Below are 53373 nucleotides of genomic sequence, written 5' to 3'. Positions count from 1 at the left end.
GCTCACCCAATTGCGCGTGACGACACCGAAGACGGCGATCAGTCCGAGGACGCCGAACGCGAGGCGAAGCACGTTGCGGACGTCGTGGCGCCGGCGCTTGCTCGCGGTGCGGGCGAGCAACGCACCGCCGACGAGTCGGTACCCACCGTACGCGCCGAGACAGACGGCGGCCACCGAGAGGGAGAGCAGGATCGGTGGGCCGAGAGCCACCCCGAAGGCCGTCCCGTTGAGGCCGACCCGTCGAACGGTCTCGGCGCCGGCCTGGAGGACAAGAGCGCTGACGAGGGCGGCCCACCCGGCGTGGCGCATACCGGTACCCCACGAGGTATCGGCAAAAAGCCTCGGATCGGACCGGAAGGCAAGACCCACGTGGCCGGCGGTCGACGGCGTCGATATGGTCCGCGTCTCCCTCCCCTCGGCGCTCGTCGCCGTGGGCATCGCCCTCTTGTTGCTCTCGGCGGTCCCCGTCGGCAACGGGGTGGATACCGACTACGTCCACCGGGTCGACCCCGCGGAGAACGGCACGCTCGCCCACGGCATCGCGTACGACGAGCGGGACGTGTTACCCTACGAGGACCTCTCGGCGCCCGCCCAGCGGGCGGTCGCTCGCGGCGCCGCGGACTCGCCGTACGTCGTCGAACACGCGTCGGCGACGGCCCCGGAGTTCCGGTACACCAGCGACCACGTCAGCCTGAACGAGGGACTCTACGCCGTCAGCTACGACGGGACGGTGTACGCGGTCCGCACGGAGCGACGGAGCGAGGCGCTCAATCTGGCGGCGCTGGCCGTCGGCCTCGCGTTCTCTGCGATCCGCCCGCTCGGCCTGTTGTTCATCGCTGCCGGCCTCGCAACCGCCGGATTACGCCGGTATCGGGGCTGAGTCACCGCTCGCCCGGCGCGGTCTCCCGTCGGTGGAGCCACATGGCCGCCAGCGTGGCGACGAGTCCCGCGGCCGTCGCGATACCGAAGGCGATCCGGTAGCCGAAGACGGTGTACACCCGGGCGCCGTTGAGGGTCTCACCCGTCCAGTAGGCGTCGAGAACCCCACCCATGAGAGCGGGAAGGAGTGCGGCGCCGGCGTAGCCGAACCCGTTGACGACCCCCGTGACCGTTCCGGCGACCGACGGAGGGTGGCGCTCCTTGCCCACGGTGAACACCAGCGCTACGCCGCCGTTGGCGATGAGCGCGACGAACAACACGGGGGCGACGACCCGGAACGGCGGGACAACGGCGAGAACGGCGTACGCGACCGTGAACAGTCCTGTCGTGGCGACGACGACTTCCGTCCGGCGACCGAGGCGATCAGAGAGCGCTCCCAGGAGCGGCGATCCGAGGACGAACCCGACGTTGCCGACGAGTACGACCGTCGAAGCGCGAGCGAGGGAGATGTCGTAGCTGTCGACGAGGAAGGGCACCCCCCAGAGGCCGAGGACGGTGAAGTTCACCCCGAGTACACAGAAGAGGATCAGCCCCATCAGCCACGTCTCGCGCTCGGCGACGACGGTTCGGACGTTGGCGACGACGTCGGTGAGGGTGGCGGCGCTGGTGTCGACACCGTGGCCATCGCCGTCGGTCGCCACCCCCGCCTGTGCCGGCGTGTCGCGGACGAACCCCGCGATTGCGAGGGTGAGCACGCCGGTCGTGACCGCCGTCGCGAGAACTGCCGTCCGCCAGCCGACGGCTCCGGTGGCGACGGCGAGTGGCGTCGTCGCGAGGATGCCGCCCAACCCCGCGGCCGCGACGGTGTAGCCGGTCATGGTCGCGTACTGGTCGGCACGGAACCAGTTAGCACAGAAGCGGAGCGTCCCGATATAGAGTACGCTCCCCCCGAGGCCGACGACCGCACGGGCGAGAAACGCACTCGCGAGCGACTCGGAGAGGGCAAACCAGCCGACACCGAGAGAGAGGAGTCCCAGACCGCCGGCCCCGACTCGCCGCGGTCCGTAGCGGTCGACGATCAGCCCCGCCGGGAGCTGGAGGGGGGCGTAGATGTAGAAAAACGAGGCGTGCAGCACGCCGAGCTCGGCGCCCGTCGCGTCGAAGGTCCGCGCGAGCGAGTCTGCGAGGACGGCCGTCGCGGTACGGTGGAAGTTGACGAACAGGAAGCCGGCCGCGAGAAGGGTCCAGAGTGCAGCCCGTCGCCGTCGCATCGAGCGGAACACGCCTCGTCATCGCGGGCGACCCCCAAATAGCGCCCGGTTCCGGGTGGACCTAGTGGAAGGTCCGACTGGTTTCGCCCTTGGAGGCGGCGGCACCATCCTCGGTCGTGAAGCGCTGTTCGATTTCGCGGTAGCGCTCGCGAGTCTCTTCGGTGACGCTCGCGGTCACCTCGTCGAGCGCCTGCTCGAAGTGGTCCATCGTGACGCGGACGTTGCCGATGGAGTCGCCGATTTCGTCGGGCGAGACGCTGTTGATGAACTCCCGGGAGGCGGCCATCGAGGCCTCGCGGCAGACCGCCTCGATGTCGGCGCCGACGTAGTTCTCGGTGCGCCGCGCGAGCCGGTCGAGGTCGACGTCGTCGGCCAGCGGCTTGCTCCGGGTGTGGACCTCGAAGATGGCGCGGCGCGCGCTCTCGTCGGGGACAGGCACGTGGACGTGCCGGTCCAGTCGGCCGGGGCGCAGTAGCGCCGAGTCGATGAGGTCGGGGCGGTTCGAGGTGGCGATCACCACGACGTCCTCTAAGCTCTCCAGCCCGTCGAGCTCCGTCAGGAGCTGTGAGACGACGCGCTCGGAGACGCCGGAGTCGCCGGTGTTCTGGCCGCGTTCGGTGGCGATAGCGTCGATCTCGTCGAAGAAGATGACGGTCGGGGCGTTCTCGCGAGCCTTGCTGAAGATCTCGCGGACGCCCTTCTCGCTTTCCCCGACGTACTTATCGAGCAGTTCGGGCCCTTTCACCGAGATGAAGTTGGACTCGGCCTCGTTGGCGACGGCCTTAGCCAGGAGCGTCTTGCCGGTGCCGGGCGGGCCGTACATGAGAACGCCCTTCGCGGACTGCATGTCCATGGCCTCGAACACCTCGGGGTAGTCGAGGGGCCACTGGATCGTCTCGCGGAGGCGTTCCTTGGTGTCTTCGAGGCCGCCAACGTCGTTCCAGGTGACGTCGGGAACCTCCACGAACACCTCGCGAAGCGCCGACGGCTCGATGCCTTTCAGCGCCTCGCGGAAGTCGTCCTCGTCGACCTCCAGGGATTCGAGGATCTCGGCGTCGATCTCGTCCTCTTCGAGGTCGATCTCCGGGCGGATGCGCCGGAGGGCGTTCATCGCGGCCTCCTTGGCGAGACTCTCGAGGTCGGCGCCGACGTAGCCGTGCGTCGAGTCCGCGAACTCGTCGACGTCGACGTCCTCGGACAGTGGCATGTTGCGGGTGTGAACCTGGAGGATCTCGCGGCGGCCGTCGCGGTCGGGGACGCCGATTTCGATCTCGCGGTCGAAGCGGCCACCCCGACGGAGCGCGGGGTCGATGGCGTCGACGCGGTTGGTCGCACCGATCACGACGACCTCGCCGCGCTCCTCCAGCCCGTCCATCAGCGAGAGGAGTTGGGCCACCACGCGGCGCTCCACGTCACCGCCGGCCTCGCCGCGTTCTGGCGCGATGGAGTCGATCTCGTCGATAAAGACGATCGCGGGCGCGTTCTCCTCGGCCTCCTCGAAGATTTCGCGGAGTTGCTCCTCGCTCTCGCCGTAGTATTTCGACATGATCTCCGGCCCGCTGATGTCGTGGAAGGAGGCGTCGATCTCGTTGGCGACGGCCTTCGCGATCAGCGTCTTGCCGGTGCCGGGCGGGCCGTGCAGGAGCACGCCCTTCGGCGGGTCGATGCCGAGCCGTCGGAATAGCTCGGGGTGGCGCATCGGCAACTCGATCATCTCGCGAACCTGTTCGAGTTCGCGATCCAGGCCGCCGATGTCCTCGTAGGTCACGTCCGGCGTCTCGGGGCTCGCGTCCGCGGCCCCGGTCTCTCGGATCTGCTCGGCGGGCCGTTCGCTGATCTGCACCTCGGTGGAGTCGGTGACGACGACCGTCCCCGAGGGGTCGGTGTCGGCCACCTTCAGCGGGAGGGCCTTGTTCCCGCGGCCGCCCATGAAGCCGAAGCCGAAGGGAACCCGGAGGGTCTGCCCTTTCGTGAGCGGCTTGTCGGTGAGCTTATCGCGGAGATACGGGCCGATATCGCCACGAATCCCGATCTGCTGGGGGAGTGCGACGGTCACGCGCTCGGCCTGGCTCACTTCGGCCTTCTCGACCTCGACGCGGTCGTCGATGCCGACGTTCGCCTGCTGGCGGAGTTGGCCGTCGATCCGGACGACGCCGGTGCCTTGGTCCTCGGGCAGTCCCGGCCAGACACGCGCGATGGCGGTGCCGTCGCTCCCCTCGATGCGGATGTAATCCCCGACATCGAGTCCCATCTCGGCGACGGCCGCGCGGTCGATGGCGGCGAGGCCACGACCGGCGTCCTTCTGCTTCAGTGGCTTGACGATGAGTTTCATCGTTCACCCCGCACCACGAGCACGCCGTTGTTCGTCTCGACGTCCCCGACCGGGCCGGGAACCTCAAACTCCAGTTCGACCTCCTCGTCGACGAGCACGATGGCGGTCCCGTCGATAACGTCGGTGGCCAGCCGGTCGTCCGCCACGTCGACGTCGACCGCGATCATCCACTCGTCCTCGTAGTCGTACCGGCGGACGAACGTCCCGTCCTCACCGGCGTATTGCTGTCTCTCCATGATACTTCCTAACTCCACGTTAGCTACGCACGTATATAAACCTTTTGACGGCTAATCGCAGTACGGTGTCGGGGTAATCTCGTTCGATAAAATTGCGGTTCACACGACTCGCTCCCGCGGACGGGGTTTATACACCTCCCTGCGCTATCGGTCGTATGGAGACGGTTACACACCACGGCCGGACGACGGCCTACCGGCGACACGACCGGGGTGGCGGCGGGGCGCCGATCCTCCTCGTCCACGGCAGCGGCGGGACGAGCGAGGTCTGGAGTGGGCAGACCCGCCTCGCCGACCGGCGGCCCGTGATCGCCGTGGATCTGAGCGGCCACGGCGCGAGCGACGACGTCGACGCCGCGCCGGGGTACGAGACGCTGTCGGCCTACGCCGACGACGTCGCCGCCGTCGCCCGTGAGACGAACGCCCGCGTCTGCTGTGGGCACTCTCTCGGCGGTGCCGTCGTCCTGACGCTCGTACTCGACCGTGATATCGATCTCTCGGGGGCGGTACTTGCGGGGACGGGCGCCAGACTCGCGGTCCTCGAGGATCTGCTTCGGTGGCTCCGGACGGACTTCGAGCGGGCACTCGAGTTCCTGCACGGACCGGATCGGCTCTTTCACGACCCCGACGCGGCGCTGGTGGCCGCCTCGGAGGAGGCGCTCCGCGAGACGGGACAGGCCGTGGTCCACCGGGACTTTCGGACCTGCCACGAGTTCGACGTTCGCGGGCGACTCGACGACGTGACGGTCCCGACGCTCGCGGTGGTCGGGGAACACGACGCCTTGACCCCGCCCTGGTATCACGAGTCGCTCGCCGAGTCGATCCCCGACGCAGAGTGGACGACCGTCTCCGACGCGGCCCACATCGCGATGCTGGAACGGCCCGCGGCGTTCAACGAGGCCCTCTCGGCGTTTCTGGAGCGAATCGCCACGCATTAGCGGGTCGGCCGCGAAGCCACGGGCGTGCCACACCGCGTCGAGCGAACCGACCCCGACGGCGTCGACTTCGGGTGGGTGATGCAGGTGACGTTCGTGACGACCATCGTCGCCGGCGCGCCGCTGGTGGCGGCGCTCTCGACGACGACGACGCTCCCGACGTGGGGTGCTCGCGCCGCCTTCGCCGTCCGGGTCGGGGCGCTCGTCTGGTTCGTCACCGCCGTCCTCGCCTACGGCTACGCTCGGCGGGCGGGCGACGACCCCGACGACGCCGACGCCCGGAGCGGGACCGAGTGATCGCCGGCCGGAAACTCTTTGCCGCGGACACGACACCTCCCCGTATGATCGACGAGACCATCGAGGAGATTCAGCGGATGCAGACCCACAGTTCGTCGGTGGTCGCGGTCAAAGCCACCGCCGCGCTCCGCGAACTCCTCGACCGGGACTACCGGAACGTCGAGGCCTACGAGCGCGACCTAGAGCGGAACGCCGGTGCGCTCCGCCGGGCCAACCCCTCTCACGCCTCGCTGCACAAGGCGATGCGGGAGGTCGTCGAGGCGGTCCTCGGCGCGACCGACACCGTCGAGGCGGCGAAATCTCAGACCGAAGCGGTGATCGACCGCGTCACCGAGACAATCGAAACCGGCAAGCGGCGGGCCGCCGCGGAGGCCGCCGAGACGTTCGAGGACGGCGAGACCTTCCTCACCCACGACTTCTCTTCGACCGTCTTGGAGGCTATCGAGACGGCCGCCGCCGACGGCCGGCACCTCACCGCCTACGTCACCGAGGCGCGTCCCCGCTATCTCGGCCGCAAGGCCTCCCGCCGACTCGCCGAGATGGACCGCGTCGAGCCACACCTCGCCGTCGACAGCGCCGCCGGCCACCTCCTTGACCGGTGTGATCGGGTGATCGTCGGCATGGACTGTATCGTCGAGGACACCCTCTACAACCGCGTGGGGACCTTCCCACTCGCCGCCGCCGCCGACGTGGCCGGCGTGCCGGTGACGGTGGTCGGCTCGCAGTCGAAGATCATCGCGGACGACTTCGTCTTCGAGAACGAGTCTCGCCCCCCTGCCGAGGTGATCCGCGAACCGATCGAGGGCGTCCGGATCGAGAACCCCGCCTACGACGCGACACCGATGTCGTTGGTCGACAACGTGGTCACCGACCAGGGCCACTACGACGACTGAGGGCGTCGCTTCCCGACGGCTACCGCCGGATCAACTCGGAGAGTCGGTCCCGGAGCCGTTCGTCGGGACCGAGCCGAAGGTAGTACGCGTCGCCGTCGTCCTCGTAGTAGCTCTCGATGCGACGCTTGATCTCGAAGCCGACCGACTCGTAGAAGGCGAGCGCCCGTTCGTTCGTCGCCCGGGCGTGACAGGTGACCGTCCGGTGTTCCTCGGCCACCTCCGCGATCAGCCGTCGGCCGAACCCCTCGCCGCGCCACTCGGGGGCGACGGCCAGAAAGAGGATGTAGCCGTCGCGCCTGGTCGTCGCAAAGCCCACGAGGTCGTCGTCGAGATAGAGGAGATGGGTCTTCGCCCGCCGGTACGCGTCCATGAAAAACCGCTTTCGCTGTTTCAGGACGTTCTCGGTCCGGCGGATGCGCTCTTTGAGTTCCCAAGCCTCGGCGGCGTGATCGGTCGCCCCGGGGCCGTCCACGCGCTTCTCGACGGTGACGCTCACTAGAGAACTCTAGACGCATCGGACGTTATAACTTCACCGTCGGCGTCTATCGTCGCCGGATTCTCGCCGCGCCGTCCTCGTCAGAAGGCTCGGTCGAGGTAGTCCGACTCCCACTCGCCGTCGTCGTCGGTCGACATCGCCCACTCGCTGCGCTTGACTTCGAGGTACGACCCGAAGAGGGCCTCGCCCATCGCCGACCGGAGGACGTCGTCGTCCGCGAGCGCATCGAGCGCGTCCGCGAGCGTGCTCGGGAGGCGTTCGATTCCACGGGCCGCACGCGCGGACTCGTCGAGGGTTGTCGGATCGCGGTTCAGCGGCTCACCGGGGTCGAGTTCGCGCTCGATTCCGTCCATCCCCGCCGCGACCAACGCCAACTGCACGAGATAGGGGTTGGCCGTGTTGTCGGCCGGCTTGAACTCGACACGGGTCGTCGCCGCGGGTGCGCTCCGACTCGCTGACGGCACGCGAATCGCCGCCTCGCGGTTGTCCTCGCCCCAGCAGGTGTACGCCGAGGACCACATTCCCGGCGCCAGCCGGTCGTACGACTCTACCGTCGGGGCCGTCACTGCCACCAGCGCCGGCGCGTGTTCGACGAGGCCGCCGACGAAGTGTCGCCCCGCCGCCGAGAGCGGGTACGGCCCGTCCGCGTCCGGGTCGTGGAGGACGTTCTCCCCCTCTCGCCACAGCGACAGGTGGATGTGACAGCCTGTCCCCGGCAGTTCGGGGAACGGCTTCGGGCGGAAGGTGGCGTCGATGCCGTGGTCAGCGGCCACCGCCCGCACCGTCTCGGCGAACCGGACGTAGTCGTCCGCCGCGGCGACACCCGTCGCGTGGTCGATGACGAGTTCCTGCTGCCCGGGACCGTACTCCGGGTAGTACGCCGACAGGCCCATTCCCTGGTCCTTGAGAGCGTCGACGGTGTCGAGGACGACGTCGTGGGTGCGACGCATCCCGTCGGTCGAAAAGCAGGTGCTGTCGTCGAGGGGAACCGACTCGCCGTCCTCGGTTCGCGTGTAGTAGAACTCGCTCTCGTAGGCCAACTCCGGTGCGTACCCCTCGGCCCCCAACTCCTCGAGGTACCGGCGGAGTTGCGCGCGCGGCCCGGCCGCCCACGGCTCGCCGTCCAAGTCACGCAGGTCCGCGAGCATGAGCGCCGCCCGGTCGTCGTACGGCAGGACGGTGAACGTCTCCGGGTCGGGGACGACCCGCACTTCCCCCGCCGGCCCGAACCGTCCCTCCGGGGCCAGGCGGTCCAGAGCGTTGAACGACTGCATCGCGTGGGTGACGTTCGCCCCGTCGGTCAGCGCCGTCGGCAGCGACTCCCGGTCGACGACCCGTCCCCGCGGCACGCCGCTGTTGTTGACGAAGACGACCCGTACCAGTTCCACGTCCTCCGCGTCGGCCCGCCGGAGAACTTCCTTGCTCGTCGTCATACGTCGTGACGACGCGTGTCGTCCCCGTATTCCGGGGCGTATCGGCAATTGCTTCCCCTTTCTGGTCGAGCAAGCGTTTTGACCCCCCCGCCCCTCGTTCCGGCGACAACCGTCGATGAGCTTCGAACTCCGCCCCCACACCGCCGACGTCGCCGTCGCGTCCCGTGGCGGGACCCTCGGCGAGGCTTTCGCCGCCGCCGCCGACGGCCTCGCGGCGGCGATGTGTGACGAGATTCCGGAGACTGGTGAGCGCTTCTCCCTCACGGTCCGCGCCGAGGGCCGGGAGGCGCTCCTCTTCGACTATCTCGACCGACTCATCTACGAACGCGACGTCCGAGGGGTGCTCCCCGTCGACAACGAGGCGACGGTCCGGGAGGCTGACGGGGAGTGGACCGTCGAGGCGAGCGCTCGCGGCGTCCCGCTCGGAGCTATCGCGGCCCGCGACGTGAAGGCAGTGACCTACTCCGAGATGCGGGTCGAACGCGTCGACGACGGCTGGGAGACCTACGTCGTCCTCGACGTGTAGTAACGTATTCCCGCGTCGACCCCCTCGGGGCGCGTATGACCACACGCGAGTTCGACGGCATCCGCCTCGAACGAGTTCGGGAGCACGTCTGGGAGATTCCCCGCGAGGGAGAGATGCGCGTTCCGGCGCGGGTGTTGGCCAGTGAGTCACTGCTCGAACGGATCGGCGACGACAAGACCCTCGAGCAGTTGACGAACGCGACTCACCTGCCCGGGATGACCGGCCAGGCCATCTGCATGCCCGACGGCCACCAGGGGTACGGCTTCCCTGTCGGCGGCGTCGGCGCGACGGACGCCGAGAACGGCTGTATCTCGCCGGGAGCGGTCGGCTACGACATCAACTGCGGCGTGCGGATGATGAAGACGAATCTCACCTACGACGACGTCCGCGGCCGCGAGGAGGAACTCGTCGAGTCGCTGTTCGCGAACGTCCCCTCGGGGCTGGGTGGCGGCGGCATCGTCGACGGCGATATGCCGACCGTCGAGGCGGTCCTCGACCGCGGCGTCGACTGGGCCCTCGAGGAGGGGTGGGCGGTGCCCGCCGACCTCGAACACTGCGAGGACGAGGGGCGCCGCCCGGATGCCGATCCCGACGCCGTCTCCCAGAAGGCGAAGGATCGCGGCAAGAACCAACTCGGCAGCCTGGGGAGCGGCAACCACTTCCTCGAGGTCCAGCGCGTGACCGACATCTACCGCGACGACGTCGCCGCCGCGTACGGGCTGGAACCCGACCAGATCGTCGTCCTGATCCACTGTGGGAGCCGGGGACTTGGCCACCAGACCTGCACGGATTACCTCCGAAAGATCGAGCAGCGCCACGACGACCTGCTCGGGGCCTTGCCGGACAAGGAACTCGCCGCGGCCCCCGCCGGCTCCGAGCTCGCGGAGGCGTATTACGGCGCGATGTGTGCCTGTATCAACTTCGCGTGGGTGAACCGACAGCTGATCATGCACCGGACCCGGCAGGTGTTCGAGCGGGTGTTCGACCGCTCGTGGGAGTCGATGGATATGCAACTGCTCTACGACGTGGCCCACAACATCGCGAAACGGGAAGTCCACGAGGTCGACGGCGCGGAGCGCAAACTCTACGTCCACCGAAAGGGGGCGACGCGGGCGTTCCCCGCCGGTCACCCCGAGGTGCCCGCCGCCTACCGCGACGTGGGCCAGCCGATCATCATCCCCGGAAGCATGGGTGCAGGGAGCTACGTCCTGCGCGGCGGCGAGGCGTCGATGGATCTCACCTTCGGGTCGACCGCTCACGGCGCCGGCCGTCTCATGAGCCGAACCCAGGCCAAACAGGAGTTCTGGGGCGAGACGGTCCAGGACGAACTCCGTGACCAGCAACAGGTCTACGTCAAGGCCCAGAGTGGTGCGACCGTCGCCGAGGAGGCGCCGGGCGTCTACAAGGACGTCGACGAGGTGGTCCGCGTCTCCGACGAGTTGGGCATCGGTGACAAGGTGGCGCGAACGTATCCCGTCTGTAACATCAAGGGGTAGGCTCCCGTCTCAGGGGTCGAGTTCGACGTACTCGCTCTCGGGGATCGGGTCGACCGGGTCGCCGCCCTCGAAGCGGACGTAGCTCAGGTAGAAGGATTCGCCACAGCCCTCGACGTCGTCGTCACGCAGGGTGCCGTCCGCGCCACAGACAAAGCGAACGCCGTTCGCGGCCTCGATATCTCCGTCGGCGTCGGCGTACGTCCACCCTTCGAGCGGATAGGGCGTCACCGACTTGTCGGCGAGATACCCCTCGCGTTCGATCTCGACGATAGCCTCGCAGCGCGGACAGTGGTAGGTGACCGGATAGCCCATGTCGTCGGTATGGGCGAGCGGGACTTATACTGTCGGCCACGACCCCGGCGCCGCACCGGTCGAAAGTAATTTTAATAACCGATAGTTATCTGTCCGCATGGAACTACCGACGCCGCAGGACCTGCGGGAGCGCCGGACCGCCCTCGACTTGACACAGAGTGCGCTCGCGGAGATGGCCGGCGTCTCTCAGCCGTTGATCGCGCGGATCGAGGGCGGGGACGTCGATCCACGGCTGTCGACGCTTCGACGGATCGTCGCGGCGCTCGACGAGGCCGAGGGGGGTGTCGTCCGCGCGGAGGATCTGATGAACGAGACGCTGGTCAGCGTCGCGCCGGACGACGCCGTGACCGACGCCGAGCGCCGGATGGAGGAGGCGGCCTTCTCGCAGTTGCCGGTGTTGCAGAACGGACTCCCCGTCGGCTCGATCAGCTTCAGCGATATCCGCCACGAGGGCGAAAACGTCGGCCAAAAGGCCGTCGCGGAGATCATGAGCGAGCAGTTCCCGACGGTTTCGCGGGAGGACTCGGTCGACAAGATCAGCAACCTGCTCGACTACTACAAGGCGGTCATCGTCACCGAGAGCGGAGAGGCGGTCGGCATCATCACCGAGGCCGACATCGCGTCCGAACTGTCGTAGGCGACCTGCTACAGTTCCAGCCCGCGGATCGAGACACCGGTCCCCGACTCGACGCGGCCGATCACGCGGCCGTCGACGGCCGCCGCCAGCGACTCGGCGTCCGCCGGATCAAGCGCCGCGACGAACCCCGTCCCCATGTTGAAGGTGCGGTACATCTCCTCGTCGGAGACGTTGCCGGTCTCTTGGACGAACTCGAACACCGGCTGCGGGTCGAAGGCGTCCTCGATCACGTAGCGGGCGTCGCCGAGACGGTCGAGGTTCGTCCAGCCGCCGCCGGTGACGTGTGCCGCGGCGTGGACGCCGTGTTCCCGCATCGGGTCGAGGAGGTCGGTGTAGATGCGCGTCGGTTCGAGCAACGCGTCGCCGAGGCGGTCGTAGTCACCGAACGGGCAGGGGTCGGTGTACGATCCCTGGCGGGTGACGGCCTCCCGGGCCAGCGTGAGTCCGTTCGAGTGGATTCCGGCGGACGGCACGCCGATGAGTGCGTCGCCCACCTCGGCGTGCCCCGGGAAGATGGCGTCCTTGGCCGCCAACCCGGCACACGTTCCCGCGAGGTCGAGACCGTTGATTACCTCGGGCATCACGGCCGTCTCGCCCCCGACGAGTTCGATCCCGGCACGCTCGGCGCCGGCGGCGAGGCCCTCGCCCACCTGCTCGGCGAACGCCTCGTCGGGTTCGTCGACCGCGAGATAGTCGACGAACGCGACCGGTCGGACCCCAGCGGCCACGAGGTCGTTTGCGTTCATCGCGATGCAGTCGATGCCGACAGTGGAGTAATCACCGAGCGCTTCGGCGACGAGGAGTTTCGTCCCGACCCCGTCGGTCGCCAGCCCCAGGTACCGGTCGCCGATATCGAGCAGTCCCGCGTAGTCGCCGTCGCTCTCGCCGACGGCGTCGACGAGGGCGGCGGTGGCCGCCTCGCTCTCCGCGATGTCGACGCCGGCGGACGCGTACGTGAGTTCCTCGTCGTCGTCGCTCATGCGGTGGACGCCGTCGGCCGACGGCAAAAGCACACCGCTTGCGCCGGCCGAGGTATTTGGTGCTTCGTGCGCGAGAGACAGTATGGACCGAGCCTTCCGCGTCGGCGCCGCCCTGTCGGTCATCGGCGTCTGTGGCTACCTCGTGGGCGTGGCCGTCCCGTTCCCGGGCCGGGCGTTCTCGATCACGGCGGTCATGGTCGGGGTTACGCTCGTCGCCGTCGGCGAGGGTTGGAGGACGACGGCATGACGGTCCGGACGGTGGTCTACGACCGACGCGTCGTCGAGGGACGCGAGGGGACGGGGCTGGAGGCGTTGCGCGAGGCCCGGACCGCGACCGGGACGACGTGGGTTCGCGTCTCCGCGCCCACCGACGAGGAACTCGACCGGGTGGCCGAGGCCTTCGACCTGCACCCCCTAGAGATCGAAGACGTCCAAGGCACCCCCGCGCCAAAGGTCGAGGCGTTTCCGGATCACACGTTCGTCCTGGTGAAAAGCGCGCGCCTTCGCGGGGGCGAGACGACCTTCGAGGAGGAGATCCGCGATCAGCCGGTCGGTCTCTTCTTCGGTCACGACTGGATCGTGACGATCACCGCCGAGGAGACGGCGGCCGTCGGAAGCGTCTGGGAGCGCGTCACCCGCGAGGAACCGCGACTGCTCGGCAACGACGCCGACTTCACCGCCTATCGGGTCATCGACGCCATCGTCGACGAGTACTTCGACATCCTCGACGAGATCGGTAGCGATATCGAGGCCGTGGAAGACCGCATCATCGACGACCCCGACACGGAGACCCTGGAGATACTCAACAGCCTCCGACGGGAACTCCTCTCGATCCGGCGGATCGTCTGGCCGACCCGCGACGCGGTGAGCGTCCTCGCCAGAGGCGACGCGGCACACGTCCGCTCGGGGACCCAGAAATATTATCGCGACGTGTACGACCACCTCGTCCAACACGTCGAACTCGTCGAGACGTACCGCGACTTGGCCAGCGGTGCCCGCGATATCTACCTCAACACGCTCTCACAGTCGACAAACGAGGTGATGAAACGGCTGACGGTCGTGGCGACGATCATCCTCCCGCTGACGTTCGTGGTCGGCGTCTACGGCATGAACTTCGGCGGCGGGCCGTACAACATGCCCGAACTCGGGTGGCGCTTTGGCTACCCTGCGGTCATGATGGGAATGGGCCTCATCGCCGCGGTCATGCTCGGCTACTTCCGTTCGTCGGGGTGGCTCTAATCACGGGTCCAGCCGACCGTCGGGTATCGCCCGACCGTCGGCCGCCTCGACTTGGGCCGCGGAGTCGTTCGGCCGAGATAGCGGCCGGCCCGCCGGAGCCACGCGTATCCTGTGGCCCGCGCGGCGTCAGTCGTCGGCCGGATCGTCGGCGACGTCGGTCACGGCCTGGCCGCGGGGTTCGGTGGTTCGCCAGGTTCCCCGTCCGAACCAGACGTAGGCGATGACCGCACCGACGACGTTCGAGATCAGGAAGGAGACCCAGATCCCTGGCGGGCCCATCACCTGCGAGGCGAACCAGGCGATTGGCAGGCGCACCCCACCGAGCATCGTCACCGCGATAGCGGCGGCGGTGAGCGTCTTGCCCGCCCCGCGGAATCCGCCGTTGTACGAGCGCATGATGCCGATGAAGCCGAAGGAGGGGGCGACATAGCGGAGGAACGTGGCGCCCACCTCGATCACCTGCGTGTCGTCGGTGAAGAGTGCGACGATGGGGTCGGCGAAAAACCAGGTCACGACGCCTGCGGCCGCGAGGACGACGAAGGTGGTCCGAGCGGCGACCCGGGCGGTCAGGGCCGCACGGTCCGGTTTCCCGGCGCCGATATTCTGACCGGACATGGTCTCGACGCCGCGGGCGACGGCGATGGCGGGCAGGAAGATGACCGAGAACACCCGCACGCCGATGCCGAAGGCCGCGACGACGGGCGTCGCGAAGGTGCCGACGATGAACATGAGGAGGTTGATGGCGACGGCTTGGCCGGTCCCCTCGACGGAGGCCGGAACGCCGATTCGGAGTAGTCGTCGGCCGTACTGGAGGTCGGGAACGACGTCTGGGAGCCTGATCCGAACGCCACGGCGCCCGGTGAACATGATCCAGAGGCCGACCACGAGCGCCAGGCCACGCGAGAAGACGGTGGCGATTGCCGCACCCTCGATGCCCCACTGCGGGAACAACCACCACCCGAAGATGAGGAATGGATCGAGGACGACGTTGAGCGCCACGGACCCGAGCATGACGAGCATCGGGGTAACGGTGTCCCCATATCCGCGCATGAGAGAGACGAACACGAGGAAGCCGAACATGAAGAAGATGCCCAGCGAGATGATCTCCATGTACCCCGTCGCGAGGGGTAACACGTCGGGTTCGGGTCCCAAGAGAGCGAGGACGTCGCCGACGAAGACGTAGGCGACGGCGCCGACGACTACCGAGACGACGGCCGCGAACCCGACGGTCTGGGAGGCGGCGTACTCGGCCTCCCGCTGTTTGTCCGCGCCGGTGTACTGTGCGACGAGGATGCTCCCCGCTACCGCCAGCCCCATTCCCAGCGAGATGATGAGAAAGACCATCGGGAAGGCGAAACTGATCGCCGCGAGGGCCTCCGTGCTGTACTGGCCGATCCAGAACGTGTCGGCGAGGTTGTACGCCGTCTGCAGGAGATTCGTCACGACGATGGGCAAGGAGAGATAAAACAGGGGCAGCCCCACGTCGCCCTCGGTCAGGTCGAACTCCTCGCGGGACTTGAACAGGTCACCGAGATTCATCGACCCGCCTCCCGAGGTGGTCGTCGACGAACGCACGAATCGCCTCACGCACCCCATCGTCGGCTCCGAGGGCGACCCGGCGAGAGTGGGCGCCGTTGAGGAGGGTCACGAGTAGCGTTGCCGTCGTCTCTATGTCGGTGTCGGCACGGAAGGCACCCGACTCGACGCCGTCGCCCACGACGGATCGCACCTCGTCGGTGAGGTAGTCGTCGAACCGCGACAGACGCTCGCGAAACGCCTCGTCGTGAGGCGCCTGTGCCTTCACCTCGAAGAGAGCCGTCCGGAGTTCGCGGTGCGTGTCGGCTCGCGGCGGGTCGAGGGCGGCGTCGATCAGCGCGTCCAGTCGCTCCCGCGCCGGCCCGTCCTCGGGGGCAGCCACGCGGTCGGTGTAGTTGGTAAAGAGGTGATCGAGGAAGGCAAGCAGGAGGCCCCGCTTGGTGTCGTAATGGTAGTGGAGGGCGGGCTTGCTCTTTTCCCACTCGTCGGCGATATCCTGCATCGTCAGGTCGGCGTAGCCGTGCCGGCAGAGGGCCCGATAGGTCGCACACATGATGTCGTCGGTCGGTCGGGAGACCGAGTCGTCGCCGTTCACACCGTAACTGACCGGTCAGTCAGCAAAAGGCTTCGGAACTCCGGCCGCCCCGATCAGAACCCGACGCCGAGGACGAACACCACGTAGACGGCGACGACGGCGGCGGGAACGAACGACGCGACGAAGACGGGCGTGCTCCAGTCCAGAACGGTCCGCCCGTCGAGCGGTCCGAAGGGGACGAGGTTGAACGCCGCCAGAAAGAGGTTGATGGCGACGCCGCGGCCACCGAGGAGGGCGAGAAAGGGGGAGCCGACGAGGGCGCCGGCGACGTAGATGGGGACGAACACCAGCGCGAGAAGCCCGTTGGTGACGGGGCCGGCGAGGGCGATAAGCCCGTGTTCGCGGGGCGTGAGTCGCCCGCGGTGGTGGACGGCGCCCGGCGCGGCAAAGAGGAACCCGACGAGCGCGCTCATGACGGCCAGAAACAGCATGCCGTAGTCGGCGCGGAACTCGGCGATCTGATCGAAGCGGACGGCGACGACCTTGTGAGCGATTTCATGGAGGAGAAATCCGAGGCCGGCGGTGATGAGCGAGATCAGGAGGGGACCGATCACGCCTCGATCCAGCAGCATCGCCACGGCGCGGCTCCCGCCGCCCGCAAAGAAGATGGCGAAGGCGACGCCGAGGGCGATCCACGCGATTCCCAGATCACGGAGTTCACGCGCACTGAACCGGAGGGTCACGTGACGATCCTCCAGAGCAGTTCGGCGCTGTTGCGTGCGCCCTCGATCATCAGCCGGGTGACACCGTCGACGCCGCCAATCTCCGTCGCGAACAGCGGCAGGACATACACCGCAAACAGGAGGCTGGCGATCATACTGCCGACGTTGGTCATCGCGACGACCATGATGAGTTTGAACAGCGGCACCTCGAACATCTCGGCGACGAGCTGGCGGATGGGCGTCTCCTCGTCGCTCAACAGTTCGTTCAGCGTGCCGATGTCGGAGACGTTGACCGGGTTGTGCCGGAGTTCGACGTAGCCGGTGAACCACCCCGGCGCGAGAAGCGGGTTGACCGAGGTCATCCACGCGACGAGACCACCGACGAGCGTCGAATCCCACCGGGCGCCGGCGAGTCTGGCGAGTCCCGCCGCGAAGACGCCGTTGACGACGAACCACGCGGCAAAGAGCCGAAGCAGGAAGCCGTTGCGGACCCCCGCCATCGCCAGGAGGACGAAGAAGGCGACGAAGCCGACGGAGACGAGAACGCCGACCGCCTTCAGCCAGGGGACGCCGCCGCCCGAGTCGGTGCCGACGAGTGACTCCCAGGGCGGCAGCGTCTCGGGCGCGTCGAGGTAGCCCTCGATGCCCTCGCGGTGGCCGGCGCCGACGACGGCCACCACGTCCCGGCCCGTCTCGCGGAGTCGGATCAGTTCGTGAGCGATGTAGGCGTCGCGCTCGTCGATGAGTGCGCGGGCGCCGGCGGGACTGAAGGCCCGAAACTCCTCCATCATCACGCTCACCACGTCGGCGTCGGTGAGTTCCTCGACGTCGAAGTCGTCGAGTTCGTCGGCGTCGGCGGCGCCGTAGCCGGCGCGGTGGGCGAGCCAGCCGGTGACGAGGCCGACGCTCACGCCGCCGGCGAGGCCGAGGGTGAGGCTGCCGACGACGCGGGCGACGAAGGGGCCGAGCGCGCCGACGGCGCCGTCCGCGAGGCCGAGGCCGACACCCCCGAGCAGGCCGGCGGCGACGCCAACACCGCCCGCCGCAACGAGCGCGTCGTTCGGATCGAGGACGGTGTCGGCAAGCGTATGGGTGACGAGGCCGGCGGCGAGCGCGAGGAGGACACCCCCGGTGATCCGGGTAAGGAGCGGGACGGTGAGACCGAGCGAGGGGCCGAACAGCCCCAAGAGTGGGCCGGCGATCACGCCGGCGGCGACACCGAGTGCGAGGCCGATTCCTCTGGCGTCGGTGACGCCGAAGACGAGGCCGCCGACGAGGCGTGCCTTTTCGAGTGGTCCCAGCCGCGCCCAGAACCGCTGGATCGTCGTCTGAATGTCGCGGTCCACGAGGGCGACGTCGATGCAGAGTTCCTCCGCGGTGTCGACGGCGGCCATCATGTCCGCGCCGGGCGTGACGTCGAACTTCTCGCCGAGGCGCGACTGGACGTACGAGAGCATCCAGTAGGCGAGAAACTGGAAGACGGTATTGCCACGTAGGAGGTCGCCGGGTTCGATGTCGTCGGGTGTCTCGCCCTGGAGTTGGCGGTAGCGGCCCTCGTCGAGTTCGACCGCGACTGCGTCGGGCCGTTCCTCCTCGATGGCCGCTTCCACCTCACGGACGCTTTCGGCCGAGACGTGTGCCGTGCCGACGACGCGGACGCGACCCTCGCGGTCGGTCGACGCCCCCTGGTCGTTCATCACCGGTCGCTACTGGGGCACGCTTTTTACCCTTGTCGGAGAGAGGCGGGGTATGGTCTCCATCGAGAACGAAAGCCGGCTTGCATCGACCGGCGGACGGGAGACGGCGCTCGCCTGCGTCCGCGCGGGGGTCGAGGCTGCCCGTCCCGACCGCGTCGTCGCCGAGGCGGTCAGCCTCGACGACGACCGACTCCGCGTGGGCGACGCCACCTACGACCTGTCGGGCGTGACCCGTATCGTCGTCGTCGGGGGTGGAAAGGCGGCCGACGGCGTCGCGTCGGCGCTGGAGACGGTCCTCGGCGACCGCATCGACGCCGGCGCGGTCGTCACGCCGGAGCCTGGCGACGGCGACCGGATCGAACGGTGGCGTGGCGACCACCCCGTCCCCAGTCGGGCGGGCGTCGAGGGGACCGAGCGCCTCCGCGAACTCGTTGCCGACGCCGACGAGCGGACGCTGGTCCTCGCAGTCATCACCGGCGGGGGAAGCGCCCTCCTGCCCGCGCCGGCCGAGGAAATCACGCTTGACGCCCTGCAGTCGACGACCGACGCGCTCCTCGATTCGGGCGCGGAAATCGGCGACCTCAACGCGGTCCGCAAACACCTCTCGACGCTCAAGGGTGGCGGCCTCACCGAACTCGCCGCCCCCGCCCGCGTCGTGAGCCTCGTGTTCAGCGACGTGGTGGGCAACGATCTGAGCGTGATTGCCAGCGGGCCGACCGCCCCCGACGGGTCGACCTACGCCGACGCCCTCGACGCCCTGGACCGGTACGGCGTCGATCCGCCGGCCGCGGTTCGGGAGCGACTGGAAGCGGGGGCGGCCGGGAGCCTCGCCGAGACGCCGGCACCGGGCGACCCTGTCTTCGACCGGACGGCGAATCACGTCCTCGCGGACGCGTTCACGGCCATCGACGCCGCACGCGAGGTGGCGGCCGACCGCGGATACGGAACCTGCGTCCTCTCGTCGTCGGTACGGGGCGAGGCCCGCGAGGCGGCGCTGACCCACGTCGCCGTCGCGGAGGAGGTGGGCGCGACGGGCAACCCCATCGAGACGCCGGCGGTCGTCCTCTCGGGCGGCGAGACGACGGCCACCGTCCGGGGCGACGGCGTCGGCGGGCCGAACGCCGAGTTCGCGCTGGCGGCGGCCGTCGAACGCCCCGCAGGAACGACCCTCGCCTGCGTCGACACCGACGGCCGCGACGGCAGCAGCGACTTCGCGGGGGCACTGGTCGACGCCGACACCGTCGACGACGTCGCGGCGGCCCGCCGGGCGCTCGCGGGCAGCGACGCCTTCGGCTACCTCGACGACCGCGAGGCGGTCATCACAACCGGCGCCACGGGCACGAACGTCAACGACCTGCGTGTCATGGTCGTCGAGTAACCCCCAGCGACGAAACGCTTATGATGTTTTAGGGTGGCCTAAAACGTATGGCAGAGGTGTGTCCCCACACGTCCACACGAGGTGGCATCGATGGGTCTCCGTGAGACGCGGCGGCGGATCGAGGCGTTGGCCGATGGCGGCCCGTATCGCGTGGCGTCGGCCCGCACGGGCGAGCCGCCGGTTCCGGTTGCGGGGCTGCGGTTCCCCGACCGCGAGACGGCGGCGGTCGCCGCTCGGCTCACCCGCACGTACCGGGTGGCGCTCCGTCGGTGGGACTCCGAACTGGCGTGGGTCGACCCCATCGTCCACGACTGTCGGCCGGCGACGACAGACGCGCGGGCGGTGACCGACCGCGCCGCGGTGGGAGTTGAGGGCGAGCGATGACCGTCGAGACGCACGTCCCGGCGGCCAGCGCACGCGTTGCGGCGGAACGCGAGGCGGTGGCGGCGAAGCTGACGGCCTACGACTCCTTCGTCGAACGGCTTCGTGACGTCTCGACCGACGGCGTCGGCGGTGACGCGCCCGGGCCGGTGGGGACGACGCTCGCGACGACTCAGCAGGGCGGCGGCTGTGCGGCGGTCCGCGAGGCCTTCGCCGCGACGGTGCGGTCGGTCGACGGTATCGACGAAGACGAGTCCGTCTTCGAGACGCTGGCGGCCGAACTCGGTGAGGAAGTGGCGGTGGCGCTGGCGCCGACGACGGGGCCTGCGCTCACGCCGCAGTTTCACGAGCAGGTGACCGAGGCCGCCACCGAGCGACAGTGGCAACTCCGGACGATGGCGACCGCACTAGAACGCGAGGCGGCGGCGCTCGACGCCGCCCGCGAAGAGTTCACGGCGATCCGCCGGTGGCTGGAGCAGGCCGACGAGACGCCGCTGACAGCGCTCGACTTCGACGGCCTCCGAACCCGACACGCTCGCCTCGGCGACCACCGCGACCGGTGTGCGGAGCGCGCCCGGGAACGACAGTCATTCCTCGACGGGTCGACCAGCGAACACGCACACGTTGGCCTCGGTCACCGGTGTCTGGTCTCGTATCTCTACGACGACCTGGCGGTGGAGCATCCCGTACTCGACGGTGTGGCGACGCTGGTCGCGACCTGCGAGCGCTGTCAGCGAAATGTCCGGGCGCACCTCACCCGGTGTGCGTAGAGCGGAGGGAAAAAGCGGGGACAGCCGGGGTGTCCCGGCCGCGTCCGTCAGCAGGAAGCGCCGGTCGCAGCTCGACGCCGTTCAGTTCGTGGCGGAGTCGAGGACGAGGGTGTCGTCTTCGAGGTAGTGTTCGAGGTGGTGGGCGTGCTCTTCGAGGGTGAGGAGCTGCTGGCGGAGCAGTTCGGCGGTGGCGTGGTCGCCGAGGCCCTCGGTCAGCTCGACGTGTTCGCGCACCATCTCGATAATGTCGCCGTACATCTCCATGTCGTTCCGGAGGGAGGTGCGGAGGTCGTAGACGTCGTCGCCCTCGGGTTCGACGGGGGCGTTCTCCTCGAGTCGCTTGCCGCCGGCCAGCGGGACGGCGCCGAGCGCCTGTGCCCGCTCCGCGAGTTCGTCGGCGGCGTCCTCGGCGTCCTCGGCTGCCTCGCCGAGATACTCGTGGACATTGAGGAACTCGGCGCCCTCGACGTTCCAGTGGTGCTTTTTCAGCTGGTGGTAGAGCACGTACGTCGCGGCGAGGTCGGTGTTGAGCGCCTCGACGATCTGTTCGGTCTTGTCCTGTTCGAGTCGGAGCGCCTCGCTGCCCTCGACCGTGTCGGCCTGCTGTCGGATGGATTCTTGCTTGCTCATCGCAACTATAGATAGGGACTCCACCCACTTACCCTTTTTCGCTGTGACCCGTTGTCACGATTTGAGGCGCCTAAATTCGGCCGTCTCGGGTGTATCTATCCCCCGTCTGTGACCGGGCGTTTTCCGTCGCTGACAGGCCGAGAGAGGAAGCTTTGTACCCTCCCGTATCGTAGCGGCGCCCATGGCTGATCTGCTGCCCTCCCGTCCCGATGCCGCCGCGGCCGAGGAGGCCGATCCGCGCGTCATCGGCCTCGACGACGAGGACGCGGACGACCTCCTCTCCGCGCTCTCCTCCGAGACGGCCCGCGAGGTGCTCGCGACCCTCCACGACGAACCCGACACACCCGCCCGCGTCGCCGACGCCGTCGACACCTCCCTCCAAAACGCCCAGTATCACCTCGGCAACCTCGAAGAGGCGGGCCTGATCGAGGTGGTCGACACCGCCTACTCCGAGAAGGGCCGCGAGATGAACGTCTACGGCCCCGCCGACCGGCCACTCGTGGTGTTTGCGGGCGGTGGCGCCGAGAGCGACGGCCTGGAGAGCGCGCTCAAGCGCCTGCTGGGAGCCGTTGGCCTGCTGGGCGTCGCGAGCCTCCTCGTACAGTGGGCGCTCGGCGACCTGTCGGGCGCGGCCCGGACCGGCGGCGCGGGCGGTGCCGACGGCGGTGGGGGCATGGGGACGATGAGTACCGAGGCGACGACGACGGCCGCCGACGCCGCGGGTGCCGGTCTCCCCCCCGGACTGCTCTTCTTCCTCGGTGGACTCCTCGCACTCGTCGTCGTCGCCATCGCGTTCTACGTCCGCCGGTAGTCGGACCCACTAAGTGCCGAGGGGTCCAACGCCAGCCCATGACCGAACGCGTGAAACTGAGCCGGGTGCAGTCGGCGTTCGAGCGTCTCGACTACCCGGTCACCCGCGACGACGCCGCCGCCGAGTTCGCGGACGTGACACTCCTGTTTGCCGACGGAGAGTCGAATCTCGGTGAACTCGTCTCGGAACTCGGGAGCGACGCCTTCCACAGCGCCGACGAACTGTTCGAGGAACTCCAGACCGTCCTTCCAGCCGAGGCTGTGGGCGAACCGGGACAGTCGGACGGCGACGCCTGACCGTGGCCGCGACCCGCCGCGCCGCGAACCCCCGCGAGCGCCGGCTATCCGTGGGTTAAAGACCGTCGAGCGTCAGGGTTCGAGCCACCATGGAGTTCTGCGACGAATGCGGATCAATGATGCAAACCGAGGACGGCCTGTGGATCTGTACGCAGTGTGGGTTCGAGCAGGCACGCGACGCCGAGCAGGAAGCCGAGATGGTCACGACACAGGCCCAAGAGGAGTCGGAGATCATCGAGTCCGGTGGCGGGACGAGCGGTCTCCCGACGACGAGCGCCAACTGCCCCTCCTGTGACAACGAGGAGGCCTACTGGTACATGCAGCAGATCCGTGCCGCCGACGAGTCCGAGACACGCTTTTTCGTCTGTACCGAGTGCGAGCACAAGTGGCGCGAGGACGACCACTGATCGGCCACGGGACGAACCTATATATCCGTCGCGTCCCCGATGACGGACGATGGTCGCGCCGCCCGCGGTCCCCGGCGAGCGACTGAGCGATTGGCGACAGGTGAGCGACACCAGCGAGACGCCCTTCGATGCCGGCGGACTCACCGTCACCGCCCGGATTCTCGTCTACGAGGACGACCGACTCCGCGAGGCCGTCCGCGAGCAGGTCGGTCTCGACCGCAGTTGGCGCTTTTTTCTCGCCGCCCGCCTCGAACTCGCCCCGTCGCCGCCCGTGACGGGCGCGCTCCGCGGTTTGGTCGCCTCGCGGGCGAGTCGCGGGTTCGCTACTCGTCTCGCTGACCGTGGGTTCGACGACGTCGAGCAAGCCGAGCGGCGGTCGCTCCGGGTCGGGGACGCCGACGCCCGCCTGTTCCGGTACGATACGCGGTGTCGGATCGATGGCGTCACCCTCGACGTCGACGGCTGGCTGGCAGTGTGGGTCCCCGACCGGGCGTTCAGGCTCGCCGGCGGCGCGTATCCGACCGCCGTCGCCGACACCGACAGGTCGGTGACCGACGGCGTCGTCGACGCCCTGGAGTCCCGCCTCGATCCACAGGCGTTCCGGGCGGAGCTGTTCGAACTGATCCGCGGGACCGGCTAATCCAGCAAGGAGAGCACCAGGCCGCCGAGGGAGAGCCGTGCGGGGGCGGCTCCGACAGCCCGCGAGAGCGGGCCTGGATCGTGTCCCGGCCCGGCCCGCGCGACGCTGTGACCGCGGACCCGCAGGTCGAGGGTCACGTCGGCGTCGTGCAGGCGGTCTAGCAGGGGCGCCGTTCCAGTCCCGAGCGCCCGCGCGGCGGCCAGCGAGGGCACCCGGACGACGACGAGGTCGCCGTATCCCCGGATCGACACCGTCGTCTCGCCGATGTCGAGGGTCAGGTCGGCGTAGACATCGAGCGGGTGGTCCGGCTCAGTCACTCGCGTTCGCTCTCGCGGGTCCGAACGCGTACGGTTCCGTCGAGGCGCCAGCGGGCGTGGTCGGCGTCAGGGCCCATTCGGTCCGGCACCCGTATCTCCAGGTCGTCGAACTCGTAGGTGATCTCGGCGTCGCGACCGATGAGCCGCTCGTAGAGGCTCACCGCCATCTCGGGCCACGTTCGCACGTCCTCGATCTCGGCGCCGCGCTCCCGACTCATGAGCGCCGATTCGGGGGCCACGTACTTATACCGTCGGCAACGCTCCCGACCCCCGGGACCGTCACGACAGCCGCGCGATTGTCAGGTAGCCGGTGTGACCGACACCCCGAGTGTCGGGACGGCTCCCTCGCTCGTCGAACTGCATCCGTCGCTGGATCGTCTCGTGGGTCTCGACGTCCGCCAGTCCCGCCTCGTCTGCGGCCTCGACGGCCGCACGGGTCCCCTCGACGAACGGCGAGTAGACGACGACGAACCCGCCGCTGGCGAGAAGATCCGGCGCCCGACGCACCACCGACGGCGCGTCCGCGGTGTCGAGGGTGAGGAGGTCGAAGCCCTCCGCCGCGGCGAGGGTGTCGAGTTCCGCGGTCACGTCGCCCGTCCGCACGTCGACGCAGTCGGTGACACCCGCGAGGCGCATGTTCTCTCGGGCCACGTCGGCAAACTCCGGGTCCTGTTCGTAGGTTCGGACCGTCGCCCCGATCCGGCCGAGATAGGCCGCGAGCACGCCCGTGCCCGTTCCCGCGTCGAGCACCCGGTCGTCGGCCGCGGCGCCCGTCATGCCGATCACCAGTCCGATATCTCGGGGCATCATCGGCGCGCCGGTCCGTTCGAAGTGATCGAACAGGTCCGGCCCTCGTGGCTCCCGAACGACGAACTCCTCGCCGAGGTGGGTCTCCAGACGCTGTCCCGGTTCGACGTCTTCGGGAACCGTCAACACGCCGAGGTCGGTCTGGAGTTCCTCGCCGGGCGCCCGGAGATACTCCCGGTCGCCACGAACCAGTAGGATCACTCCAGGCTGGCGATGGCCGCCGCCAGGTCGCCGTCGGCGGCTTCGAGCGCTGCCCGTGCCTCACTTTTGCCGACGCCAGCCCGCGTCGCGACGAGTTCGACGTCGTCCTCGGGGATGGCGTCCGCGGTGTCGTCACTCGCCGCGGCGTCCGTGTCCGCCCCGCCGGCCTCGACGGCGCCGGCCGCGCTCCCAGGCTCGCGGTGTTCGGGTTCGCCGACGACCTGGTAAGTCTCCTGTCCCTGTGCGTCCATGCGCGTCACCTGTGCGTCGCTGAAGACGAGTTCCTCGTCGGCCGTTCGGATGACGACCTCCTCGGCATCGAGTTCGGTTACGTCGATGCCCATCTGTTCCATCATCTGTTTCATCTTCCGTGGGTTCATGCCGCCGCCACCAAACATGGATCGAGGGTGGGGACCTGACGGCAAAAGCATGGCGAAGGGTCGCGGTTACACGCCTAGTTCAACGCCCAGAACCGGTAGTTGAGATACGCGGCGAACGCCGTCCAGCAGAGGTACGGGACAAGTAAGAGCGCCGCTCGTCGATCCACCGCGTCGAACGCCCACACGGTGAGCAGGATCAGCGCCAAGAGCACGCCGATCACGGCGAGGCCGAGGTCGACCGACTGCAGGCCGAAGAAGGCCAGCGACCAGCCAATATTGGCGACGAAGTGAACGGCGAAACAGGCGAGGGCGACGCGAGCGCGGCGCCCGGTCCGTGGCGACGACAGGCGCCGCCACACCAGCCAGACGGCGACACCCATGAGGGCAAAGAGTGCGGTCCACACCGGGCCGAACACCCAGTTCGGCGGTGCGAGCGCCGGTCGCTGGAGCGTCCCGTACCACGACGCGAGGCCGCTGGCGGTGAAGACGGCGCCCGACGCGCCGGCGAGTTCGACGGCGAGGACGGCGGCGACGAGGGCGAGTCGAGGCCGCTCGTCCGGGAGTCGGCGGAGGCGTCGACGGAGAGACACACGTCGTGTAGGTGTGTCGACAGTATATGGCCTCCGGTGGAGACCGCTACACGTGCTCTTCGGGCAGTAGGTCCTCGAAGGGCTGGTCGTCGAGCCACTCGCAGAGCCGGCAGAGCTGTTCGCTCGCCGCCTCGAACAGTTCGGCGCCCTTCTCGGCGGTGGCGTCGGTCTGGTCGCCCAACACACCGTTGCCGGTGTTGTCGGCGGCGTCGTAGAACGTCCGCGCGCCGTGTTTGACCGTGTCCGCGGCCTCGACGTCGGGGACGCCGCCGTCCCGGGCGTCGGCCAGTCGGTCCTCGCGGACCAACTCGGGGCGGAGATGTTGGATCATCGCCGTCTCCTTCGGCCCGCCGTGCGGGCCGTTCTGTTCGAACAGGTCGTCGACCAACTCGGGGATACTCTCGTCCCACATCCACTCGACGGCGTAGAGTTCCTCGGCGTCACGTAGGCGTCGGCCCACCTCGCGCAGGTGGTCGACGTTGCCACCGTGGGCGTTGACGTAGACCACGCGGTCGATGCCGTGGTACGTGAGGTTTCGGGTGAACGACTCGACGTAGTCGCGGAATTCGGGGGCGTCGACCCACATGGTTCCGTTGAACTGGCGGTGGTGGGGGCTGACGCCGACGTTGATCGTCGGGGTTCGGAGGTAGCCGGTTCGCTCGGCGGCCTCGCTGGCGAGGGCCTCCGCGATCAGGTGGTCGGTCGCCAGCGGGAGGTGCGGGCCGTGCTGTTCGGTCGAGCCTAGGGGGACGAGCGCGAGGGACTCGTCGTCGAAGTAGTCGCCGAGTTCCGGCCACGTCTCGTCTGCGATGTACATATCGCCCGAAAGGCGGGGCGGCGTCCCCTTGAACGCTCGTGTTTCGACGTGTGGACCGCCCCCGTCCGCGCTATCGCTCCGTGCCGCCGTCGGCCGCGGCCGACGGGCTTCCGGCCTCGCCGGCCGCCGCGGCGCCGTGTTCGGACTCGACGGTGAACGCGGCCAGCAGTTCCCGGAGCGACTCGGCGCGCTCCGAGAGCGACTGTGCGCCCTCCGAGACGTCCGACAGCGTCGAGGTCTGCTCTTCCGCGGCCGCGGACACGTTGCCAGCCTCCGCGCTCGACCGGTCGGCGAGTTCCGACACCTCGTCGAGCATCGAGACGACATCCTCGGTCGACGCGGCCTGATCGTCGGTCGCCTCACTGATCTCTCGGACGCCGGTGTGCAGGTCGTCGACCTGCCGTGCGATATCGTCGAGTGACGTGAGCGCGTCGTCGATGGTCTCGCTCCCGTCCGCGACACGCTCTCGCATCGTCCGCATGTCGTCGACGGTGCCGTCCGCGGCGTCCTGCACCTCGGCGATTCGGCGGTCGATCCGTTCGGTGGCGTCGGCGGCGTCGCCCGCGAGACTCTTGATTTCGTCGGCGACGACGGCGAATCCGTCGCCGTCGCTGTCGGCGTGTGCGGCCTCGATGGAGGCGTTCAGCGCCAGCATGTTCGTCTGCTCGGCGATGGCGGCAACGTCGTCGACGATGTCGCCAATCTCGGTGACCTCCTCGGCGAGCGACGTCACCTCCGTCGCGGCTTCCTCGGCCCGGGCTTCGATCCGTTCGAGTTCGTCGACAGCGTCCATCGCGGCGTCGCTGCCGGCCTCGCTGGTCTCGGCCGTCCGCTCGGCGGTCGTCGCCACCTCGTCGGCCGACGACGCCACCTCCTCGATGGCTCCCGAGAGGCTCTGCATCTCGCCCGAGACGGTCGTCAGCCGCTCGTCCTGTCGCTCCGCGCCGGCCGATATCTCTTGGATCGAGTCCGCAACGTCCTCGCTCGCGCTCTCGACTTCCTCGGTGCCCGTGGTCACCTCTTGGCTCGCCGTCGCTACCTCGTCGGCGAACTCCCGGATGCGACCCAGGGTCGCCTCCATCTCGGCCATCATCCCGTTGAACGACTCGGCGATGCTGTTCATCGCCTCGCTCCGACCGCCGGCGTCCATCCGCTGGGTCAGGTCGCCCGCGGCGGCCTGTGACATCGTCTCCCCGAACTCGTCGGCCTGTGTCTCCAGTGCCGTGTTCAGTTCCTCGACGTCCCGTTGGGCCTCCTTGGCCTCTCGCTGTGCCCGCTCGACGTCCGCGCTCATCTGCTCGATGGTCTCGCCGAACGCCCCGGGCACGTCCTCGTCGAGCACCGCGGCGTCGAACCGTTGGTCGGCGACCGCTTCGGCCTGTCCGGCGGCCGTCGAGAGGTACGACTGCATGTCGGCGAACGCGTCGACGAGGCGGCCAACCTCGTCGTCGCGGTCGGTCGACGCCACCTCGACATCGAGGTCGCCGCCGGCGATGGCCTCCGCGTCGTCGGTCAGGCGGTTGAGCGCGTTCACCGTGTTTCGGCCGAGCGTCACCCCGATCAGCAGGAAGCCGGCCAAGGCGATGCCGACGAGGGCGACGATATCACGGGTGATGGTGCCGACGAGGGCGTACGCCTCCGAGCGTGGCGTGTGCGTGACGACCACCCAGTCACTGCCTTCGACCGGCGCGTAGCCGACGACTAGGTCGCGTTCGGGCATATCCATGACGCCTGTCTCACCCTGTTGGGCCATGTTGACGTGGCCGTACCCGTACCCGTACGATTCGAGCGCTGCCTCCTCGTCGGCCGCGAACGTCACTACTCCCTCGCTGTCGACGACTTGAGTGAAACTCGACTCGGTCGGTGTCCGGAAATCGGCGGCCCGCTGACTCGCGTCGACGGTCAACACGATGGCCCGGTCGGTCCCCTCGATCCGAGTGGCGAACGCGATCAGTTCGACGCCGCCCTGTTGATAGCCCTCCGAGACGGCGACTGCGGAGGCTTCCTGCCCGGAGAGTCCATCGAGCGAGCTACGCGTCCACCGCAGATCCTCGAGGCTTCCATCGATCTGGTCGTCGTGCGTGCTCTCGATAATGCGGTTCGGCCCGATGTCGACGTAGTGGATCGAGTGTGTCGAGTCGGGCAACTGTTCCAGTTCCTCGTTCAGCGCCGCGTCGATCCGATATCGGTCGCCCGACTCGATTGAGTTGAGCGCCGATACCAGCCGGGCGTTCTCCCCGTTGCGGTCGATCCACTCGTTCATCGCGTTGGCTTCGAGTTCCGCGATTGTCCGAAGTTCGGCCTGTTCGTTGTGACGAATCTCGGCGGCGGCCTGGCCCTGAAAGAAGACACCCACGCCCGCGACGACGATCAGAACGACCGCGACGATGGTCGCGAACCGTTTCAGATAGCTGTCGGTGACGACCGAGGGAACGCCTCTCATCGGTCCCTCCGCCGTGACGGTACTCCGGAGACTGCCGATTTCGACTCCGCTCGCCCGCTCCGCTCGACGCTACGCATGATATATCGTCACAGTCGCCAGTGGTTGTATAAAAATACTCGACCGAATTATCAGAAGAGAAAATTTGCCCGGCCTTGACGACGAGTCGGGGCGCCGTCGGGCGTCACCCTATTCGTTCGGTCAGCCGGTTCCGACGCCGTTCGAACTCCTCGTCGTCGAGTTCGCCCGCGGCGTACCGCTCGCGGAGCGTCGCGAGTGCCTCGTCGGCGTCCCCCTCGATTCGTCGCGCGGCGAGATACCCCACCGCGACGACGGCCAACACGGCGAGGAGGACGAGGAGGAGCCACCAGCCACCCCAGGGGCCGAACGCGCCCATGCCGGCGTCCCCGAGCGATCCGGCGCCCCAGTGGTGGCCGCCACCCCAGTGTGGGCCGGGGCCGTGTGGGCCAGGGTGGTGTTGTGCGAGCCCGCCGAGCGCGTGGGTGGGGAGTTGCATCGTTCTCACCTCGTCTGTACCTCGGGCCGCGAACGACCTATGTGGCGGCACGATTCCCACCCGTTGGAAACCGGCGTGGTGGCCTCGAAGGCTTAAGGTCGCGGCGAGCGTCCTCTCGGCTATGTTCGACCCCGACGACCTCGAACGGGTTCGCGAGGCCAAGGCGGAGTGGGAGTCCGACGCCTACGGGCAGACCGTGGACCGGTTCGGGGAGCGAAAGGAGGCGTTCACCACCGACACCGGTGGACAGTCGGTCGCCCCGCTCTACACGCCCGACGACGTCGCCGACCTGGACTACGAGACGGACCTGGGTTTTCCGGGACAGGAGCCTTACACGCGTGGCGTCTACTCGACGATGTACCGCGGTCGGCTGTGGACCATGCGCCAGTACGCGGGCATGGGGACCGCGACGGAGACCAACGAGCGGTTCAACTACCTGCTCGACGAGGGACAGACCGGCCTCTCGATGGCGTTCGACCTGCCGACCCAGATGGGCTACGACTCCGACGCCGCCATGGCTGCCGGCGAGGTGGGAAAGTCGGGGGTCGCCATCGACACCCTGCGAGACATGGAGACGGTCTTCGACGGCATCCCCCTCGACGAGGTGTCGACGAGTATGACGATCAACGCGCCCGCGGCCATCCTGCTGGCGATGTACGTCGCCATCGGCGACCAACAGGGCGTCGACCGGGCCGAACTCCGGGGGACCATCCAGAACGACATCATGAAAGAGTATATCGCGCGCAACCTCTACATCTACCCGCCGGAGGCGTCGATGCGGCTGATCACCGACATCTTCGAGTTCTGTGCCGCCGAGACGCCGAAGTTCAACACCATCTCCATCTCCGGCTATCACATCCGCGAGGCGGGATCGACCGCGGCCCAGGAGATTGCCTTCACCCTCGGTAACGGCATCGAATACGTGAACGCCGCCCTCGACGCCGGACTCGACGTCGACGAGTTCGCCCCACAGCTCTCCTTTTTCTTCAACGCCCACAACAACATCTTCGAGGAGGTGGCGAAGTTCCGTGCGGCCCGCCGGATGTGGGCCTCGATCATGGAAGAGCGGTTCGGCGCCGAGAACCCCAAATCGAAGCAGTTGAAGTTCCACACCCAGACCGGTGGCTCGACGCTGACCGCCCAGCAGATCGACAACAACGTCGTCCGCGTGGCCTACCAAGCACTCGCCGCCGTACTCGGCGGGACCCAGAGCCTCCACACCAACGGCAAAGACGAGGCGCTATCGCTCCCGACCGAAGAGAGCGTCCGGACGGCGCTGCGCACCCAGCAGATCCTCGCTCACGAGTCGGGGGCGGCGGACACCATCGACCCCCTCGCTGGGAGCTACTACGTCGAGTCCCTGACCGACGACCTCGAAGCGGAGGCCCGCGAACTGCTCGACGAAATCGACGAACGCGGCGGCATGCTCGACGCGGTGAAGTCCCAGTGGGTGCAAGGCCAGATTCAGGACGTCGCCTTCGACCGTCAGGAGGAGATCGAGGAGGGCGAACGGGTCATCGTCGGTGTCAACGAGTACCGCGTCGAGGACGAAGACCCCGCGGTGGACTTAGAGGAGGTGACCGAGGAGGACGAACGCCGCCAGGTCGACCGCCTCGAGACGGTGCGGGCCGAGCGCGACGACGAGGCCGTCGAGGCCGCACTCGCGGCCCTCCGGGAGCGTGCTCGCGGCGACGACAACCTACTCCCGCCCATCGTCGACGCGGTGAAAGCCTACGCCACGGTCGGCGAGATAGCGAACGTCCTCCGCGATGAGTTCGGGGAGTACCAGCCGGGGCGGTAGCCCAATCAAGGGGCGGGGGCCGCCGACTCGTCGCGGTGCTCCAACCGGGCGACGTACTCTTCGATGACCGCGCTCTTCCGGTGGTCGACCATCAGGTGGACCCGTAGCTCCGTGCGGACGGATAGCTCCCGCGGACAGAGCGGGCAGCCCGCTGTCTCCGTATCATTCATGGTTTATCATTATAGTTTGATGTGGCGTCGGCTCTTATAGATTCCGGTGCCCCGTACTCGCCGCCCTCACAGCCGGTCGAGTTCGGCTAGAGAGTCGACTTCGTGGGCCGGGTCGACGTCCAGGGTCGTGTCGGCGTTGTGGTCCCGGCGGACGAACACGCCGTTGAGGCCGGCGCGTTCGGCGGCGATCACATCTGTCTCGCGGTCACCAACGTAGTAGCCGGCGTCGGCGCCGAGGGCGTCCAGCGCCTCGACCAGGTAGTGGGGGTCCGGCTTGCGGCGGCGAAAGCCATCGACGCCCGGGTCGCGGCCGCGGACGAACGAGAAGGTGTCCAGCCCGTGGTGGTCGACCACGAACTCGACGGCCCGGTGGTAGTTGTTGCTGACGACTCCGAGCCGACGCCCGTTTGCGACCCCGCTGAGCGCGTCCACGTCGGGGTAGAGGCCGCGTTCGCCGGCCCGGAGACGCTCGACGATCCGCCGGGCGCTGTGGCGTTCGCGCGCGGCGTAGAACTCGACCGGGTCAACCCCGACGGCGCGACACGCCGCGACGAACGTCTCCGTGTACTCGTAACTCCCCAGCGCCGCGCGGTGTCGATCCGGCGGGTCGATTCCGTATTCCGCGAGGGCGTCGTCGCGGGCGTAGTCGTGGACGGCGTCGTCGGCGCCCCGCCCCTCGACTAAGACGCCGTCCATGTCGAACAGCAAGGCGCGGTCGGTCGTCTCGGCCTCCGTCGTGTCCGTCCCGGACGGGCTCATACCTGTCTCTCTGTCTCGGAGTCGGATCACGGTCACGCTATCGGCACGCCCCGACGGCAGTGTCTCGGGGATAACGTTTAGTCACTACCCACCTTTCTCCGGACGATGAGTGAGACCGAACCGCCGGGTGACGTGCTCGACCGGGACACGATCACGGGCAACGACATCGCCAACTGGTTGAACGCGAACGGCCCCGAGTGGGTGCTGAAGTTCGAACCCCTCGGCGACGATACGGAGTATCTCGGGTTCGTCGACGGGCGGTTCAAACGCGCGGCCGACGACGAGATCATCCCCATCGCGCTCGATTACTTCTCGGAACTGGCAGAGCGTGCCCGCAAGGTCGAATCCGTCGCCGTCGAGGACTCCCCGTTCGCGACGGACGACGACGACGCGGAGGCCACGTAGGGTATTTGTTCGCGGACGCGGGAGTGAGGGTATGCGCTTCGATCACCTCGGCATCGCCACGCGGGACGCCGATCAGTTGGCCGACCTGTTCGGAGGCCTCCTCGACGTGCCGGTGGCCCACCGCGAACCCTTCGACGGTCTCGACGTGACCTTTCTCGACCTAGGTAACGGCTATCTGGAACTCCTCGAACCGACTGCGGAGTCGGGGCCGGTCGCCCGGTCGCTGGAGCGCGATGGTCCCGGCATCCACCACGTCGCCTTCGAGACGGCGGACGTGGCGGCTGCCCTCGACGCTGCCCGGGCCCACGGCGTCGAACTCGTCGACGAGGAACCCCGACCCGGTGCCTGGGGCCACCGCGTCGCCTTCCTCCACCCCGGGTCGACCGGCGGCGTCCTCGTGGAGTTCGTCGAGAGTGCATGAACGATCCGCTCACCTATCGGGCCGACGTGTCCCCCGACGCGACGGCGCTCGTCGACGCCGACACGGACGACCGGTGGACGGTCGCCGAGGTAGATGCGGCCGTCGAACGAACCGCCGGCCGCCTCGCGGCCCTCGGCGTCCGTCCCGGTGACCGCCTCGCGCTCGTCTTCCCTCCACGGCCGGCCACCGTCCGTGTGTTCCACGCGGCGCTCCGCCTGGGTGCGGTCACCGTCCCCCTCGGTCACCGGCTTACGCCCGCCGAACTCGCCGCAAACATCGAGCGCGCGGGCGCGACGGCCGTGGTCTGTTCGGCGGCGACGGCCGAGCGTGCGGTTGCGGCGGCGGACGACGCCAGCGACGTCCCGGTCGTCACCGTCGACGACGGCGACGGGGTGCCCGCCCTCGATGCACGCACGCCGGACGCCGTCGTCCCGCACGACTGGGCGCTCGACACGACGGCCCTGATCCCCTTTACCTCCGGGACGACCGGCGAGCCGAAGGGGGTGCGACTGACCCTCGGCAACCTCCTCGCCAGCGCCGCCGCCTCGGCCTTCCGTCTCGGCCTCGACCGCGCGGAGACGTGGCACGTCGCGCTCCCCCTGCATCACGTCGGCGGCCTCACGCCCGTGTTCAGGATGCCCCTGTACGGCATGACGGTCGTCCTCCGGCGGTCGTTCGACGCCGCGGCCGTCGCCGCCGACTTCGAGCGCTACGGCGTGACCGCCACGTCGCTGGTGCCGACGACGCTCGACCGACTACTCGACGCGACCGAGGGATCGCTCGGCGACTCCCTCCGGGCGGTCCTGCTCGGGGGGGCGCCCGCGAGCGAGGCGACGCTCGACCGGTGTGCGGCCCGAGACGTGCCCGTCTTCCCCACCTACGGCATGACCGAGACGGCGTCACAGATTGCGACGGCGACGCCCGCCGAGGCACAGGGGCACCCGGGCACCGTCGGACGACCGCTGCTCTGGACCGCGGTGACCGTCCGCGGCGACGACGGCGACGAACGGCCACCTGGCGAGGTGGGCGAACTCGTCGTCGACGGGCCGACGGTGACGCCGGGCTATCTCGGTGGCCGCGGCGCCGACGCGTTCGGCGAAGACGGCCTGCGGACCGGCGACGTGGGCTATCGCGACGCCGACGGCCGTCTCTGGGTGATCGGTCGCACCGACGACCGGATCGTCACCGGCGGGGAGAACGTCGCGCCCGCGGCGGTGGCCGAACGCCTCCGGACCCACCCCGACGTTGCCGACACGGCGGTCGTGGGCGTCCCGGACGAGGAGTGGGGCGAACGCGTCGCCGCACTGGTCGTCCCGCGAGACGGGAGCGACCCCTCGGCGGACGCACTCAGAGCGCACTGTCGGGAGGCGCTGGCGGACTATAAGGTGCCGCGGACGATCCGATTTGCGGCGTCGATCCCCCGGACCGACTCGGGGACCGTCCGCCGCGACGCGGTGCGCGAGCGGCTACGCGATTAACCGCCGACGCCGTTTTCGGCGGGCGAGACGCGGCGTTCGAGTGCGAACAGCCCGCCCGCCAGCCCCAGACAGCCGACGACGAGCGCCGGCCAGAGCAAGGCGTCGAGGCCGAAATCGAAGAAGACGCCGCCGAGGGCGGCGCCGCCGCCCATCCCCAGTCGCTTGGCGATTTCGATCAGCGAGAGGCGCGACCCCCGCCCGTCGGCGTGACCGAGATCGCTCGCCAGTGACGTGACCAGCGGCGAGTGGAGTACCTCGCCCACGGTCCGGAGGACGAGAAAGGCGGCGAGGAGACCGACGCCGAGGAACGTCGTCGCCCGCGCAGTCGACTCGACGGCGACGGCCGCGAGGAGCGCGGGCGTCCAGTCGACGGCGACCACGGCGAGGAAGCCGGCCCCCCAGAAGGCCGTCGACACGACGAGGCCGCGAGTCCGGCGCCACCCGGAGACGGCGGCCAGCACCGGCATCTGGAAGACGACGAGGACCAGCGGGTTGAGGACGTAGAGCGTGCCGATTTCGGCGGAGTCGAGTCCCAGCGTTTCGCTGGCGACGACGGGCACCGTCGCCTGCATTTGGGCGTACATAACCGCGAAGCCGACGTTGAGACCGGCAAGCGCGAGGAGTCGCGGCCGAGAGATGGCCCGCCCCCAGTCGCCAACGCTCTCCGAGAGGGTGGCGGCCGGCCGACCCTCGTGGACTCGTGGGAGGGCAGCGAGGAGGACGACGGCGACGACGGCGGAGGTGAGGCCGTCGGCGACGAACACGGCCGTGTCGGCGAACTCGTAGAGGACGCCACCGACGACGAATCCGGAGCCGAAGCCGACGTTGCTGGCAACTTTCAGGAGACCGTAGCCGCGCTCTCGCTCCGTCGCGTCCGTGAGATCCGCGATCATCGCCTGACTCGCGGGGGCGTACAGTCCCGTCGTCAGTCCCGCCGCCGTCGCGACGGCGACGAACCCTGCGCCCGTCGTCACGAGCGCGTACGCCGCGAGCGTAAACGCCGAGAGGGCCATGCTCCCGACCATCACCGGTCGTCGGCCGTAGCGGTCGGCGAGGTAGCCGCCGACGGCCGTCCCCGTCGCCGTGGCGACGTTGTTCGCGAGCAGTCCCAGGCCGACGATACTCAGCGGGAGGCCCACCTGCAGGTGGAAGTGGATGCTCGCGAAGGGGTAGACCAGCCCCGATCCGAAGACGTTGATGAGGCGGCCTCCGGCCACGGCGTAGACCGACCGTCGGAAGCCACGAACGGCGTCGAGCGTCGATCCGAACACGTCCCGGGGTCGGTCTCGCCCCTACGTGAACGGTTCGTTTCCGCCGCGACCCGCGACCCCGACCGACGGCCGCAGCGGGAGCGACCGCCGGGCCGCGGACGCCGGCCCCGCACTGAACGCCATCCGAGCGGCCCCGGACCCAGCGAACATATTCGGGTAAACCCCCGTGTGACCGGCTCACGTTCGTCCACGCGCACCCATGCCATACGCCAAGCTCACCATCGACCTGCCGTCCGCCATCTGGATCGGGGAGATTTCTCGGTCGTTTCCATCGACGACGTTCCGGGTGCTCTCGGCGGTGCCGTCGGGGGACGCGGGGTTCGGCCTGCTCGAAATCGAGAGCGCGGAGATGCCCGACGTACTCGACGCCCTCGAGGATCGCTCGGGTATCTCCTCGCTGGAACTGATGCAACAGACCGACGATACCGTCATCGTCCAGTTCGAGACGAGCGAGCCTCTGCTTCTCCTGTCGATTCAGGAGTCGGGGGCACCCATCGAACTCCCCGTGACGATCAGGGACGGCGAGGCGGTCATCGAACTCACGGCCTCCCGGGATCGGCTCTCGGAGTTCGGCCGCCAACTCGACGCCTTCGGGATGTCCTATACCCTCAACCGGGTGTACGACGCCACGGAGTCGCCGAATCTGCTCACCGACGGCCAACAGGAGTTGCTGGTGACGGCCGTCGAGATGGGCTACTACGACACCCCGCGGGAGAGCACGCTGACCGACGTTGCCGAGGCGGCCGACCTAGCGAAGTCGACGGCGAGTGTCACGCTCCACCGGGCCGAAGAGCGTGTGATCAAGGAGTTCGTCACCGAGCGACTGGACGTGGCGCTCGACGAGACACCACAGGCCGTCGGCTAGAAGGGAAGGATCGAACGGAGGCGGCCGAGTAGACTCCCACTCGTCGAGACGCGGTACTCCTCGAAGACGGGGTGGAGCAGGTCGAGCAACTCCGACTCGGATTCGAAGGTTCGTTTCGGGAGCGTCTCTATCGCCTCCGAGAGCGCGACGGCGCTGCCGGCGGCATCGTACGGCACGTCCGGATCACCAAGCGCGCGGACGATTTCCTCGTCCGTCGCGGGGAAGTCGATGTCCGTCCGGTCGAGGTGGCCGGCCAGTGCCGCGATGCCGAACTCGATCGCATCCGGTGACGACGAATCCTGTTGGGGCGGCCTGGCTGCCATTATCGGAGGTTATCGGCGAGCTACTAAAAATGACCGCCATGTCGATCCCCGTCATATAACCCGCCCGCGCTCCTGGGTCCAGCTATGACCGAGTACACGACGGTCTCGATCCCGAAGGAACTCGGGGATCGGATCGAGGAGACCATCGACGGCACCAGCTTTTCGAGTACGAGCGACCTCGTCCGCTTTCTCCTCCGGAGTATCGTCATCCAGCATCAGCGCCGCGGCGAACTGACCGAGGCGGAGTTCGAGGAAATCGCCGACCAGTTGGCCGACCTCGGCTACCTCGAGTGAGCGCAGGCCTCGGCCGCGATCACTCGGGGAGCGACTCCGTGGGCGGGTCGGCGTCGACGACGGTCAGGTCGAGCGGACGTCCCCGGCGGTCGAAGGCGAGCAGTTCCTCCCACGGCGGCACCGCGAGCAACACGACGCCCGCCAGGTCGTCACGGCGGGTAAGCTCTGCAGGCCCCTGCGGGTGGCTGAGAAAGCGTGCGCGCCCTCGACCGGCGGGCGTCCCGAGGTCGACGCCGAAGACGTCGTTGACCGCGCCTCCCGCCGTGGGGAAGTAGACGTGACTGAGAATCGGCGTCGACGGAGCGAGCTCCAGTCCGGCGTCGAACTCGCCGGCCGTCGTCGTATCGAGAACGAGGTTCACCGACGACGGCTCCGTATCGGCGGCGCGCCCGAGCAGCATCTCGACAAGCCCCCGGGTGGCGTACACCGGCCGGTCGGCGTCGCCGTCGGGAGTCACCCCAGGACCATTTCACGGACCATCTTCGCGTACGCGGCCGGCAGGCGCCGCCGCGCGCCGTCGAGGGCGTCCCGGAGTGCGTCGGCCGCGTCCGTGACGACGCCCTCGCCGTGGCCGACGAGCACCCGGTCGGGGTCGAGACCGGCGAGCGCCCGCCGGGGTGGGATCGGCCGGAGCATCGGATGGACGCCGAGCCGTTCCGATCCGGCCCGGAAGAACGAGGCGGTGCCGACGGCCTCGGGCACCAGCAGCGTCTCGTCCGTGTAGAGTGCGGCCTCCTGCCACGGCGGCAAGGAGGCGTCCCGAACCCGGCGGACGCGGTAGCCGGAGTCGCCGAGTTCTCCGCCGAATCGCTCGACCGGTTCGTCGAACGACGACGCCACCCCGTCCATCCACTCGGGAACGTAGACGGGGGCGTCGTGGCGAGCGGCGACCGTCCCGGCGTCACGCTCGTGACGGTCGAGACAGACCGCGACGCCGGCCACGTCGCCGAACTCCGCGAGCAGGTCGTCCAGTCCCGGTGCGTCGACCGGGTCGACCACCCACACCCCGTCGTCGCCGACGAGGGCGTGACTCGCCCGTTGCATCTGCTCGTCGGGATAGGCGATCCAACCGACGCCGTCCGCCCAGCGGTCGATCTCACGCAGCTCAGCGCGACCGCCCTTCAGTGGCATACCACGTGATGGGGGCGGGACGCGGATAAACCTTCGACTCGCGTCCTCCACCGCCGCGGCCCCCGATCCGGCGCTAGGAGAGTCGGTCGGTGTCGATGCCGACGCCCGGCGGTGTCACGACGAGAAACCCCCGGAAGCGCATCAGCGTCCCGCCGGCGTCCCTGACCTCGCGGGCGAACCCGGCGGCGAGTCGGTTCAGATCCCCGTCGACGTCCAACACGAGTACGTCGCCGCCCTCGACGGCGGCAATCCACTCGGCCGGATCGGTGGTCCCGTCGAGGACGCCGAGAATCACCTCCGCCCCCCCATCGTCCTCGCCCTCGAGTTGTTCCTCCGCGTTGCGGAGGTCGAGGTCGAACTCGCTCATGGCTCTACGGTCGCGGGGGCGCGAGAAAAGCGTTCGGGCGTCGCCCACGACGGCCGTCAGTCGGGGTCGAACTCGCCGCGTCGCAGGCCCTCTCGGACTGGGTCGTGGTCGGCGTCCGTGGGCGGTGGCGCGACCATCACGAGCGCCTCCAGTCGCTCGTCGTCGGCCTTGATCCCTCGCGGCGTGTCCGCGGGGACGACGATAGCGTCACCGGGTTCGACCCGGTGGGACGTCTCGCCTTCCCGGACGAGACCGGTTCCCTCCCTGACCGAGACGACGAGGTCGCTTGCCGGCGCGTGGACGGGGATGAACTGCCCCGGCTCGAAGCAGACACGGAGCACCTTCGCCCGGTCGCTCTCGAAGGCGGGCGTTGCGGTGAACTGCTCGTCGTCGTACTCGCGTCCAGCCTCGAAGTCGATCCGTGGCATGACGAACACTCCCCGCGTCGACCCCGAGAGGGTTGCCCCGAACGTGTGCGGCGACCACGAGAGACCCGCGACATCGCCGGTGGTCGACGACTTCTCGGACGACCGAAACGGGCGAATCGACGGGTGAGAGGGGGGTCGGTGGCGACTGGTCAGCCAGCTTACGTCCCAGCCCACAGGGACAGTTTTTTATATTGGGGGCATCCTCTGGTAGGATACAATGTCTAACGACATGGAGGATTCGTCGGATACCCCGGCGGATCGAGTTCTTCCAGGGCACGTTGGCCCGCACCGGTGAAATCGACGGTGTACGAATTTTCGACACGACGCTACGAGACGGTGAGCAGTCGCCACGCACGTCGTTCAGTTACGACGAGAAGCGAGACATCGCCGAAGTACTCGACGATATGGGCACCCACGTCATCGAGGCGGGATTCCCGGTCAACTCGGACGCCGAGTTCGAGGCCGTCCAGGATATCACCAACGCCACCGACACGACGGTGTGTGGTCTCGCCCGTGTCGTCGACAAGGACGTCGAGGCGGCGATCGAGTCGGGCGTGGGACTGATCCACGTCTTCGTGAGCACGAGCGACGTGCAACTGCAGGACTCCATGCACGCCTCCCGTGAGGAGGCCGTCGAGCGCGCGGTCAGCTGCGTCGAGCGCGTGAAAGAGGCGGGCGTGGAGTGTATGTTCTCGCCGATGGACGCCACTCGGACCGACGACGACTTCCTCGTCGAGATGGTCGAGGCGGTCAGCGAGGCGGGGACCGACTGGATCAACATCCCCGACACGTGTGGGGTCGCAACCCCCACCCGGTTCATGGACCTGGTGCAGATGGTGCGTCAGAACACTGACGCGCGGGTCGACGTGCACGCACACGACGACTTCGGCCTGGCAACGGCGAACGCCATCGCCGGGTTCGAGGCTGGCGCCGCACAGGCGCAGGTGTCGGTCAACGGCATTGGTGAGCGCGCCGGCAACGCTGCCTTCGAGGAGGTCGTGATGGCCTCGGAGGCGCTGTACGACGTCGACACCGGGATCGACACCACCCGGATCACGGAGCTATCCCGGATGGTCGAGGACTACAGCGACATCCCCAACCCGCCGAACAAGCCCGTCGTGGGACGGAATGCGTTCTCCCACGAGAGCGGCATCCACGCCGCGGGCGTCATCGAGAACTCGGATACGTTCGAACCGGGCGTGATGACCCCCGAGATGGTGGGTGCCACCCGGGAGTTCGTGCTCGGGAAGCACACGGGGACACACTCGGTGCGCAAGCGCCTCGAGGAGATCGGCTACGCGCCGACCGACGCCGAGGTCCGCGCGGTCACCCGACTGGTCAAGGACTACGGCGCGGACAAACAGCGCGTCACGATGGCGGATCTCCGGCGGTTCGCCCGCGAGGAGAACGTCACGCGCGAGGAGGAGGTCCGCGCCTGATGGGGCCCCGCCCGTTCGCTCCACCCGTGGAGCGGCGGGTGGCTCCCTCGCCGACCGACCGCGACGGAAAGCGTTATACGCCCGGAGCGGGATCGAACGGGTACGATGCGAGGGCTCGATATCGACCGCAGTCAGGCCGCGAGCGCCGGCCCCTCGGGGGGTCGCCAGCGCGAAGTCGGCGGCCCGGTCGAGCCCATTGTAGGGGCTGTATAGCCCCTCACCATCCACCATCCTCTCCGGCACACGTACCGTCCACAGGGAGTCAGACGGCCACTCGACCATGACCGATACACATAATCAGCGACGGACACACCGTCATCGACCGACCGAGACAGAACCATGAGCGAACGAACGACCAAACAGCGGGAGACTGAGGAGACGACCGACGCCGACGCGAAAGGCGGCGACGGCACGCCGACGACCGTCACGTCCGGCGCGACGTCCACCGTGCGCGCCCTCGAGAACGCCGGCATCGAGACCATGTTCGGGGTGCAGGGCGGCGCGATCATGCCGGTGTACGACGCCCTCTGGGGATCGGACATCGACCACGTGATGATGGCCCACGAGCAGGGAGCGGCCCACGCCGCCGACGCCTACAACGTGGTGTCGGGGCGGCCGGGCGTCTGTCTGGCCACCTCGGGCCCTGGCGCGACCAACCTCGTGACGGGCATCGCCGACGCGAACATGGACTCCGACGCCGTGGTGGCGTTGACGGGCCAGGTTCCACAGAGTATGGTCGGCAGCGACGCCTTCCAGGAGACGGACACGACTGGCATCACCGCGCCCATTACGAAGAACAACTACTTCGCGAGCGACGCCGACACCGTCGGCGACACCGTCGGCGAGGCGGTGGCGCTCGCGGGCAGCGGTCGTCCTGGGCCGACGCTCGTCGACCTTCCGAAGGACGTGACCAACAACGAGACGGACCGCGATCCGGGCATGCCACAGACCCCGGAGACCTACACGCCACAGGAGGAAGCCGACGCGGACGCGGTGGAGACGGCCGCCCACACCATCGAGGCAGCCGACCGACCCCTGCTCCTGTTCGGCGGTGGCGTCGTGAAAGCCGACGCCAGTGAGGAGGCGCGGGCGTTCGCCACCGAGTACGAGATTCCGGTCGTCACGACGATGCCCGGCATCGGGACGGTGCCCGAAGACCACGACCTCTGTCTGTCGTGGGCGGGGATGCACGGCACCGGCTACGCCAACATGGCGATCAACCACACGGATCTCCTGATCGCCGTGGGCACCCGCTTCGACGACCGCCTCACGGGCGGTATCGAGACGTTCGCCCCCGACGCGGAGGTGATCCACGTCGACATCGACCCCGCGGAGGTCAGCAAGAATATCCACGCCGACTACCCGCTGATCGGCGACGCGGGGCGTGTCCTCGAACAACTCCACGACGCGCTGCCCGAGGCGCCCGACGCCGACGAGTGGCGCGAGCAGTGTCAGACCTGGAAGACCGAGTACCCGATGGGGTACGCGACCCCGGACGACGAACCGCTGAAACCGCAGTTCGTCGTCGAGGCGCTGGACGAGGCCACGAGCGACGAGGCCATCGTCACCTCGGGGGTCGGTCAACACCAGATGTGGGCGTCCCAGTACTGGACGTTCCGCGAGCCACGCACCTGGGTCTCCTCGCACGGCCTCGGGACGATGGGCTACGGGCTTCCCGCGGCCATCGGCGCCCGACTGGCTGCCGACGACGACGAGGAGGTCGTCTGCGTCGACGGCGACGGCTCCTTCCTGATGACGGTTCAGGAGCTCTCGGTCGCGGTGCGCGAGGACCTCGACATCACGGTCGCCATCCTGAACAACGAGTACATCGGGATGGTCCGCCAGTGGCAGGACGCCTTCTTCGAAGGCCGTCACATGGCCGCTGGGTACAGCTGGATCCCGGAGTTCGACAAGCTCGCGGAGGCCTTCGGCGCCCGTGGCTGGCGCGTCGACGACTACGACGAGGTGGCCGACGCCATCGAGGCGGCACTCGACTACGACGGTCCCTCGGTGATCGACTTCCACATCGATCCCGCGGAGAACGTCTACCCGATGGTGCCAAGCGGCGGTGCCAACGACGAGTTCGCCCTCTCGGAGGATCAACTATGAGCGGTGGACTGGAAGGACCGCCGCCGGAGGAGCGCGCCTCCCCGGACGGCCGGCGCAACTCCCAGGGCATCCGCATCGACCCCGAGGTGGAGGCCGAACCCGAGAGTCGACGGGCCGTCCTCTCGGCGCTCGTGCAACACGAGCCGGGGGTGTTGGCCAACGTCTCCGGCCTCTTCCGTCGCCGCCAGTTCAACATCGAAAGCCTGACTGTGGGGCCGACCACCGATGGGGACCGGGCGCGGATCACCCTCGAAATCGACGAGCCCGAACCGGGCATCGAACAGGCGAAAAAGCAACTCCAGAAGCTCGTTCCGGTCATCGCCGTCACGGAACTCGAACCCGACGCCATCCGGCGCGAACTCGCCTTGATCAAGGTCGACGGGAGCGCTCCCGATCAGGTGGGTGCGGTGGCGGAGATGTACGACGGCAAGACCGTCGACGTCTCCCGGGAGTCGGTGACGGTCGAGATCACGGGCAGCGAGCAGAAGATCGACGCCGCCGTCGAGACGTTCGGGCGATTCGGCATCCACGAAATCGTCCGCACCGGCACTGCGGCGCTCGAACGCGGCACACGCAAGACGACATAACCATGACAGACGAATTCACCGTCCCAGTATACTACGACGACGACGCGAACAGCGACGTAATCGCCGACAAGACCGTGGCCGTCCTCGGCTACGGCAGCCAAGGGCACGCCCACGCACAGAACCTCGACGACAGCGGGATCGACGTGATCGTCGGGCTGCGACAGTCCTCGGACTCGTGGACGCAGGCCGAGAACGACGGCCTTCGCGTGGCGACACCGGACGACGCCGCCGCGGAGGCGGACATCGTCTCGATGCTCGTCCCCGACACCGTCCAGCCGGCGGTGTTCGAGGCCATCAGTGACGGCCTGGAGGAGGGCGACACCCTCCAGTTCGCTCACGGGTTCAACATCCACTACAACCAGATTCAGCCCCCCGAGGGCGTCGACGTGACGATGATCGCCCCGAAGACGCCGGGGCATCTCCTCCGGCGTAACTACGTCGAGGACACGGGCACGCCGGCGCTCCTCGCCGTCTACCAGAACACGACCGGCGAGGCCAAGGAGGAAGCACTGGCGTACGCTCAGGCCATCGGCTGTACCCGCGCCGGCGTCGTCGAGACGACGTTCCGAGAGGAGGTCGAGACGGACCTCTTCGGCGAACAGGCCGTCCTCTGTGGCGGCATCACGTCGCTCATCAAGAAGGGCTACGAGACGCTCGTCGACGCGGGATACAGCCCCGAGATGGCCTACTTCGAGTGTCTCAACGAGATGAAGCTGATCGTCGACCTGATGTACGAGGGAGGAATGGCCGAGATGTGGAACTCGGTCTCCGACACCGCCGAGTACGGCGGCCTCGCGGTCGGTCCAGAAATCGTCGACGAGAGCGTTCGCGAGAACATGGACGAGGCGCTCGAAGCCGTCCAGAACGGCGAGTTCGCCCGCGAGTGGATCGCGGAGAACCAGGCCGGTCGCCCGAGCTACACCCAACTGTACCGGGCCGACCGGAACCACGACATCGAGGAGGTCGGCGCCCGACTGCGTGCGCTGTTCTCCTGGGCCGAGGAGGAGGCCCCGGAGGAGGCAGAGGCTCCGGCCGATGACTGAGCGGCGTCACCGCTCGGCCGAGCCGCGAGACGGCGGCCCGAGGTGCCGACCACGATGAGCGCGGATACGCTCTACGACAAGGTGTGGGACCAGCACAAGGTCGCGGACCTGCCGAACGGACAGGACCAACTGTTCATCGGCCTCCACCTCATCCACGAGGTGACCAGCCCCCAGCCGTTCTCGGAGCTCCGAGAGCGGGGCATCGAGGTTCCCTACCCCGAGCGCAACGTTGCCACGGTAGACCACATCGTGCCGACCCAGCCGGAGGGTCGCGAGCGCCCGCTGGCCGACGAGTCCGCCGAGGGAATGCTCACCGCTCTCGAGCGCAACACCAGCGAATCGGACATCCAGTTCTACGGCCTGGACTCCGAGAAACAGGGCATCACCCACGTCGTCGCCCCCGAACTGGGGCTGACCCAGCCGGGGATGACCGTCGTCTGTGGCGACTCCCACACCGCCACCCACGGCGCCTTCGGGTCTATCGCCTTCGGCATCGGCACCAGTCAGGTGCGCGACGTGCTCGCCTCGCAGTGTGTCGCCGCCGATAAGGCCGACGTGCGCCGTATCGAGACCGAGGGCCGTCTCGGTCCAGGCGTCCACTCGAAGGACCTGATCCTGAAAATCATCGCCGAACTCGGCGTCGACGGCGGCGTCGGCTACGTCTACGAGTACGGCGGCGAGGCGATCCGCGACCTCTCGATGGAGGAGCGGCTCGCGGTGTGTAATATGTCTATCGAGGGTGGCGCCCGCGCGGGCTACATCAACCCCGACGAAACCACCTACGAGTTCCTGCGTGGCCGCGAGTTCGCCCCCGAGGGCGAGGCCTTCGAGGAGCGCAAGGCGTACTGGGAGTCGATCAGGAGCGACCCCGACGCCGACTACGACGACGTGGTCCACCTGGACGTAAGCGACTTAGCGCCGATGGTCACCTGGGGAACCAACCCCGGGCAAGCTGTCGGCGTCTCCGAGCCGGTTCCGGCCCCCGCGGATCTGCCGGAGGGCAAGCGCGAGGCCGCTCGCACCGCCCAGGACCACACGGGTGTCGAACCGGGCGAGCCGATGGCCGGCTACGACATCGACGTGGCCTTCCTCGGCACCTGTACGAACGGTCGCGTGAGCGACTTCCGCGAGGCCGCCGCAGTGCTGGAGGGTCGCGAGGTCCACGACGACGTGCGGGCGCTCGCGGTTCCTGGCTCCCAGACGGTGAAGTCGAAACTGGAAGCCGAGGGGATCGACGAGGTGTTCCGCGAGGCGGGGTTCGACTGGCGCGAAGCCGGCTGCTCGATGTGTCTGGCGATGAACGACGACTCCCTGGAGGGCGACGAGCGGTGTGCGTCCTCCTCGAACCGCAACTACGTGGGGCGACAGGGGAGCAAAGACGGCCGAACCGTGCTGATGAGTCCCGCGATGGTCGCCGCCGCCGCGGTGGCCGGCGAAGTGACCGACGTGCGCGAGATGGAGGGAGGGGCATGAGCGACGAAGGGTCGCAGAGTCCACGGCAAGACGATGTCGGCGTCGAGGAGATGAAGGTGCGCCGCGTTGCCGGCACCGGCGTTCCCGTCCGCGGCGACGACATCGACACCGACCAGATCATCCCCGCCCGGTTCCTCAAGACGACGACCTGGGAGGGTCTCGACGAGTACGCCTTCTACGACGCCCGCCGCGACGACGACGGCGAACGCAACGATCACCCGTTCAACGAGTACAAGGGTGCGAACGTCCTCGTCGTCAACGACAACTTCGGCTGTGGCTCCTCGCGGGAACACGCGCCGCGGGCACTCGCCCGCTGGGGTGTCGAGGCTATCGTCGGCGAGTCCTTCGCCGAAATCTTCGCGGACAACTGCAAGTCGCTGGGCATCCCGGCGGCGACGGCCGAGCCGGAGACGGTCGCCGAGTTACAGGACTTCATCGAGGCGACGCCCGACGCGGGGATCGAACTCGAGGTGGCCGCGGAGACGGTCACCTACGACGGGAAGACCGTCGACGTCGATATCGACGAGGCGATGCGCGGTGCGCTGGTGCAGGGCATCTGGGATACGGTCGCCCTGCTCCGGTCGAAGATGGACGCCATCGACGAGACGGCGGCTGACCTGCCGTACGTCGAGTCGCGATGAGCGAGACAGCCACCGTTGCCGTCGTTCCGGGTGACGGCATCGGCCACGAAGTCGTCCCCGCGGCCTTAGAGGTGCTCGACGCCGTCGCCGACATCGAGTTCGTCCACGCCGAGGCGGGCGACGCTGTTGCCGAACAGCGCGGGACACCCCTGCCCGAGGGGACTCTGGAGGCGGTCAGTGAAGCCGACGCGACGCTGTTCGGCGCGACCGGCGAAACGTCCGCGGACGTGATCCTCCCCCTCCGGGACGCCGTCGACTCCTTCGTCAACGTGCGCCCGGCACGGACCTACCCGGGCGTCGACGCCGTCCAGCCCGAGACGGACCTGGTGATTCTCCGGGAGAACACCGAGGGCGTGTACGCCGGGGTGGAGAACCGCCTCACGGAGGATGTCTCGACGCTGACGCGGCTGGTGACCCAGTCGGCGTCCCGGCGGCTCGCCGAGTTCGCCTGCGACTACGTCGAGTCGAACGGCCACGACGGGTTCACCGTCGCGCACAAAAACAACGTGATGCGCGTCACCGACGGTCTCTTCGTCGACACCGTCCGCGAGGAGGCGGCCGCCCGCGGCGTCGACGTCGACGAGGCGTACATGGACGCGATGGCGACCCACCTCGCGATGGACCCCGCGGGGTACGACGTGATCGTCTGTCCGAACCTGGCGGGGGACGTGCTCTCGGATCTGGCCGCCGGCCTCGTCGGCGGTCTCGGACTGCTGCCGAGCGCGAACATCGGCTCGGAGCGGGGTATCTTCGAACCCGTCCACGGGTGTGCGCCCGACATCGCGGGCGAGGGAATCGCCAACCCGTCGGCGACGATCCTCTCGGCCGCGATGCTCCTCGAGTTCCTCGGCGCGGACGGCGCGGCGCGGGACGTGCGGGCGGCCGTCGAGGCGACGCTCGCCGACGGCCCGCGGACGCCCGACCTCGGCGGGACAGCGACCACCGACGCCGTCGCTGAAGCGGTCGTCGACCGGCTCCCCGAACATTAAGCGGACACACCGTCCTTTTGGGGACGTATGCCACAGATTCACCTCGACGACGAGACCGTCGCTCGACTCGACACCCTCCGTCAGGAGCACGAGGAGTACGACGAAATCGTCACCGAACTCATCAACATCTACGAGGCCGAGGAACTCACGCTGTTCCACAGCGGCGACGAGGGTTAGCGCTCCTCGTCGTGGTACGTCTCGCGGACGTCCGTCCACTTGCCGTCATTTTCGAGTCGCGTCTGGAGTTCGGTGGCGTACTCGCCGACGAGACGCTCCGCGGCGTCGAGTCGGTCTTCGCTGTCGTCGTCACCGAGGCCGAGCGCACCGCGGACGGCGTCGAGGACGCCGGTGCCGCTGTCCTGTTGTGGCGCCCCGCCGCCGGGACCTGCCTGTCCGACTTTCTCTAACTCGGGCATCATCTGCGGGAGATTCTCCGTGTTGGGGACGATCCGTGCCTGTTCCGGATCGCCCGGATCTTCGATTTCGAACTCGACGGCGGTCATGATCAACCCCCACTCTTGATTCGAGAACTCCGAGGCACGGACCCGATCGCTGAACTCCCGGTCGACCGCCATCCGGTCGCTGACGATCCTATCGGTCCAGTTCGACATGATCTGGCGTACGGCGACCCGACGTATCAGCGTTTCCCACGCCGCCGCGCGTACGTGCCGCCGATGCGATGCATAACTTATGCATGAGACCGGGATACTGCATCCCCGGAATACGCCGATGACGCGTGGGAGTGAGTGGGCGAGGGTGACGGCGGTCGGTGAGAGCGAATCGGCAGACTGCGTCGGGATGCGCGGAGTGGCAGGGACGGAACCCTTATATACGACCGTCGCTCCTGCCACGACTACGCAGATGCTCGATTCACTGTATCGCGCCGGCGTGTTCACCGTTTACCAGTTGACTCTCGTGGTCGGTATCCTTCTGATGCCGCTTGCCCTGATGGCCGGGCGACTCGGCGTCCCGATGCCGGTCGGCGACCTCGTGGCGGCCGCCGGGCGTGCGTACGAGAGCACTGCGTGAGCATCGGGAAGGGTTGCATTTATCAGCGCGCCCCCGCAAAGGCAGGTGATGCGTACTCCGACGAATCAGGACTTTTCACGGACACAGGAGCGTCTCGACGGCGGCGACCGGCCGGTGTTCGGCCCGGAGATCGGCGAGTTCACCGACACCGAGCAGCGTCTCGCCGCGGCCGAAGGCGAAGACAAAGAGATGAAAACCGGCACGACGACTGTCGGACTCTCGACCGAGAACGGCGTGGTGATGGCGACCGACATGCGCGCCAGCGCCGGCCGGATGGTCTCCAGCAAGGACGTCCAGAAGGTCGAGAAGATCCACCCCAACGCCGCCCTCACCATCGCAGGGTCGGTCTCGGCCGCCCAGTCGCTCATCCGCTCTCTTCGATCCGAGACGAGTCTCTACGAGACCCGTCGCGGCAAGGACATGAGCATGGAAGCGCTCTCGACGCTTACGAGTAACTTCCTCCGCTCGGGGGCCTTTTTCATCGTCTCTCCGCTTCTCGGCGGCGTCGACGAGGACGGCGCACACGTCTACAGCCTCGATCCCCTCGGCGGGATGATGGAAGAAGACTACGCCGTCTCCGGCTCCGGGAGCCAGTACGCCCTCGGTGTCCTCGAACAGGAGTACGACGCGGACCTCTCGGTCGACGAGGCAAAATCCGTCGCCGCCCACGCCATCCAGAGCGCGGTCGAACGCGACCTGGCCTCCGGCAACGGCATCAATCTCGCCGTCGTCACCGACGAAGGCGTCGAGATCACGAAACACAAGGACTTCGAGGCGCTGCTGTAGACGCCGGTCTCTCCCCGCCGAGACGACTCCGTTTTCAGTCGTCCAGCCAGTCCACGAACGCCCCGTCGAGCAGTGTCTCCGTCTGATTGTCAACGTAAGCGCGCTGCATCGCGGGGATGGCCGTCGCCAGCGACGCCCCGTCTGCGACCCGCCGTCGTACCCGGTCGCGCTTCCACGCCGCCGGCGTGACGCCTGCCTCGGCGCGTTGCCGCAGGGGGGCGACGTACGACTCCGCCTCGTCGGTCGAACAGCCCGCGGCTCGCAGTCCCTCGACGGCGTGTGAGAAGATGTCGTCGTAGACGACCGCCGGATCGGTCGTCTCCTGGCCGTCGTTGGTGACCCAGCGCTGCTCGCTGGCGGTGCCGTGGCGGGCCGCGGCGTAGAAATTCTCCTTGGCGACGGTCCAGTCCTGGCCGATCACGGGGTGTTCGTGGCGTGGGAGACTCTCCATCAGGCCGGCGACGGTCGCCAGGAAGGCGATGGAGTCACTGACGGTCGGCTGCGCGGCGATGGGCCGGAACTCGATTCGGGCGTTGGCCGACGAGCGGTCGGCGCCGTCGAAGACCGGCCGCACCCACCGCCAGAACGTGCCGTGCTTGCGTCGGAGGGTGGCGAACTTGTCGTCGAAGCGGTCTCCCCGGTCGACGGGCATCGGGACGACGGTCGGATCGCTCGCGACGCGGTCGACCGCCTCTTCGACGGTGTCGAGGTCACGCGGGAAGCGCACCTTCTCGGCGCCCTCGGTGTTGAGGACGGACTCGAAGACGTGGATGCGGTTCTCCGCGTGGGCGTCCGCAACGACCGCCGCCGGGTCGGCGCCCTCGTCGTAGAGGTCCGGCGGGAAAAACGGGGAGTTGACGCCGAGTGCCAGCAACGGCCCGGCGACACGCAGGGCGTAGTTGTGGTAGGTCGGCAAGTCCGAGGCGTGAGGCACCTGGTAGTGCGGCTGGATGGAGGTGATGAGGCTCTCGGGCATCACCGTGTCGGCGTCGAGGCTGACGTGGGGCGCCTCGATGGCGAACGGAGTCGGCGCGTTCGGGCCGTTGGCCATCGCGTGATACCGCACCGCGTCGGTCATGTTCGTGGCGACGCGGACGCCCCGATCCGAGATGCTGTCGGTCAGATACCGCCGCGCCGTCTCGCCCGACGGCGGGATGGTCCAGATGCCGTCGCTGACGAGGCGCATCCCCTCGATGCGGGTCGTCTGGAGCGCCGACGAGAGATGCGACCGGACGCCCGCCGCCTGCGCCCGAAGGCCCTCGGCGTTCAACGGCTGTGGACTGGTCGTCAACTCCGCGTTGTGCAACCCGAGTTCCTTCTCGAAGCGGATGAGTTCGAGGAGCCGACGCGGAACGCGGACGAGTTCCGAGCCCGCGTCGTCGTCGTCGCCGTTCCGCCGCCACCGCCCGTCGGCGACAGCGTAGAACTCGTACTCCAGCCCCACGATGGAGCGGTGATTGTCGAAGGTACCGTCCTTGAGTTCGGTCTTGACCACCTCCGCGTCCGCCTGTGCCTGCGCACGGAACTCGGAGACGTCTACGTCGAGAACGTCTCGGACCCGTGCCGCCAGGTCACGATTCATACCCTCCCCTGCACGACACACCGTCTTGAATCCCGTGCCTCGCGCCATCGTGGTGCCGGCCGAGCGAGCGAGAGTAACGGCTCTGCCACGCGCCGGTGATCTGAGGGCCGAAGAGGTCGACCGACGGAGCCACGTCGACGGCGGCACACACGTTGCCCAAAAGACATATTGTGCAGAGGTCACTAGCTGTACTCCGAGACGTAGGCGTACACCCACACCATGCCCGACCAACATCGCGGTCCTCGGCCGCGGAGCCTCGCCGATACCGAGCCGTCCGGCCACACCACGGCTACGCCACCCGTAGGGGTGGTCTGCCGTCCATGATCGGCTCCGACTCTCTAGTGACGTGGGACGACGACAGCGGCGCGTACGTGGCCAATTTCGACGCGGAGGAACTCCCGCCGAGCATCGTCGTTGCCGAGGTACTCAACGCGGCCCGGGAGGGGAGCGATCCGCCGCTGTTCGACTACGTCGACCCCGACGCGCTAGACGCGCTCGTGACCGATTCCGACCCTTCCTTACGGATCAGCTTCCCGGTCGATGACCTCCGTGTCACCGTTCGTGGGGACGGCCGAGTCCTCGCTCGTCCGGCCTGAGGACTACGCGTTCGGCTCGATCTTTCCAGCGAAGGTCTGTCGGTGGATCGTCCCGTCTTGGACGACGAACGTGTCGGTACAGAACTCGTAGTCGTTATCGGGCGTCTCCCCGTCCCAGACGATATACCCGTACTCGCCTTCGACGGTCTTCTGTTCGAGGTCGATCCGCGAGCCGTCCTGTGAAAACTCCGCGAACAGGTCGGCGAACAGGCCCTCGATCTCGTCGAGTCCACGGAATGTCCCCATGTTAGTGATGACGACGGAGTCGTCCGTGTAATCTACGAGCGTCTCGTCGAGGTCCTGTGCGGTGAACGCGTCGAGGTGGTGGTCCAGCACGTCTTCGGTTGTTGTCATAGGTGTCGCACCGGCCGTCAGTTTCGGGCACACCGTCATGAACGTTACCCGTGAATCGGCCGGTTCACCCGCCGAAGTAGATGACGGCGAATCCGAGTGCCGCCGCCAGGAGGAGGAACACCATCATGTACTCGAAGAGCCCTTCGGGCGTCGTCGACGATGGAAGGTTCATACGACGACGTTCGACACCCCGGTTCAAGACGTTAACGCTCGCCGCTCAGTCGGCCGACAGAGCTAATTGACCGCCGTCCTTCGCTCACATCGAATGTCCGTGACCCGACGAGGGCTTTTGGCGGCCGCCGCTCTCGCCCAGTCCTCCCTCCTCGCGGGGTGTTTCGATAGCTCCGAGGCGACGACTCCCGACGGCGCGTCGACCGCCAGACAGTCGACGGCGGAGACGGCGACCACCGACACCGGCGGGACGAACGACACCGAGACGGCGACGGCGACGCCGGTCGCTCACGCCGACCTCGCGGGGACCACAGCCGACATCGTATCGGAGTTCGAGTGGCTGCGCACGGAGTACAGCCCGGCCATCCGCGGCTTCCGGACGCGGGCCAACCGCGTCCTCGGGGCAATCTCCGACGCCGCGGACGCCGACCAGGCGACCCAGTCACACGTGACGGCGTTGCGCGAGGCGACTACGGCCGTCGCCGACTACGTGCGGGCGACTCTCACCGATCACTTCGTCGTCGATGCCACACTCCGAACCGGTGACAACGTCTACGTGCGTGACTTCGAACGGGGAGTCACCCGGAGCGACGAGGAACTCCAGCGGCGGGCGCTCTCCCGTGCGCGGCAGTTCTACCAGCGGGTCATCTCGACGTCGTACGTCGAAAACGCGTTCTCCCGGCGTCCGGCCTACGGCACGCTGTACGACCTGCTCGTCCCGGGCGACGACGACCTGATCGTCGCGCTCGTCAGCGTCGATCACGACGTTACCACGTGGGCCCATCCGGATCGCACCGAGTCGACGACCGACGACGGGATCGACCGACACACCCACGAGTTCCCGAGCGGACACCGAACCTACGCACACGCCCACGCGCACTCCACCCCCCATCCGCTCAACGAACACGAGAACGAACCGCAGTACAACGAACTGTACGCGGTCGGCGAGGACGGCACCGTGGCGCTTCTCGAGGACACGGTCGATTACCGCGAGCGACTCGACGACTTCGAACCGGTCCTTACCGACCTC

General features: G+C 68.3%; 67 protein-coding genes (2 of these 67 only partly in view). 35 read left to right on the top strand and 32 right to left on the bottom strand.

The genetic code is table 11. The annotated features are described in order from the left end of the window. Positions 1–309, bottom strand: partial view of a mechanosensitive ion channel family protein gene (locus tag NO878_RS07130; RefSeq protein ID WP_256405266.1) — the start only. Its footprint begins 639 nt before the window's first position; 309 of the gene's 948 nt are visible here — the first part of the coding sequence; it begins with the start codon at positions 307–309; its stop codon lies beyond the left edge, outside the window. 85 nt (positions 310–394) lie between these two features. Between NO878_RS07130 and NO878_RS07125 the strand changes: the two genes are divergently transcribed. Then, on the top strand, positions 395–880 hold the full coding sequence (locus tag NO878_RS07125) for a DUF7979 domain-containing protein (RefSeq protein ID WP_256405265.1): 486 nt from the start codon (positions 395–397) through the stop codon (positions 878–880). 1 nt (position 881) lies between these two features. Here NO878_RS07125 and NO878_RS07120 read toward each other — a convergent pair whose 3' ends face one another. From NO878_RS07120 to NO878_RS07110, 3 genes are all read right to left on the bottom strand, one after another. Next, entirely contained in the window at positions 882–2150 is a 1269-nt protein-coding gene (locus tag NO878_RS07120) for an MFS transporter (RefSeq protein ID WP_256405264.1), read from the bottom strand. Positions 2151–2211: 61 nt separating this feature from the next. Then, positions 2212–4482: a CDC48 family AAA ATPase gene (locus NO878_RS07115; RefSeq protein WP_256405263.1), complete on the bottom strand. Its 2271-nt coding sequence runs from the start codon at positions 4480–4482 to the stop codon at positions 2212–2214. After that, positions 4479–4718, bottom strand: a complete 240-nt coding sequence (locus NO878_RS07110) for a DUF7127 family protein (RefSeq protein WP_256405262.1) — start codon at positions 4716–4718, stop codon at positions 4479–4481. Before NO878_RS07110 ends, NO878_RS07115 begins: the two co-directional genes overlap by 4 nt. 155 nt (positions 4719–4873) lie before the next feature. Here NO878_RS07110 and NO878_RS07105 point away from each other — a divergent pair, with 155 nt between their 5' ends. Genes NO878_RS07105 through NO878_RS07095 form a run of 3 tightly spaced genes read left to right on the top strand, consistent with a single transcriptional unit; the run spans position 4874 to position 6840 of the window. Beyond that, on the top strand, positions 4874–5653 hold the full coding sequence (locus tag NO878_RS07105) for an alpha/beta fold hydrolase (protein WP_256405261.1): 780 nt from the start codon (positions 4874–4876) through the stop codon (positions 5651–5653). 24 nt (positions 5654–5677) lie between these two features. Further along, positions 5678–5947 carry a DUF5822 domain-containing protein gene (locus tag NO878_RS07100; RefSeq protein ID WP_379824102.1) on the top strand — a complete coding sequence of 90 codons (270 nt, stop codon included), beginning with the start codon at positions 5678–5680 and terminating at the stop codon, positions 5945–5947. A 44-nt stretch (positions 5948–5991) separates the two neighbouring features. Continuing rightward, positions 5992–6840, top strand: a complete 849-nt coding sequence (locus tag NO878_RS07095) for an eIF2B alpha/beta/delta subunit family protein (RefSeq protein ID WP_256405260.1) — start codon at positions 5992–5994, stop codon at positions 6838–6840. Between the two features lie 19 nt (positions 6841–6859). Here NO878_RS07095 and NO878_RS07090 read toward each other — a convergent pair whose 3' ends face one another. Beyond that, positions 6860–7336 carry a GNAT family N-acetyltransferase gene (locus NO878_RS07090; RefSeq protein ID WP_256405259.1) on the bottom strand — a complete coding sequence of 159 codons (477 nt, stop codon included), beginning with the start codon at positions 7334–7336 and terminating at the stop codon, positions 6860–6862. 80 nt (positions 7337–7416) lie between these two features. Then, a complete protein-coding gene (glnA2, locus tag NO878_RS07085; RefSeq protein WP_256405258.1) occupies positions 7417–8769 on the bottom strand; it encodes a gamma-glutamylputrescine synthetase in 1353 nt (450 codons plus the stop codon). Between the two features lie 115 nt (positions 8770–8884). Here glnA2 and NO878_RS07080 point away from each other — a divergent pair, with 115 nt between their 5' ends. After that, a complete protein-coding gene (locus NO878_RS07080; RefSeq protein WP_256405257.1) occupies positions 8885–9295 on the top strand; it encodes an archease in 411 nt (136 codons plus the stop codon). A gap of 35 nt (positions 9296–9330) precedes the next feature. After that, positions 9331–10791, top strand: coding sequence for an RtcB family protein (locus tag NO878_RS07075; protein ID WP_256405256.1), 1461 nt, complete (start codon positions 9331–9333; stop codon positions 10789–10791). A 9-nt stretch (positions 10792–10800) separates the two neighbouring features. Here NO878_RS07075 and NO878_RS07070 read toward each other — a convergent pair whose 3' ends face one another. After that, on the bottom strand, positions 10801–11103 hold the full coding sequence (locus tag NO878_RS07070; RefSeq protein ID WP_256405255.1) for a DUF7969 family protein: 303 nt from the start codon (positions 11101–11103) through the stop codon (positions 10801–10803). 97 nt (positions 11104–11200) lie between these two features. Between NO878_RS07070 and NO878_RS07065 the strand changes: the two genes are divergently transcribed. Next, positions 11201–11740 carry a CBS domain-containing protein gene (locus NO878_RS07065; RefSeq protein WP_256405254.1) on the top strand — a complete coding sequence of 180 codons (540 nt, stop codon included), beginning with the start codon at positions 11201–11203 and terminating at the stop codon, positions 11738–11740. 8 nt (positions 11741–11748) lie between these two features. On the opposite strand, the gene purM is transcribed toward NO878_RS07065, so the two are convergent. Further along, on the bottom strand, positions 11749–12720 hold the full coding sequence (gene purM, locus NO878_RS07060; RefSeq protein ID WP_256405253.1) for a phosphoribosylformylglycinamidine cyclo-ligase: 972 nt from the start codon (positions 12718–12720) through the stop codon (positions 11749–11751). 82 nt (positions 12721–12802) lie between these two features. Between purM and NO878_RS07055 the strand changes: the two genes are divergently transcribed. Both NO878_RS07055 and corA read left to right on the top strand, forming a co-directional pair. Then, positions 12803–12967, top strand: coding sequence for a hypothetical protein (locus tag NO878_RS07055; RefSeq protein ID WP_256405252.1), 165 nt, complete (start codon positions 12803–12805; stop codon positions 12965–12967). Beyond that, entirely contained in the window at positions 12964–13959 is a 996-nt protein-coding gene (corA, locus tag NO878_RS07050; protein WP_256405251.1) for a magnesium/cobalt transporter CorA, read from the top strand. The genes NO878_RS07055 and corA overlap by 4 nt, the downstream gene beginning before the upstream one ends. 126 nt (positions 13960–14085) lie before the next feature. Here the strand turns inward: corA and NO878_RS07045 are convergent, their stop codons facing one another. Genes NO878_RS07045 through NO878_RS07030 form a run of 4 tightly spaced genes read right to left on the bottom strand, consistent with a single transcriptional unit; the run spans position 14086 to position 18449 of the window. Further along, the gene (locus NO878_RS07045; RefSeq protein WP_256405250.1) at positions 14086–15498 is read right to left on the bottom strand and encodes an MATE family efflux transporter; all 1413 of its coding nucleotides are present in this window, start codon (positions 15496–15498) and stop codon (positions 14086–14088) included. Further along, a complete protein-coding gene (locus NO878_RS07040; protein WP_256405249.1) occupies positions 15485–16090 on the bottom strand; it encodes a TetR/AcrR family transcriptional regulator in 606 nt (201 codons plus the stop codon). Before NO878_RS07040 ends, NO878_RS07045 begins: the two co-directional genes overlap by 14 nt. Before the next feature lie 53 nt (positions 16091–16143). Beyond that, positions 16144–16773, bottom strand: a complete 630-nt coding sequence (locus NO878_RS07035) for a zinc metalloprotease (protein WP_256405248.1) — start codon at positions 16771–16773, stop codon at positions 16144–16146. After that, a complete protein-coding gene (locus NO878_RS07030) occupies positions 16770–18449 on the bottom strand; it encodes a TraB/GumN family protein (protein WP_256405247.1) in 1680 nt (559 codons plus the stop codon). Before NO878_RS07030 ends, NO878_RS07035 begins: the two co-directional genes overlap by 4 nt. 52 nt (positions 18450–18501) lie before the next feature. Here NO878_RS07030 and NO878_RS07025 point away from each other — a divergent pair, with 52 nt between their 5' ends. The 3 genes from NO878_RS07025 (at position 18502) to NO878_RS07015 (ending at position 20978) form a co-directional block, all read left to right on the top strand. Further along, positions 18502–19827 (top strand): glycerate kinase type-2 family protein, encoded by a 1326-nt coding sequence (locus NO878_RS07025; protein ID WP_256405246.1) that lies wholly within the window; start codon positions 18502–18504, stop codon positions 19825–19827. A 90-nt stretch (positions 19828–19917) separates the two neighbouring features. After that, positions 19918–20211 carry a DUF7552 domain-containing protein gene (locus tag NO878_RS07020; RefSeq protein ID WP_256405245.1) on the top strand — a complete coding sequence of 98 codons (294 nt, stop codon included), beginning with the start codon at positions 19918–19920 and terminating at the stop codon, positions 20209–20211. After that, the gene (locus NO878_RS07015; protein WP_256405244.1) at positions 20208–20978 is read left to right on the top strand and encodes a DUF7260 family protein; all 771 of its coding nucleotides are present in this window, start codon (positions 20208–20210) and stop codon (positions 20976–20978) included. Before NO878_RS07020 ends, NO878_RS07015 begins: the two co-directional genes overlap by 4 nt. Before the next feature lie 81 nt (positions 20979–21059). On the opposite strand, the gene dpsA is transcribed toward NO878_RS07015, so the two are convergent. Then, entirely contained in the window at positions 21060–21608 is a 549-nt protein-coding gene (dpsA, locus tag NO878_RS07010) for a DNA starvation/stationary phase protection protein DpsA (protein ID WP_256405243.1), read from the bottom strand. Between the two features lie 181 nt (positions 21609–21789). On the opposite strand from dpsA, the gene NO878_RS07005 reads away from it, so the two are divergent. The 4 genes from NO878_RS07005 to NO878_RS06990 all read left to right on the top strand — a co-directional run bounded on the left by NO878_RS07005 (position 21790) and on the right by NO878_RS06990 (position 23762). After that, a complete protein-coding gene (locus tag NO878_RS07005; protein WP_256405242.1) occupies positions 21790–22419 on the top strand; it encodes an ArsR/SmtB family transcription factor in 630 nt (209 codons plus the stop codon). Positions 22420–22457: 38 nt separating this feature from the next. Further along, positions 22458–22715 (top strand): DUF5789 family protein, encoded by a 258-nt coding sequence (locus NO878_RS07000; protein ID WP_256405241.1) that lies wholly within the window; start codon positions 22458–22460, stop codon positions 22713–22715. Positions 22716–22804: 89 nt separating this feature from the next. Then, positions 22805–23122, top strand: coding sequence for a transcription factor S (locus NO878_RS06995; RefSeq protein WP_256405240.1), 318 nt, complete (start codon positions 22805–22807; stop codon positions 23120–23122). 49 nt (positions 23123–23171) lie between these two features. Next, entirely contained in the window at positions 23172–23762 is a 591-nt protein-coding gene (locus NO878_RS06990; protein WP_256405239.1) for a DUF6517 family protein, read from the top strand. Here NO878_RS06990 and NO878_RS06985 read toward each other — a convergent pair. The 8 genes from NO878_RS06985 to NO878_RS06950 all read right to left on the bottom strand — a co-directional run bounded on the left by NO878_RS06985 (position 23759) and on the right by NO878_RS06950 (position 29831). After that, complete coding sequence (locus tag NO878_RS06985) at positions 23759–24079, bottom strand: peptide ABC transporter ATP-binding protein (RefSeq protein WP_256405238.1); 321 nt, start codon at positions 24077–24079, stop codon at positions 23759–23761. The two genes, NO878_RS06990 and NO878_RS06985, sit on opposite strands and share 4 nt — an antisense overlap. Further along, the gene (locus tag NO878_RS06980; protein WP_256405237.1) at positions 24076–24297 is read right to left on the bottom strand and encodes a hypothetical protein; all 222 of its coding nucleotides are present in this window, start codon (positions 24295–24297) and stop codon (positions 24076–24078) included. The genes NO878_RS06985 and NO878_RS06980 overlap by 4 nt, the downstream gene beginning before the upstream one ends. Positions 24298–24358: 61 nt before the next feature. Next, positions 24359–25087: a methyltransferase domain-containing protein gene (locus NO878_RS06975; protein WP_256405236.1), complete on the bottom strand. Its 729-nt coding sequence runs from the start codon at positions 25085–25087 to the stop codon at positions 24359–24361. Then, positions 25084–25485 (bottom strand): nascent polypeptide-associated complex protein, encoded by a 402-nt coding sequence (locus tag NO878_RS06970; RefSeq protein WP_256405235.1) that lies wholly within the window; start codon positions 25483–25485, stop codon positions 25084–25086. The genes NO878_RS06975 and NO878_RS06970 overlap by 4 nt, the downstream gene beginning before the upstream one ends. Before the next feature lie 56 nt (positions 25486–25541). Beyond that, on the bottom strand, positions 25542–26057 hold the full coding sequence (locus NO878_RS06965; RefSeq protein WP_256405234.1) for a TspO/MBR family protein: 516 nt from the start codon (positions 26055–26057) through the stop codon (positions 25542–25544). Between the two features lie 46 nt (positions 26058–26103). After that, complete coding sequence (locus NO878_RS06960; protein WP_256405233.1) at positions 26104–26874, bottom strand: creatininase family protein; 771 nt, start codon at positions 26872–26874, stop codon at positions 26104–26106. Positions 26875–26944: 70 nt separating this feature from the next. After that, positions 26945–29317 carry a methyl-accepting chemotaxis protein gene (locus tag NO878_RS06955; RefSeq protein WP_256405232.1) on the bottom strand — a complete coding sequence of 791 codons (2373 nt, stop codon included), beginning with the start codon at positions 29315–29317 and terminating at the stop codon, positions 26945–26947. Positions 29318–29498: 181 nt separating this feature from the next. Then, positions 29499–29831, bottom strand: coding sequence for an SHOCT domain-containing protein (locus NO878_RS06950; RefSeq protein WP_256405231.1), 333 nt, complete (start codon positions 29829–29831; stop codon positions 29499–29501). A gap of 121 nt (positions 29832–29952) precedes the next feature. On the opposite strand from NO878_RS06950, the gene NO878_RS06945 reads away from it, so the two are divergent. Beyond that, a complete protein-coding gene (locus NO878_RS06945) occupies positions 29953–31632 on the top strand; it encodes an acyl-CoA mutase large subunit family protein (protein WP_256405230.1) in 1680 nt (559 codons plus the stop codon). A gap of 5 nt (positions 31633–31637) precedes the next feature. On the opposite strand, the gene NO878_RS06940 is transcribed toward NO878_RS06945, so the two are convergent. Both NO878_RS06940 and NO878_RS06935 read right to left on the bottom strand, forming a co-directional pair. Then, a complete protein-coding gene (locus tag NO878_RS06940) occupies positions 31638–31802 on the bottom strand; it encodes a hypothetical protein (RefSeq protein ID WP_256405229.1) in 165 nt (54 codons plus the stop codon). 66 nt (positions 31803–31868) lie between these two features. Next, on the bottom strand, positions 31869–32561 hold the full coding sequence (locus tag NO878_RS06935; protein ID WP_256405228.1) for an HAD family hydrolase: 693 nt from the start codon (positions 32559–32561) through the stop codon (positions 31869–31871). A gap of 105 nt (positions 32562–32666) precedes the next feature. Here NO878_RS06935 and NO878_RS06930 point away from each other — a divergent pair, with 105 nt between their 5' ends. The 3 genes from NO878_RS06930 to menE are packed head-to-tail and all read left to right on the top strand — an operon-like array spanning position 32667 to position 34865. Then, positions 32667–32966, top strand: coding sequence for a hypothetical protein (locus tag NO878_RS06930; RefSeq protein WP_256405227.1), 300 nt, complete (start codon positions 32667–32669; stop codon positions 32964–32966). Positions 32967–32997: 31 nt separating this feature from the next. Beyond that, positions 32998–33387 (top strand): methylmalonyl-CoA epimerase, encoded by a 390-nt coding sequence (gene mce / locus NO878_RS06925; protein WP_256405226.1) that lies wholly within the window; start codon positions 32998–33000, stop codon positions 33385–33387. Then, complete coding sequence (menE, locus tag NO878_RS06920) at positions 33384–34865, top strand: o-succinylbenzoate--CoA ligase (RefSeq protein ID WP_256405225.1); 1482 nt, start codon at positions 33384–33386, stop codon at positions 34863–34865. Before mce ends, menE begins: the two co-directional genes overlap by 4 nt. Here menE and NO878_RS06915 read toward each other — a convergent pair. Then, a complete protein-coding gene (locus tag NO878_RS06915; RefSeq protein WP_256405224.1) occupies positions 34862–36136 on the bottom strand; it encodes an MFS transporter in 1275 nt (424 codons plus the stop codon). The genes menE and NO878_RS06915 overlap by 4 nt on opposite strands. A gap of 199 nt (positions 36137–36335) precedes the next feature. Here NO878_RS06915 and NO878_RS06910 point away from each other — a divergent pair, with 199 nt between their 5' ends. Then, positions 36336–37001: a helix-turn-helix domain-containing protein gene (locus tag NO878_RS06910; protein ID WP_256405223.1), complete on the top strand. Its 666-nt coding sequence runs from the start codon at positions 36336–36338 to the stop codon at positions 36999–37001. On the opposite strand, the gene NO878_RS06905 is transcribed toward NO878_RS06910, so the two are convergent. Further along, positions 36998–37324 (bottom strand): hypothetical protein, encoded by a 327-nt coding sequence (locus NO878_RS06905; protein WP_256405222.1) that lies wholly within the window; start codon positions 37322–37324, stop codon positions 36998–37000. The two genes, NO878_RS06910 and NO878_RS06905, sit on opposite strands and share 4 nt — an antisense overlap. Positions 37325–37408: 84 nt before the next feature. On the opposite strand from NO878_RS06905, the gene NO878_RS06900 reads away from it, so the two are divergent. Beyond that, positions 37409–37618: a ribbon-helix-helix domain-containing protein gene (locus NO878_RS06900; protein WP_256405221.1), complete on the top strand. Its 210-nt coding sequence runs from the start codon at positions 37409–37411 to the stop codon at positions 37616–37618. A gap of 19 nt (positions 37619–37637) precedes the next feature. Here NO878_RS06900 and NO878_RS06895 read toward each other — a convergent pair whose 3' ends face one another. The 4 genes from NO878_RS06895 to NO878_RS06880 form a co-directional block, all read right to left on the bottom strand. Next, entirely contained in the window at positions 37638–38075 is a 438-nt protein-coding gene (locus tag NO878_RS06895; RefSeq protein WP_465262107.1) for a JAB/MPN domain protein-containing protein, read from the bottom strand. Beyond that, positions 38072–38749, bottom strand: a complete 678-nt coding sequence (locus tag NO878_RS06890) for a hypothetical protein (protein ID WP_256405220.1) — start codon at positions 38747–38749, stop codon at positions 38072–38074. The genes NO878_RS06895 and NO878_RS06890 overlap by 4 nt, the downstream gene beginning before the upstream one ends. A 73-nt stretch (positions 38750–38822) precedes the next feature. Next, a complete protein-coding gene (locus tag NO878_RS06885; protein WP_256405219.1) occupies positions 38823–39116 on the bottom strand; it encodes a DUF5779 family protein in 294 nt (97 codons plus the stop codon). Positions 39117–39172: 56 nt separating this feature from the next. Then, positions 39173–39544, bottom strand: coding sequence for a cupin domain-containing protein (locus tag NO878_RS06880; protein ID WP_256405218.1), 372 nt, complete (start codon positions 39542–39544; stop codon positions 39173–39175). Here NO878_RS06880 and NO878_RS06875 point away from each other — a divergent pair. From NO878_RS06875 to NO878_RS06835, 9 genes are all read left to right on the top strand, one after another. Next, a complete protein-coding gene (locus tag NO878_RS06875; RefSeq protein WP_256405217.1) occupies positions 39543–39671 on the top strand; it encodes a hypothetical protein in 129 nt (42 codons plus the stop codon). The two genes, NO878_RS06880 and NO878_RS06875, sit on opposite strands and share 2 nt — an antisense overlap. A 64-nt stretch (positions 39672–39735) precedes the next feature. Continuing rightward, the gene (locus NO878_RS06870; RefSeq protein WP_256405216.1) at positions 39736–40983 is read left to right on the top strand and encodes a LeuA family protein; all 1248 of its coding nucleotides are present in this window, start codon (positions 39736–39738) and stop codon (positions 40981–40983) included. A gap of 339 nt (positions 40984–41322) precedes the next feature. Beyond that, positions 41323–43092 (top strand): biosynthetic-type acetolactate synthase large subunit, encoded by a 1770-nt coding sequence (gene ilvB / locus NO878_RS06865; protein ID WP_256405215.1) that lies wholly within the window; start codon positions 41323–41325, stop codon positions 43090–43092. Continuing rightward, positions 43089–43679 (top strand): acetolactate synthase small subunit, encoded by a 591-nt coding sequence (gene ilvN, locus NO878_RS06860; protein ID WP_256405214.1) that lies wholly within the window; start codon positions 43089–43091, stop codon positions 43677–43679. Before ilvB ends, ilvN begins: the two co-directional genes overlap by 4 nt. Before the next feature lie 2 nt (positions 43680–43681). Further along, positions 43682–44722 carry a ketol-acid reductoisomerase gene (gene ilvC, locus NO878_RS06855; RefSeq protein ID WP_256405213.1) on the top strand — a complete coding sequence of 347 codons (1041 nt, stop codon included), beginning with the start codon at positions 43682–43684 and terminating at the stop codon, positions 44720–44722. A gap of 54 nt (positions 44723–44776) precedes the next feature. Beyond that, on the top strand, positions 44777–46195 hold the full coding sequence (gene leuC, locus NO878_RS06850; protein WP_256405212.1) for a 3-isopropylmalate dehydratase large subunit: 1419 nt from the start codon (positions 44777–44779) through the stop codon (positions 46193–46195). After that, positions 46192–46836, top strand: coding sequence for a 3-isopropylmalate dehydratase small subunit (locus tag NO878_RS06845; RefSeq protein WP_256405211.1), 645 nt, complete (start codon positions 46192–46194; stop codon positions 46834–46836). Before leuC ends, NO878_RS06845 begins: the two co-directional genes overlap by 4 nt. After that, positions 46833–47825 (top strand): isocitrate/isopropylmalate dehydrogenase family protein, encoded by a 993-nt coding sequence (locus NO878_RS06840; protein ID WP_256405210.1) that lies wholly within the window; start codon positions 46833–46835, stop codon positions 47823–47825. Before NO878_RS06845 ends, NO878_RS06840 begins: the two co-directional genes overlap by 4 nt. 27 nt (positions 47826–47852) lie before the next feature. Beyond that, positions 47853–48002 (top strand): DUF7557 family protein, encoded by a 150-nt coding sequence (locus tag NO878_RS06835; protein ID WP_256405209.1) that lies wholly within the window; start codon positions 47853–47855, stop codon positions 48000–48002. Here the strand turns inward: NO878_RS06835 and NO878_RS06830 are convergent. Then, complete coding sequence (locus NO878_RS06830; RefSeq protein WP_256405208.1) at positions 47999–48436, bottom strand: DUF5799 family protein; 438 nt, start codon at positions 48434–48436, stop codon at positions 47999–48001. The two genes, NO878_RS06835 and NO878_RS06830, sit on opposite strands and share 4 nt — an antisense overlap. A gap of 250 nt (positions 48437–48686) precedes the next feature. Here NO878_RS06830 and NO878_RS06825 point away from each other — a divergent pair, with 250 nt between their 5' ends. Together NO878_RS06825 and psmB are read left to right on the top strand one after the other, a co-directional pair. Further along, complete coding sequence (locus NO878_RS06825) at positions 48687–48854, top strand: hypothetical protein (protein ID WP_256405207.1); 168 nt, start codon at positions 48687–48689, stop codon at positions 48852–48854. A gap of 48 nt (positions 48855–48902) precedes the next feature. Then, entirely contained in the window at positions 48903–49640 is a 738-nt protein-coding gene (psmB, locus tag NO878_RS06820) for an archaeal proteasome endopeptidase complex subunit beta (protein WP_256405206.1), read from the top strand. Positions 49641–49674: 34 nt separating this feature from the next. Here psmB and NO878_RS06815 read toward each other — a convergent pair whose 3' ends face one another. Further along, the gene (locus tag NO878_RS06815) at positions 49675–51222 is read right to left on the bottom strand and encodes a glutamate-cysteine ligase family protein (protein ID WP_256405205.1); all 1548 of its coding nucleotides are present in this window, start codon (positions 51220–51222) and stop codon (positions 49675–49677) included. A gap of 320 nt (positions 51223–51542) precedes the next feature. On the opposite strand from NO878_RS06815, the gene NO878_RS06810 reads away from it, so the two are divergent. Beyond that, entirely contained in the window at positions 51543–51818 is a 276-nt protein-coding gene (locus NO878_RS06810; RefSeq protein ID WP_256405204.1) for a HalOD1 output domain-containing protein, read from the top strand. A 3-nt stretch (positions 51819–51821) separates the two neighbouring features. On the opposite strand, the gene NO878_RS06805 is transcribed toward NO878_RS06810, so the two are convergent. Beyond that, complete coding sequence (locus NO878_RS06805; RefSeq protein ID WP_256405203.1) at positions 51822–52172, bottom strand: nuclear transport factor 2 family protein; 351 nt, start codon at positions 52170–52172, stop codon at positions 51822–51824. A 265-nt stretch (positions 52173–52437) separates the two neighbouring features. On the opposite strand from NO878_RS06805, the gene NO878_RS06800 reads away from it, so the two are divergent. Beyond that, positions 52438–53373, top strand: partial view of a hypothetical protein gene (locus NO878_RS06800; protein ID WP_256405202.1) — the 5' portion only. Its footprint extends 363 nt past the window's final position; 936 of the gene's 1299 nt are visible here — the first part of the coding sequence; it begins with the start codon at positions 52438–52440; its stop codon lies beyond the right edge, outside the window.

This window comes from Haloplanus ruber (assembly GCF_024494725.1).
In the GTDB taxonomy this organism is placed as follows: domain Archaea; phylum Halobacteriota; class Halobacteria; order Halobacteriales; family Haloferacaceae; genus Haloplanus; species Haloplanus ruber.
The sequence above is the reverse complement of the archived record's forward strand: the minus strand, read 5'-3'. Positions and strand labels throughout refer to the sequence as shown.

Bases quoted from the DNA above. Each gene is read 5' to 3' on its own strand.
- NO878_RS07125 (WP_256405265.1), top strand. From the start codon at position 395: ATGGTCCGCGTCTCCCTCCCCTCGGCGCTCGTCGCCGTGGGCATCGCC.
- NO878_RS07120 (WP_256405264.1), bottom strand. From the start codon at position 2,150: ATGCGACGGCGACGGGCTGCACTCTGGACCCTTCTCGCGGCCGGCTTC.
- NO878_RS07115 (WP_256405263.1), bottom strand. From the start codon at position 4,482: ATGAAACTCATCGTCAAGCCACTGAAGCAGAAGGACGCCGGTCGTGGC.
- NO878_RS07110 (WP_256405262.1), bottom strand. From the start codon at position 4,718: ATGGAGAGACAGCAATACGCCGGTGAGGACGGGACGTTCGTCCGCCGG.
- NO878_RS07105 (WP_256405261.1), top strand. From the start codon at position 4,874: ATGGAGACGGTTACACACCACGGCCGGACGACGGCCTACCGGCGACAC.
- NO878_RS07095 (WP_256405260.1), top strand. From the start codon at position 5,992: ATGATCGACGAGACCATCGAGGAGATTCAGCGGATGCAGACCCACAGT.
- glnA2 (WP_256405258.1), bottom strand. From the start codon at position 8,769: ATGACGACGAGCAAGGAAGTTCTCCGGCGGGCCGACGCGGAGGACGTG.
- NO878_RS07080 (WP_256405257.1), top strand. From the start codon at position 8,885: ATGAGCTTCGAACTCCGCCCCCACACCGCCGACGTCGCCGTCGCGTCC.
- NO878_RS07075 (WP_256405256.1), top strand. From the start codon at position 9,331: ATGACCACACGCGAGTTCGACGGCATCCGCCTCGAACGAGTTCGGGAG.
- NO878_RS07070 (WP_256405255.1), bottom strand. From the start codon at position 11,103: ATGGGCTATCCGGTCACCTACCACTGTCCGCGCTGCGAGGCTATCGTC.
- NO878_RS07065 (WP_256405254.1), top strand. From the start codon at position 11,201: ATGGAACTACCGACGCCGCAGGACCTGCGGGAGCGCCGGACCGCCCTC.
- purM (WP_256405253.1), bottom strand. From the start codon at position 12,720: ATGAGCGACGACGACGAGGAACTCACGTACGCGTCCGCCGGCGTCGAC.
- NO878_RS07055 (WP_256405252.1), top strand. From the start codon at position 12,803: ATGGACCGAGCCTTCCGCGTCGGCGCCGCCCTGTCGGTCATCGGCGTC.
- corA (WP_256405251.1), top strand. From the start codon at position 12,964: ATGACGGTCCGGACGGTGGTCTACGACCGACGCGTCGTCGAGGGACGC.
- NO878_RS07045 (WP_256405250.1), bottom strand. From the start codon at position 15,498: ATGAATCTCGGTGACCTGTTCAAGTCCCGCGAGGAGTTCGACCTGACC.
- NO878_RS07030 (WP_256405247.1), bottom strand. From the start codon at position 18,449: ATGAACGACCAGGGGGCGTCGACCGACCGCGAGGGTCGCGTCCGCGTC.
- NO878_RS07025 (WP_256405246.1), top strand. From the start codon at position 18,502: ATGGTCTCCATCGAGAACGAAAGCCGGCTTGCATCGACCGGCGGACGG.
- NO878_RS07020 (WP_256405245.1), top strand. From the start codon at position 19,918: ATGGGTCTCCGTGAGACGCGGCGGCGGATCGAGGCGTTGGCCGATGGC.
- NO878_RS07015 (WP_256405244.1), top strand. From the start codon at position 20,208: ATGACCGTCGAGACGCACGTCCCGGCGGCCAGCGCACGCGTTGCGGCG.
- dpsA (WP_256405243.1), bottom strand. From the start codon at position 21,608: ATGAGCAAGCAAGAATCCATCCGACAGCAGGCCGACACGGTCGAGGGC.
- NO878_RS07005 (WP_256405242.1), top strand. From the start codon at position 21,790: ATGGCTGATCTGCTGCCCTCCCGTCCCGATGCCGCCGCGGCCGAGGAG.
- NO878_RS07000 (WP_256405241.1), top strand. From the start codon at position 22,458: ATGACCGAACGCGTGAAACTGAGCCGGGTGCAGTCGGCGTTCGAGCGT.
- NO878_RS06995 (WP_256405240.1), top strand. From the start codon at position 22,805: ATGGAGTTCTGCGACGAATGCGGATCAATGATGCAAACCGAGGACGGC.
- NO878_RS06990 (WP_256405239.1), top strand. From the start codon at position 23,172: ATGGTCGCGCCGCCCGCGGTCCCCGGCGAGCGACTGAGCGATTGGCGA.
- NO878_RS06980 (WP_256405237.1), bottom strand. From the start codon at position 24,297: ATGAGTCGGGAGCGCGGCGCCGAGATCGAGGACGTGCGAACGTGGCCC.
- NO878_RS06970 (WP_256405235.1), bottom strand. From the start codon at position 25,485: ATGTTTGGTGGCGGCGGCATGAACCCACGGAAGATGAAACAGATGATG.
- NO878_RS06960 (WP_256405233.1), bottom strand. From the start codon at position 26,874: ATGTACATCGCAGACGAGACGTGGCCGGAACTCGGCGACTACTTCGAC.
- NO878_RS06955 (WP_256405232.1), bottom strand. From the start codon at position 29,317: ATGAGAGGCGTTCCCTCGGTCGTCACCGACAGCTATCTGAAACGGTTC.
- NO878_RS06950 (WP_256405231.1), bottom strand. From the start codon at position 29,831: ATGCAACTCCCCACCCACGCGCTCGGCGGGCTCGCACAACACCACCCT.
- NO878_RS06945 (WP_256405230.1), top strand. From the start codon at position 29,953: ATGTTCGACCCCGACGACCTCGAACGGGTTCGCGAGGCCAAGGCGGAG.
- NO878_RS06940 (WP_256405229.1), bottom strand. From the start codon at position 31,802: ATGAATGATACGGAGACAGCGGGCTGCCCGCTCTGTCCGCGGGAGCTA.
- NO878_RS06935 (WP_256405228.1), bottom strand. From the start codon at position 32,561: ATGAGCCCGTCCGGGACGGACACGACGGAGGCCGAGACGACCGACCGC.
- NO878_RS06930 (WP_256405227.1), top strand. From the start codon at position 32,667: ATGAGTGAGACCGAACCGCCGGGTGACGTGCTCGACCGGGACACGATC.
- mce (WP_256405226.1), top strand. From the start codon at position 32,998: ATGCGCTTCGATCACCTCGGCATCGCCACGCGGGACGCCGATCAGTTG.
- menE (WP_256405225.1), top strand. From the start codon at position 33,384: ATGAACGATCCGCTCACCTATCGGGCCGACGTGTCCCCCGACGCGACG.
- NO878_RS06910 (WP_256405223.1), top strand. From the start codon at position 36,336: ATGCCATACGCCAAGCTCACCATCGACCTGCCGTCCGCCATCTGGATC.
- NO878_RS06905 (WP_256405222.1), bottom strand. From the start codon at position 37,324: ATGGCAGCCAGGCCGCCCCAACAGGATTCGTCGTCACCGGATGCGATC.
- NO878_RS06900 (WP_256405221.1), top strand. From the start codon at position 37,409: ATGACCGAGTACACGACGGTCTCGATCCCGAAGGAACTCGGGGATCGG.
- NO878_RS06890 (WP_256405220.1), bottom strand. From the start codon at position 38,749: ATGCCACTGAAGGGCGGTCGCGCTGAGCTGCGTGAGATCGACCGCTGG.
- NO878_RS06885 (WP_256405219.1), bottom strand. From the start codon at position 39,116: ATGAGCGAGTTCGACCTCGACCTCCGCAACGCGGAGGAACAACTCGAG.
- NO878_RS06875 (WP_256405217.1), top strand. From the start codon at position 39,543: ATGACGAACACTCCCCGCGTCGACCCCGAGAGGGTTGCCCCGAACGTG.
- NO878_RS06880 (WP_256405218.1), bottom strand. From the start codon at position 39,544: ATGCCACGGATCGACTTCGAGGCTGGACGCGAGTACGACGACGAGCAG.
- ilvB (WP_256405215.1), top strand. From the start codon at position 41,323: ATGAGCGAACGAACGACCAAACAGCGGGAGACTGAGGAGACGACCGAC.
- ilvN (WP_256405214.1), top strand. From the start codon at position 43,089: ATGAGCGGTGGACTGGAAGGACCGCCGCCGGAGGAGCGCGCCTCCCCG.
- ilvC (WP_256405213.1), top strand. From the start codon at position 43,682: ATGACAGACGAATTCACCGTCCCAGTATACTACGACGACGACGCGAAC.
- leuC (WP_256405212.1), top strand. From the start codon at position 44,777: ATGAGCGCGGATACGCTCTACGACAAGGTGTGGGACCAGCACAAGGTC.
- NO878_RS06845 (WP_256405211.1), top strand. From the start codon at position 46,192: ATGAGCGACGAAGGGTCGCAGAGTCCACGGCAAGACGATGTCGGCGTC.
- NO878_RS06840 (WP_256405210.1), top strand. From the start codon at position 46,833: ATGAGCGAGACAGCCACCGTTGCCGTCGTTCCGGGTGACGGCATCGGC.
- NO878_RS06835 (WP_256405209.1), top strand. From the start codon at position 47,853: ATGCCACAGATTCACCTCGACGACGAGACCGTCGCTCGACTCGACACC.
- NO878_RS06830 (WP_256405208.1), bottom strand. From the start codon at position 48,436: ATGTCGAACTGGACCGATAGGATCGTCAGCGACCGGATGGCGGTCGAC.
- NO878_RS06825 (WP_256405207.1), top strand. From the start codon at position 48,687: ATGCTCGATTCACTGTATCGCGCCGGCGTGTTCACCGTTTACCAGTTG.
- psmB (WP_256405206.1), top strand. From the start codon at position 48,903: ATGCGTACTCCGACGAATCAGGACTTTTCACGGACACAGGAGCGTCTC.
- NO878_RS06815 (WP_256405205.1), bottom strand. From the start codon at position 51,222: ATGAATCGTGACCTGGCGGCACGGGTCCGAGACGTTCTCGACGTAGAC.
- NO878_RS06810 (WP_256405204.1), top strand. From the start codon at position 51,543: ATGATCGGCTCCGACTCTCTAGTGACGTGGGACGACGACAGCGGCGCG.
- NO878_RS06805 (WP_256405203.1), bottom strand. From the start codon at position 52,172: ATGACAACAACCGAAGACGTGCTGGACCACCACCTCGACGCGTTCACC.